General features: G+C 62.5%; 50 protein-coding genes and 3 pseudogenes (1 of these 53 running past the window's edge). 33 read left to right on the top strand and 20 right to left on the bottom strand.

From position 1 onward, the window contains the following. Positions 1–24: the final stretch of a PAS domain-containing protein gene (locus tag E6N53_RS20095; protein WP_142861191.1), read on the top strand. It extends 543 nt beyond the left edge of the window; only the last 24 of its 567 coding nucleotides appear in the window; its start codon lies off the left edge, out of view; its stop codon occupies positions 22–24. A gap of 52 nt (positions 25–76) precedes the next feature. On the opposite strand, the gene E6N53_RS20090 is transcribed toward E6N53_RS20095, so the two are convergent. Next, positions 77–850, bottom strand: coding sequence for an SDR family oxidoreductase (locus E6N53_RS20090; RefSeq protein WP_142861190.1), 774 nt, complete (start codon positions 848–850; stop codon positions 77–79). A gap of 312 nt (positions 851–1,162) precedes the next feature. Between E6N53_RS20090 and E6N53_RS20085 the strand changes: the two genes are divergently transcribed. The 4 genes from E6N53_RS20085 to E6N53_RS20070 all read left to right on the top strand — a co-directional run bounded on the left by E6N53_RS20085 (position 1,163) and on the right by E6N53_RS20070 (position 5,411). Then, complete coding sequence (locus E6N53_RS20085) at positions 1,163–1,936, top strand: hypothetical protein (RefSeq protein ID WP_142861189.1); 774 nt, start codon at positions 1,163–1,165, stop codon at positions 1,934–1,936. A gap of 63 nt (positions 1,937–1,999) precedes the next feature. Beyond that, positions 2,000–3,619 carry a LysM peptidoglycan-binding domain-containing protein gene (locus E6N53_RS20080; RefSeq protein ID WP_142861188.1) on the top strand — a complete coding sequence of 540 codons (1,620 nt, stop codon included), beginning with the start codon at positions 2,000–2,002 and terminating at the stop codon, positions 3,617–3,619. A gap of 407 nt (positions 3,620–4,026) precedes the next feature. Further along, complete coding sequence (locus E6N53_RS20075; protein ID WP_136591757.1) at positions 4,027–4,956, top strand: prohibitin family protein; 930 nt, start codon at positions 4,027–4,029, stop codon at positions 4,954–4,956. A gap of 26 nt (positions 4,957–4,982) precedes the next feature. Further along, on the top strand, positions 4,983–5,411 hold the full coding sequence (locus E6N53_RS20070) for a DUF8108 domain-containing protein (RefSeq protein WP_142861187.1): 429 nt from the start codon (positions 4,983–4,985) through the stop codon (positions 5,409–5,411). A 138-nt stretch (positions 5,412–5,549) separates the two neighbouring features. On the opposite strand, the gene E6N53_RS20065 is transcribed toward E6N53_RS20070, so the two are convergent. Next, positions 5,550–6,050, bottom strand: coding sequence for a hypothetical protein (locus tag E6N53_RS20065; RefSeq protein WP_142861186.1), 501 nt, complete (start codon positions 6,048–6,050; stop codon positions 5,550–5,552). A gap of 237 nt (positions 6,051–6,287) precedes the next feature. Between E6N53_RS20065 and E6N53_RS20060 the strand changes: the two genes are divergently transcribed. The 11 genes from E6N53_RS20060 (at position 6,288) to E6N53_RS21380 (ending at position 16,705) form a co-directional block, all read left to right on the top strand. Then, a complete protein-coding gene (locus tag E6N53_RS20060) occupies positions 6,288–6,845 on the top strand; it encodes a Na+/H+ antiporter subunit E (protein ID WP_201741214.1) in 558 nt (185 codons plus the stop codon). Further along, complete coding sequence (locus E6N53_RS20055) at positions 6,842–7,123, top strand: monovalent cation/H+ antiporter complex subunit F (RefSeq protein ID WP_136591760.1); 282 nt, start codon at positions 6,842–6,844, stop codon at positions 7,121–7,123. Before E6N53_RS20060 ends, E6N53_RS20055 begins: the two co-directional genes overlap by 4 nt. Continuing rightward, positions 7,120–7,485, top strand: a complete 366-nt coding sequence (mnhG, locus tag E6N53_RS20050; protein WP_142861185.1) for a monovalent cation/H(+) antiporter subunit G — start codon at positions 7,120–7,122, stop codon at positions 7,483–7,485. The genes E6N53_RS20055 and mnhG overlap by 4 nt, the downstream gene beginning before the upstream one ends. After that, positions 7,482–8,027, top strand: coding sequence for a DUF4040 domain-containing protein (locus E6N53_RS20045; protein WP_236642439.1), 546 nt, complete (start codon positions 7,482–7,484; stop codon positions 8,025–8,027). The genes mnhG and E6N53_RS20045 overlap by 4 nt, the downstream gene beginning before the upstream one ends. Beyond that, a complete protein-coding gene (locus E6N53_RS20040; protein ID WP_142861184.1) occupies positions 8,024–8,458 on the top strand; it encodes an MnhB domain-containing protein in 435 nt (144 codons plus the stop codon). Before E6N53_RS20045 ends, E6N53_RS20040 begins: the two co-directional genes overlap by 4 nt. A 26-nt stretch (positions 8,459–8,484) precedes the next feature. Continuing rightward, positions 8,485–8,826 (top strand): cation:proton antiporter subunit C, encoded by a 342-nt coding sequence (locus E6N53_RS20035; protein WP_136591790.1) that lies wholly within the window; start codon positions 8,485–8,487, stop codon positions 8,824–8,826. After that, positions 8,823–10,298, top strand: coding sequence for a complex I subunit 5 family protein (locus tag E6N53_RS20030; protein ID WP_201741213.1), 1,476 nt, complete (start codon positions 8,823–8,825; stop codon positions 10,296–10,298). Before E6N53_RS20035 ends, E6N53_RS20030 begins: the two co-directional genes overlap by 4 nt. Further along, positions 10,295–11,842, top strand: a complete 1,548-nt coding sequence (locus E6N53_RS20025) for a proton-conducting transporter transmembrane domain-containing protein (protein WP_201741212.1) — start codon at positions 10,295–10,297, stop codon at positions 11,840–11,842. The genes E6N53_RS20030 and E6N53_RS20025 overlap by 4 nt, the downstream gene beginning before the upstream one ends. Continuing rightward, complete coding sequence (locus E6N53_RS20020) at positions 11,839–13,524, top strand: proton-conducting transporter transmembrane domain-containing protein (RefSeq protein ID WP_142861182.1); 1,686 nt, start codon at positions 11,839–11,841, stop codon at positions 13,522–13,524. The genes E6N53_RS20025 and E6N53_RS20020 overlap by 4 nt, the downstream gene beginning before the upstream one ends. Before the next feature lie 117 nt (positions 13,525–13,641). Continuing rightward, complete coding sequence (locus E6N53_RS20015) at positions 13,642–14,520, top strand: universal stress protein (protein ID WP_142861181.1); 879 nt, start codon at positions 13,642–13,644, stop codon at positions 14,518–14,520. 1,045 nt (positions 14,521–15,565) lie between these two features. After that, positions 15,566–16,705 (top strand): hypothetical protein, encoded by a 1,140-nt coding sequence (locus E6N53_RS21380; protein WP_236642437.1) that lies wholly within the window; start codon positions 15,566–15,568, stop codon positions 16,703–16,705. Between the two features lie 116 nt (positions 16,706–16,821). Here E6N53_RS21380 and panB read toward each other — a convergent pair whose 3' ends face one another. The 7 genes from panB to E6N53_RS20860 form a co-directional block, all read right to left on the bottom strand. Further along, positions 16,822–17,655 (bottom strand): 3-methyl-2-oxobutanoate hydroxymethyltransferase, encoded by an 834-nt coding sequence (gene panB, locus E6N53_RS20005; protein WP_142861180.1) that lies wholly within the window; start codon positions 17,653–17,655, stop codon positions 16,822–16,824. Between the two features lie 155 nt (positions 17,656–17,810). Further along, positions 17,811–18,635 carry a CDP-alcohol phosphatidyltransferase family protein gene (locus tag E6N53_RS20000; protein WP_142861179.1) on the bottom strand — a complete coding sequence of 275 codons (825 nt, stop codon included), beginning with the start codon at positions 18,633–18,635 and terminating at the stop codon, positions 17,811–17,813. After that, a complete protein-coding gene (locus E6N53_RS19995) occupies positions 18,632–20,635 on the bottom strand; it encodes an aldo/keto reductase (protein WP_142861178.1) in 2,004 nt (667 codons plus the stop codon). The genes E6N53_RS20000 and E6N53_RS19995 overlap by 4 nt, the downstream gene beginning before the upstream one ends. An 83-nt stretch (positions 20,636–20,718) precedes the next feature. After that, positions 20,719–20,895 carry a hypothetical protein gene (locus tag E6N53_RS20865; RefSeq protein ID WP_161569952.1) on the bottom strand — a complete coding sequence of 59 codons (177 nt, stop codon included), beginning with the start codon at positions 20,893–20,895 and terminating at the stop codon, positions 20,719–20,721. 126 nt (positions 20,896–21,021) lie between these two features. Continuing rightward, complete coding sequence (locus E6N53_RS19990; RefSeq protein ID WP_142861177.1) at positions 21,022–22,638, bottom strand: methyl-accepting chemotaxis protein; 1,617 nt, start codon at positions 22,636–22,638, stop codon at positions 21,022–21,024. 274 nt (positions 22,639–22,912) lie between these two features. Further along, the gene (locus E6N53_RS19985) at positions 22,913–23,128 is read right to left on the bottom strand and encodes a cupin domain-containing protein (protein ID WP_142861176.1); all 216 of its coding nucleotides are present in this window, start codon (positions 23,126–23,128) and stop codon (positions 22,913–22,915) included. Continuing rightward, positions 23,125–23,496 carry a hypothetical protein gene (locus E6N53_RS20860; protein WP_161596611.1) on the bottom strand — a complete coding sequence of 124 codons (372 nt, stop codon included), beginning with the start codon at positions 23,494–23,496 and terminating at the stop codon, positions 23,125–23,127. Before E6N53_RS20860 ends, E6N53_RS19985 begins: the two co-directional genes overlap by 4 nt. Positions 23,497–23,829: 333 nt before the next feature. Here E6N53_RS20860 and E6N53_RS19980 point away from each other — a divergent pair, with 333 nt between their 5' ends. After that, positions 23,830–24,807, top strand: a complete 978-nt coding sequence (locus tag E6N53_RS19980) for an IS1595 family transposase (protein ID WP_142861175.1) — start codon at positions 23,830–23,832, stop codon at positions 24,805–24,807. A gap of 46 nt (positions 24,808–24,853) precedes the next feature. On the opposite strand, the gene E6N53_RS19975 is transcribed toward E6N53_RS19980, so the two are convergent. Further along, positions 24,854–26,233 (bottom strand): Cdc6/Cdc18 family protein, encoded by a 1,380-nt coding sequence (locus E6N53_RS19975; RefSeq protein ID WP_136602657.1) that lies wholly within the window; start codon positions 26,231–26,233, stop codon positions 24,854–24,856. 1,003 nt (positions 26,234–27,236) lie between these two features. Here E6N53_RS19975 and E6N53_RS19970 point away from each other — a divergent pair. Together E6N53_RS19970 and E6N53_RS19965 are read left to right on the top strand one after the other, a co-directional pair. Continuing rightward, on the top strand, positions 27,237–27,521 hold the full coding sequence (locus E6N53_RS19970; protein WP_142861174.1) for an AbrB/MazE/SpoVT family DNA-binding domain-containing protein: 285 nt from the start codon (positions 27,237–27,239) through the stop codon (positions 27,519–27,521). After that, positions 27,518–27,994: a type II toxin-antitoxin system VapC family toxin gene (locus tag E6N53_RS19965; protein ID WP_142861173.1), complete on the top strand. Its 477-nt coding sequence runs from the start codon at positions 27,518–27,520 to the stop codon at positions 27,992–27,994. The genes E6N53_RS19970 and E6N53_RS19965 overlap by 4 nt, the downstream gene beginning before the upstream one ends. Positions 27,995–28,343: 349 nt before the next feature. Here E6N53_RS19965 and E6N53_RS19960 read toward each other — a convergent pair. Continuing rightward, positions 28,344–28,531: pseudogene (locus tag E6N53_RS19960) on the bottom strand (IS1595 family transposase); the annotation flags it as partial. 214 nt (positions 28,532–28,745) lie between these two features. On the opposite strand from E6N53_RS19960, the gene E6N53_RS19955 reads away from it, so the two are divergent. Then, entirely contained in the window at positions 28,746–29,567 is an 822-nt protein-coding gene (locus E6N53_RS19955; RefSeq protein ID WP_142861172.1) for an alpha/beta hydrolase, read from the top strand. A 209-nt stretch (positions 29,568–29,776) separates the two neighbouring features. Here the strand turns inward: E6N53_RS19955 and E6N53_RS19950 are convergent, their stop codons facing one another. Further along, positions 29,777–29,986 carry a DUF8149 family protein gene (locus tag E6N53_RS19950; RefSeq protein WP_136591668.1) on the bottom strand — a complete coding sequence of 70 codons (210 nt, stop codon included), beginning with the start codon at positions 29,984–29,986 and terminating at the stop codon, positions 29,777–29,779. Between the two features lie 147 nt (positions 29,987–30,133). Here E6N53_RS19950 and ppk2 point away from each other — a divergent pair, with 147 nt between their 5' ends. Next, entirely contained in the window at positions 30,134–30,967 is an 834-nt protein-coding gene (gene ppk2, locus E6N53_RS19945; RefSeq protein WP_142861171.1) for a polyphosphate kinase 2, read from the top strand. A gap of 9 nt (positions 30,968–30,976) precedes the next feature. Here ppk2 and E6N53_RS19940 read toward each other — a convergent pair whose 3' ends face one another. Together E6N53_RS19940 and E6N53_RS19935 are read right to left on the bottom strand one after the other, a co-directional pair. Next, on the bottom strand, positions 30,977–31,999 hold the full coding sequence (locus tag E6N53_RS19940) for a sensor histidine kinase (RefSeq protein WP_142861170.1): 1,023 nt from the start codon (positions 31,997–31,999) through the stop codon (positions 30,977–30,979). Between the two features lie 148 nt (positions 32,000–32,147). Next, positions 32,148–33,119 carry a hypothetical protein gene (locus tag E6N53_RS19935; protein WP_142861169.1) on the bottom strand — a complete coding sequence of 324 codons (972 nt, stop codon included), beginning with the start codon at positions 33,117–33,119 and terminating at the stop codon, positions 32,148–32,150. 447 nt (positions 33,120–33,566) lie between these two features. Between E6N53_RS19935 and E6N53_RS19930 the strand changes: the two genes are divergently transcribed. The 3 genes from E6N53_RS19930 (at position 33,567) to E6N53_RS19920 (ending at position 37,485) form a co-directional block, all read left to right on the top strand. Further along, complete coding sequence (locus E6N53_RS19930; protein WP_142861168.1) at positions 33,567–34,457, top strand: diacylglycerol/lipid kinase family protein; 891 nt, start codon at positions 33,567–33,569, stop codon at positions 34,455–34,457. 251 nt (positions 34,458–34,708) lie between these two features. Continuing rightward, positions 34,709–35,962 carry an RNA-guided endonuclease InsQ/TnpB family protein gene (locus E6N53_RS19925; protein WP_142861167.1) on the top strand — a complete coding sequence of 418 codons (1,254 nt, stop codon included), beginning with the start codon at positions 34,709–34,711 and terminating at the stop codon, positions 35,960–35,962. Between the two features lie 323 nt (positions 35,963–36,285). Beyond that, entirely contained in the window at positions 36,286–37,485 is a 1,200-nt protein-coding gene (locus E6N53_RS19920) for a PAS domain-containing response regulator (protein WP_142861166.1), read from the top strand. 173 nt (positions 37,486–37,658) lie between these two features. On the opposite strand, the gene E6N53_RS19915 is transcribed toward E6N53_RS19920, so the two are convergent. From E6N53_RS19915 to E6N53_RS19905, 3 genes are all read right to left on the bottom strand, one after another. Beyond that, positions 37,659–39,491, bottom strand: coding sequence for a methyl-accepting chemotaxis protein (locus E6N53_RS19915; protein ID WP_236642436.1), 1,833 nt, complete (start codon positions 39,489–39,491; stop codon positions 37,659–37,661). A 175-nt stretch (positions 39,492–39,666) separates the two neighbouring features. Then, entirely contained in the window at positions 39,667–42,621 is a 2,955-nt protein-coding gene (locus E6N53_RS19910; protein WP_142861165.1) for a PAS domain S-box protein, read from the bottom strand. A gap of 344 nt (positions 42,622–42,965) precedes the next feature. Further along, positions 42,966–44,633 (bottom strand): sensor histidine kinase, encoded by a 1,668-nt coding sequence (locus E6N53_RS19905; protein ID WP_142861164.1) that lies wholly within the window; start codon positions 44,631–44,633, stop codon positions 42,966–42,968. A 431-nt stretch (positions 44,634–45,064) separates the two neighbouring features. On the opposite strand from E6N53_RS19905, the gene E6N53_RS19900 reads away from it, so the two are divergent. From E6N53_RS19900 to E6N53_RS19880, 5 genes and pseudogenes are all read left to right on the top strand, one after another. Continuing rightward, positions 45,065–46,573 (top strand): methyl-accepting chemotaxis protein, encoded by a 1,509-nt coding sequence (locus E6N53_RS19900; protein ID WP_142861163.1) that lies wholly within the window; start codon positions 45,065–45,067, stop codon positions 46,571–46,573. Continuing rightward, entirely contained in the window at positions 46,570–47,295 is a 726-nt protein-coding gene (locus E6N53_RS19895; protein WP_136591676.1) for a bacteriorhodopsin, read from the top strand. Before E6N53_RS19900 ends, E6N53_RS19895 begins: the two co-directional genes overlap by 4 nt. Before the next feature lie 155 nt (positions 47,296–47,450). Next, complete coding sequence (locus E6N53_RS19890) at positions 47,451–49,217, top strand: globin-coupled sensor protein (RefSeq protein ID WP_236642435.1); 1,767 nt, start codon at positions 47,451–47,453, stop codon at positions 49,215–49,217. Between the two features lie 135 nt (positions 49,218–49,352). Further along, complete coding sequence (gene tnpA / locus E6N53_RS19885; protein ID WP_142861162.1) at positions 49,353–49,787, top strand: IS200/IS605 family transposase; 435 nt, start codon at positions 49,353–49,355, stop codon at positions 49,785–49,787. Positions 49,788–49,839: 52 nt separating this feature from the next. Then, positions 49,840–50,235: pseudogene (locus tag E6N53_RS19880) on the top strand (RNA-guided endonuclease TnpB family protein); the annotation flags it as partial. 64 nt (positions 50,236–50,299) lie between these two features. Here the strand turns inward: E6N53_RS19880 and E6N53_RS19875 are convergent. Next, the gene (locus tag E6N53_RS19875) at positions 50,300–51,517 is read right to left on the bottom strand and encodes an RNA-guided endonuclease InsQ/TnpB family protein (RefSeq protein ID WP_142861161.1); all 1,218 of its coding nucleotides are present in this window, start codon (positions 51,515–51,517) and stop codon (positions 50,300–50,302) included. Positions 51,518–51,795: 278 nt separating this feature from the next. Here E6N53_RS19875 and E6N53_RS19870 point away from each other — a divergent pair, with 278 nt between their 5' ends. The 4 genes from E6N53_RS19870 (at position 51,796) to E6N53_RS19855 (ending at position 56,791) form a co-directional block, all read left to right on the top strand. Next, on the top strand, positions 51,796–52,962 hold the full coding sequence (locus E6N53_RS19870) for an ISH3 family transposase (RefSeq protein ID WP_142861160.1): 1,167 nt from the start codon (positions 51,796–51,798) through the stop codon (positions 52,960–52,962). Between the two features lie 372 nt (positions 52,963–53,334). Next, positions 53,335–54,885, top strand: a complete 1,551-nt coding sequence (locus E6N53_RS19865) for a COG1361 family protein (protein ID WP_161596609.1) — start codon at positions 53,335–53,337, stop codon at positions 54,883–54,885. Beyond that, positions 54,882–55,643: an ABC transporter ATP-binding protein gene (locus E6N53_RS19860; protein ID WP_136591678.1), complete on the top strand. Its 762-nt coding sequence runs from the start codon at positions 54,882–54,884 to the stop codon at positions 55,641–55,643. Before E6N53_RS19865 ends, E6N53_RS19860 begins: the two co-directional genes overlap by 4 nt. Continuing rightward, positions 55,640–56,791: an ABC transporter permease gene (locus E6N53_RS19855; protein WP_136591679.1), complete on the top strand. Its 1,152-nt coding sequence runs from the start codon at positions 55,640–55,642 to the stop codon at positions 56,789–56,791. Before E6N53_RS19860 ends, E6N53_RS19855 begins: the two co-directional genes overlap by 4 nt. 22 nt (positions 56,792–56,813) lie before the next feature. On the opposite strand, the gene E6N53_RS19850 is transcribed toward E6N53_RS19855, so the two are convergent. Together E6N53_RS19850 and E6N53_RS19845 are read right to left on the bottom strand one after the other, a co-directional pair. Beyond that, positions 56,814–57,452, bottom strand: coding sequence for an IS6 family transposase (locus E6N53_RS19850; RefSeq protein WP_142861158.1), 639 nt, complete (start codon positions 57,450–57,452; stop codon positions 56,814–56,816). A gap of 61 nt (positions 57,453–57,513) precedes the next feature. Beyond that, positions 57,514–57,671, bottom strand: a pseudogene (locus E6N53_RS19845) (IS6 family transposase); the annotation flags it as partial.

Here is a 57,671-nt window from a genome sequence, read left to right as displayed (position 1 = left end):
GGAGACACCCACGAACGGGACTGAGGCGGCCGTGTGGCGGGCGTTGCCGACGCCGCGCCGTCCGGACGCGCTCAGCTCACACGCTGTTCAGGTTGCCACCGTCGATGACGATCGACTCGGCCGTGACGTACGCCGAGAGGTCGCTCGCGAGGAAGACACAGACGCCGGCGACGTCCGATGGCTCCCCGAACCGCCGCAGGGGGATGGTCGCCTTAAGTTGCTCGCCTTCGTCGGTCCCGACTGTCGGCGAGTCCTCGATGGTCATCGCCGTCTCGATGACGCCAGGGTGGATCGCGTTGACCCTGATTCCATCGGGACCGAGTTCGCTCGCTAGCGCGTACGAGAACAGTCGGACGCCGCCTTTCGCCGCGGAGTACGGAGTGATACCGCCGTAGCCGACCATCCCGGCGACACTCGACATGTTGATGATGCTCCCGCCGTCGCCGCGTTCGACGAGTTCGAGCGCGGCCGCCTTCGCCCCGTGGAAGACGCCGTCGAGGTTGACCTCGATCAGTGAGCGGTACGCCTCGAGGTCGAGGTCGACGAGAGGCGTCTGTGGCCCGACGATTCCGGCGTTGTTGACCATCACGTCGATTCCACCGAACTCGTCGGCCGCCTCCACCGCGGCGACACAGTCGTCGTAATCGGTCACGTCGCACTCGACGAACACCGCCTCCCCGCCACGCTCTTCGATCAGTTCGTCCGTCGGCGTTCCGCCCTGGCGGGGGTCTCGCTGGAGGTCGGCGACGACGACCGCGGCGCCGTGGTCTGCGAACGCCTCGGCGATGGCTCGGCCGTTTCCACTCGCAGCACCGGTGATGACCGCCGTCTTACCTGACAACAGGGACATGTCCGATACTCTTAATCATCGATAATTAATGTTTCTTCGGTGGCAGTCACTGACTGCGACTCGCGCTCGTTCGGCGCTGTCTTGTTTCAACGTCGTGGGAGGTCTCGACTCACGAGTACCCGTCCCCGTTCACTCCCCCACTAGTGTCGTCCACCGTCGCACACCCCACCAGACTATCGCCCGGGAACCACCTGTTTCGCGTCGGTTCTACCGTCGCTGTCGGGGTAGTCGGCCTCTTCTGTCTCCAGCCGTAGTGAGATCAGAGAACACCGCCCACAGATTTATATCGAAGTCAATCATTTTACATGATTGATGAATGATATTAACGGAGACGAGTCCGTCGCGCTCCCTGGAGCATCGGCTGAGAGCTACGTGGAAGAGCTCATGCTGCGGTATCCAGTTCCCGCCGAGCGGTACCGCTGGGCCGCCGAAGAGGCCCGGTGGGGGGAACTCGTCTACGCCATTCTCGCACGAATCGGCGCGCCCGGGGTCCCGTCGGAGCGCGCGGCGACAGCGAGAGACCTCCTGTTCGAGATGGACAAACTCGCCGTGCGAGACCTCGCTGCGATGGATCCCTCCGAGACGACAAGTGCCACGTCACACGCGAACGCGGTGGCCACGGTCCTGTTGGGGGTCGGCTACAGCGAGTCGGAGGCGCGGCAGGCAGTCGCGGCGCTCGCGGAGACCGCAGAGCACATCGAGCGTCAGTACGACGGGAAACCACAGCGGTACCTGCGCGAGTACGGCCAGCGGATGCTCGACGAACTCCCCGACCGGTTCGCGTTCGACGAGTTCGCGGAAGACGACGTCAGGTACGCCTTCACGCTCTGGTTCCAGAACGTCCTGAACATGCCCGTGACGCTCCGCTCGCCGGAGATGACAACCTTCTGTGAGCGATACGACGTGACCGTCGAGGAACTGGTGGCGGCCGCCGACGTGCAGGACATCAACCTGGCCCTGCTCGATGACCTCGTCGCCGAGCACGTCGCGGAACTGGAAGCGGCCGAACTGGACCGGGAGTCGACGATGGCAGGTCTCGGGGTCGGGGCAGATGCCGAAGGCGGTGGACGGAGCGATGACGAGTAGGTGCCCAACCGATTGGAGCGGTCGACGGACCTCGTTACCGAACATCGGCTTGAGGAGGACGTGATGGCTGACAGACAGCTCAAGCGGCGAGTGGAGCATCTGAAGGAGGTTATCTACGAACTGTACGGAGACCGCCATCTCAAGTCACCGTACATCAGGGGTCGTCCGCTCCGTGACGTCAAAGTACGGTACTACGACTCGAAGGACAAGTGGGACACAGCGCACAAGCGATACGCCGAGACCTACGCGAGGAAACTCGTCAGGTACTGGAAGCAGAACAACGCGCCGTACTACCAGAAACGGTTACACGAGTGCGGCACCCACGAAGGCGTGGTTGCGGCCGCGAAGAACACGTATCTCCAGGCGTTCAGCTCCGACGATCCGGCGTACTACGATAGCATCTCGAAAACCATCGTGACGCGGTCGAAATCTCACCAGGTGCTCGGACACGAACTCGTCCACGCGTGTGCCGTCACGAGTGGGGTCAACCTCTATGGCCTGCCAGTCAGCCGGTTCTCTGAACTCGTCGATTCCAAACTGACTGAGAGCGTCGTCGAGTATCTCTCGTACGAGATATCGTTCCGGTACATCACGAGAGACTTTCCCGAGGGACCGAAAGGCGACGTTGCGAAGATCGAGAAAGAGTACATCGCGAAGAGACTCACCGAGAACTCGAAGGATGAGAACTCGTCCGATGGGTACTCACTCACTCCTGCGAAGCAGTTCATTAACACCCACGGTCGTGAGAAAGTTCTCCACTCGTACTTTTCAGGATCCTTCGAGAAGGCAAACAAGGGGACGAGACACCGGTGGCTCAAGACAGGCGACGACGGCCGACAGTGGGTCCCAGCGATTCCTTCTACCGGCAAAAGAACAAAACTCCGACGCCCGTTACAGCGGCGCTCGACAGGCTATCGAAGGAAGACGGCCACGCGCACGACCCCGGTCGAACGGTTACCGACTCCAACAGCGAGACAGGGACGCTTCTCTCGGGAATACACGACGATCGCACCGAAGTCCTACACCGTCAAGCCGGGCGACACGTTCCCGACGGTCGCCAAGAAGTTCGGTGCGGCGAACCAGTGGCAGACGCTCAAGACGCACAACCCACACGTCGGCGGCGCGAAACACACTCCGCTTCCGACGGGACGGAAACTGACCCTCCCGGCCCACTGGTCATCCGGGCGGGCACGGTGGTGGGACGGCGCATCGACCCGAAGAACCGGCGCGACGAGCGGTGGGTTCGCCCACCAGTACGACAGGAGCGTCGGAACGCGGTTCGACCGCCGGCGTGACAGGCGTGTCGGACGTGGAATCGGCACCGGACGGGGACTGACTGTCGAGCCGAACTGGATGAAGCCCCACCAGTACCGGACGGTCAGTCTCGAGCCGAAGTCCCGGCCGTTCACGACCAGCGGCGGGTTCGACGCGAGAACTGGCGGTTCGCTCGACGGATATCGTGCGAGTGACGGGCTGGGGCCGAGTGGGAGGGTACAGCCGAAAAAATACACCATCAAACCGAACGACACCCTCAGCGGCATCGCGAGCAAGTTCGGACACGCGAGCCAGTGGCGCACCCTCTACAATCTGAATCGAAAGACCATCGGGAACAACCCGCACTTGATACACCCTACCCAGACGCTGGATATTCCGGCCCACTGGCGGTACGGTGGCAGCTACTAGTATCCGCCAGTATAGTCCCGTCGAGACCGAGACGACCGAACTCGCCCTCGAGACGGCACACCCGACGACAGACACGTACGGCGGCCAACTCGAGGAGATGGGCCCGCTCTCGAAACGACGAGGTGACACCCACGACGGTCACCGTGGCCCCGATTCGAATCCAACTCGACAGAGCACGGTGGGGTCCCCGCGACCCTCCGCGTGCGAGACGAATTTACCTTCCCCACCCTCATTTCCGTCGTCTCCTCACCCCTCGTTCAGACTGAAAGCCGCTGCTGAAGCGGAGAGCGGACAGCGTGGACTTCTCAGTCGTGCTCGAGGGCTCCACCTCGCGACAGGTGGGGATTCAACTATCACGGGTATGTAGCCAGTATTATATATCGTTGATTATCATCACGAGGTGAAACATGCGCGACAGCCCTCCAATAGACACTGGTGGACTCGCCAGGTCCGCCACGGTGATCGGTCTCGTCTTGGTCCTCCTCGTCTCGATGGTCGGCGGGGTGATGGCGTTCGAAGGCGTCAACGAAGGTAACGTGAAGGTCGTCAAAAACCAGGGCGCAGTCACGGGCACGGTCCTCGAACCCGGGTGGCACTTCATCACGCCCATCGTCGAGGGGACCGTTTCCATCCCGACACGGCCCCAGACATACACGATGAGCCACCAGAGTGGCGAAGGCGATAACGCGAACCAGGACGACTCGGTGCGTGTCCTCACCCAGGATGGCCTGCACGTCGACGTCGACGTGACTGTCCGCTATCGCGTTACGCCACGCGACGCGCCACGGTTCCACGAGGAGTACCGCAACCTCCCGACTGCGGAGACGCGTCTCATTCGGCCGACGGTCCGCTCGGTGCTGCGGACCGAGGGCGGCAACATCGACGTGACGGACATCTACACCGGTGAGGGGCAGACCCGCCTCAAACTCGCCGTCGAACGAGCGCTCAAGAACGAGACCGGCGGGAGCGGGATCGTCATCGAGAGCGTCCAGATCCGAAACGTCCGACTCCCCACCGAGTACGCGAGGTCCATCGAGCAGAAGAAGGTCAAGCAACAGAAGATCGAGGAAGCGGAGTACGAGATTCAGGTCGCCGAGAAGAACAAACAACGACAGGTGATCGAGGCCGAAGCCGAGGCCGAACAGATCCGCATCAAGGGCCAGGCACTGCGCCGGAACCCCGAGGTGCTTGACCTCCGCTACATCGAGGCACTGCGTGAGAACGACAACACCATCTACGTCCCGGCTGACGGCGGCGTCACCCTCACGCGTGACGTGAGCGACGACGTCACGTCCACGGACGCGGGTGACACGCTCGAGAACGAGAGCACAGCCTGACTGCGGTCCGATACGAGCGTTTCGAGATGCGACAATCCCTCACCTTCGCCGCCGTTGCCGCCGCCGCCTGCGTGCTACTCGTCGCGATGGCCCGTGTCTCGGGGGTTCTCCTGCTTCCGCTACTGCTCGTGCTGCTTCTCGGCCTCGGCTACGTGACTGTCGAGATCGTAACTGGCCCGCCGTCGTCGTACCCCCGCTTCGCGTCGGGGACGTTCGAACGGACCGAGTCCACGGCGGTGTCGCTCTCTGAGACAACCCCCTGTGAATCCTGCACCGACTGGACGGGCCCGGGCGAGCGCCGCACGACGCATCGGGAGTTCGTGTTCCTCGGCGTCCCACTCGTTCGGCTGTCGACGACGCAGACCGTGCGCTGTGCGGTGTGTGCCGACCCGCTGGCGGCCATCGAAGAGCAAGAACGGGACGGTATCGACCGCGCACTCGACCGTGAGCGGTGACCCACAGTCCGAGACGAGTGAGAGAGTGCTGTCAGACGCTGTCTCCTGAGGGTCGCGGGGGTCCCCTCACCGCAGTGTTGTCACCACCGCGCTCGACACTCGTGCGGGGTGCTCACAGCAACCGCCCACGCGGGTCGCTCATCGACTCAGTTCGACGACTCGCGCGGGGTCGTTGCTCCTCAACACGTCGTCAAGCGCACGCTCTAGTTCAGGTTCCGTGAGCGTCCCCTCGACGTACTGGCGTTTCAGCTCGTCTATCGCCTCCTGTTCGCTCATCGAAGCACCGTCCCGGCGTGTGCTGTCAGAGCGTTCTCTCGCCGCGTCGATCTTCCGTCGCACGCTGGCTGGAATCTCGGGCCTGAGGTAGACGAAGCCAGCAACGGTGAGCATCGTCAGCAGGCCCCCGACGAGGACAAGCGATGCGACCACGGCAACGGGACCGACGGCGAACAACACGAACAGCAGTGTCATCAGCATCAACACGAGCGTGAGGACCGCGGCGACGGCAGCCCCGAGCGCGAACACGATCAGCAACGGGGCCTCGACGAAGTCTTCGAGTAGCGCTGCTGGCTCCGTGAGCTCCTCGACGATGTCTTCGATATCGACGACCGCTTCGACGAAGTCCTCGAGATCAACCATGGACGAGGTTGTCGGCCGAAGGCGATTCGAGTTTCGGTCGGACTGACCGACGACCCGCCGGGCACGACCCACCGGCACGAGCGTCGACTTCGACACTCAGCGACCCCCGCTGAATAAATTACCATCTATATTAATGAAGTTCTTTTATTTTACCGATACGGTCAAATATACGCGGATATAATACCAAAAAGTGATTAAACCGACGTCGGTACCGAACGCGCGAAGGGAGGAGACGTCGTGACACGACTGACGGCCCCAGCGGGCGCGTCTGTCACGCAGGCAGTGCTCCGGTTCGGGGCGACGGGAGCGGTCGCGTTCGGTTTCTATCTCGTTCTCGGTGACCCGACGGACCCGTTCGACGTCGTGACGGGGCTCGTGAGCGCGGCGGTCGTGGCGGCGGTTCTCGGCGGTGTCGTGTTCGAGCGGACACCGTCCGTCGGAACCGCCTCGTCGGTCCTCCGCGCCATCGTGTTCGTCCCCGCGTTGCTGGTCGCCGTCGCCCGCGCGAACCTCGCGCTCGTGGCGGTCGTCCTCGACCCCGACCTGCCAATCGACCCTGCCGTGGTCCGGATTCCAGCCCCGGAGGGGAGGTTCGCGCGCGCCCTGCTGGCGAACAGCATCACGCTGACGCCGGGGACGCTGACGCTCGACGTCGTCGACGACGAACTCGTCGTCCACACGCTGACGGAGACGAGTCGGACCGAACTACTGGAGGGGTCGCTCGCGCGGTCCGTCGCGTTCGTCACGGGTGAGAGCCGGTCCGACGTCGTGCACACCGACGGGGGGAAGCCGTGACCGCAACGCTCGTGACGACCGGACTGCTGGGCGGCGCGGCCGCCCTTGTCGTCCTCGCCGGGGCGCTGTTCTGGCGGGTCGCCGTCGGACCGACGTCCGCCGACCGGGTGGTCGCGGTCAACGTCATCGGCACCGCCGCCGTCGTCGTCATCGCGCTGTGCAGTGCTGCGCTCGACGAACCTGGGTTCCTCGACGTGGCGCTGGTGTACGCGCTGTTGAACTTCCTGCTCTCGCTGGGGCTCGCGCGGGTGTCGGTCGAGCGAGGGGAGTTGCCGTGACTCTCGTCGAGGTGCTCGTGTTGGGACTGGTCGGCGCGAGCGTCTTCTTCTCGTTCGTCGCCGTCGTCGGCTTCGTCCGGCTCCCGGACGTCTTCGCCCGTGCCCACGCGGCCTCGAAGAGTGAGACGCTCGGCGCGTTATTCGGCCTCGTCGCGGCCGCCGTGGTCTTCGGCGTGGGTGCCGAGACGGTGAAAATCGCCCTCCTCGCCGTCTTCGTGCTCGTCACCGGTCCGACGGCGGCACACGCCATCGTCCGGGCGGCCACGCTCGCCGGGGCGACCCCGTGGACGCGCGACGATGCCACCCACGACGGGACCGAGACCGGGGCCGAGGCCGGAGTCGAGGGAGGCGATGCGTCGTGACGGCTACCGACCCCCTCCTCGTCGGACTGCTCGTCCTCGTCGTCGTCACTGCCGTCATGACGGCAGTCGCCCGAACCCTCCCGACCACGCTGGTCGCGTTCGCCACGTACAGCCTCGGCCTCGCGATGGTGTGGATCGTCTTCCGCGCGCCGGACGTCGCGCTCACCGAGGCCGCGGTCGGTGCCGGCGTCACGACCGCGCTGTTCTTGGTGCTGTTGCGCCGGACGAGCGGCTCCGAACCGACGCAGCCGACGGCACCGACCCGACGCGTCCGCCCTGCTTCGGTCGTCGTCAGCGCGGCGGTGACCCTCGCACTCTTGCTCACGGTCCCGTCGCTCCCGGCGGTCGGGGCGGCCGACACACCCGTGTTCGGCCCGGTCGCGGAGTTCTACCTCACGGACTCGGCCGACCGGGGAATCGACAACGTGGTGACGGCCGTCCTCGTCGTCTACCGCGGGTTCGACACGTTCGGCGAGATCGCGGTCGTCTTCGCCGCGGCCGTCGCCGTGCTCGCCGTGCTCGGACGGGAGGTGGTCCTGTGAGCCGTCACCCCGACAGCCCGGTGGTCGTCGCGACCGTCCGCGTCCTCTCGCTGTTCATCCTGACGTTCGCCCTCTTCACGCTGTTCCACGGCACCAGCTCCGTCGGGGGCGGGTTCCAGGGCGGGGTGGTCGCGGCGGCGGTGGTCGTGACGCTCGCGTTCGCTTTCGGCATCGACGACACCGCGCGCTGGCTCTCGGCTGGCCGGTTGCTCGCCTTCGTGGTCGCGGCGCCGGTCGTCTTCGTGCTCGTCGCGCTCGCCGGTGTCGCCACCGGCGGGGCGTTCCTCCAGTTCGACCACCTCCCCGTCCCGAAGCCGTCGGTGTACGCGACAGAGGCCATCGAACTGGGCATCGGCGCGACGGTCGGTGCCGTCATCGTCGTCCTGTTCGTCAATCTCGCGGCCCCCACAGCGGGGGGTGAGCGACCGTGACGTTCGCCGACGCGCTGTTCGGTGCGATGGTCGGGTCGCGCGGAGCGTACGTCGTCTACGCGCTCCTCGTCGGCATCGGCCTGTTCGTCCTCGTCGACGACGACAACCTGGTGAAGAAGGTCGTCGGACTCAACGTGTTCCAGACCGGCGTGTTCCTCTTCTTCATCACGGCCGCGTTCCGCGCCGACGGCCGCGCGCCGCTGCTCTCTGCGACGGGACCGTTCGTCAACCCGCTGCCGCACGTCCTCATCCTGACGGCCATCGTCGTCGGCGTGAGCGTCACGGCCGTCGCGCTGGCGCTGGTCGTCCGGCTGTACGACGAACACGGCACGTTCAGCGAACGGGCGATTCGGGAGGCACGGCCGTGAGTCACCTGCTTCCCCTGCTCGTCACCGTCCCCATCGTCGGTGCGCTCGTCCCGGTCGTGCTCGGTGCCCGCCGCCCCGTCCTCTCGCGTCGGCTCACCGCGGGCGTCCTCGTCGGCCAGGTCGGGCTCGCGGTCGCCGTCCTCGTCGCCGTCGCCACAACGGGGCCGCGGACGTACGTCGTCGGGGGGCTGCCCGCAGCGGTCGGAATCGGCCTGCGCGCCGACGCCGTCTCGAGCGTGTTCGTCCTCCTCGTCGCCGTGGCCGCGGCCGCGCTCTCTCTCACCGTCCGCACCGACACGACGGGCCCGACCGACAGCCTCTGGCTCCTGTTCGTCGCCGGCCTCACCGGAATCGCCGTCACGGCCGACGTGTTCAACCTCTACGTCTTCCTCGAGATATCCGGGCTCGCCGCGTACGCGCTGGTCGCCGGCCGCCGCGGGACGCGAGCGGCACTGGCTGCGTTCCACTACCTCGTCGTCGGGACCATCGGCGCGACGCTGTACCTCCTCGGCGTCGGCTACCTGTACGTCGCCACCGGGACGCTCGCGATGGCCGACCTCCGGGTCGCACTCGCGGCCGTCGGCTACGACTCGCCGCTCGTCGTCACGGCGTTCGTCCTCGTGACGGTCGGACTGGGGGTAAAACTCGCGCTGTTCCCGCTGCAGGCGTGGAAGCCGGACGCGTACGCCGCAGCCACGCCCGACGTGAGCGCGCTCCTCGCGACGCTCGGGTCGACCGTCCCCGGTTACGCGCTCGTCCGCCTCGTCTTCGACGTGTTCACCGCCTCGTTCCTCGACGCCGTCCCGCTCGTCCGGGGCAGTCTGTTGGTCGTCGGCGTCGCGAGCGTCGCCGCCGGCGGCTTCCTCGCGCTCCGACAGTCCGACGTGCGCCGACTGCTCGCGTACTCGTCGGTGCTGCAGATGGGGCTCGTCGTCTTCGGTATCGCCATCGCCACGCCCGCCGCGGTGACCGCCGCGCTCGTCCTGCTGGTGGCGAACGCCGTCGCCAAAGGCGGCCTCTACGCCGCAACGGGAGTGTTTGCTGAGCGGTTTGACGCGACCACCGTCGACAGCTACGCGGGTCTCGGTCGCGACGCCCCGCTGACGGCTGCGGCGGTCGGCGTCGCGCTCGTCTCGCTCGTCGGCCTCCCCCCGACCGTCGGCTTCGCCGGCAAGTGGTATCTGGCCGTCGCGGCCGTCGATGCCCGCGCGTGGGTGGTCGTCGTTGTCGTGTTGCTCAGCACGCTCCTCTCGCTCGCGTACGCTGGTCGCGTCGTCGAGCGGTTGTACCTCGCGCCCGCCGGCCACGGGGTCGAACCAGTAGCCGCCGACGGCGGCGGTCACGCGGCCGTCCCGTCCGGTGACCGTGCGGTCGCCTTCGTCGTCGTGGCCGCCCTCGCGACGGTGCTCGTCGGTCTCGGCTCGACGGCACTGGCCGCGTGGTTCGCTCCCGTCGTGGAGGGGTGGCTGTGACCGACACCGTCTCCGCGCTGCCGCTTGCGGCGGTGGCGCTCCCCACGCTGGCAGTGCCGCTCATCTACGCCGCCCGTTCCCGCCCGTTCTTCCGGGAGGCCGTGACGCTCGCGACGGCGACGGCGACGCTCGTGACCGTCTGGCTCGCCGTCCAATCCCCGACGACGCTCGTCACGCCGCTCGGGTCGTTCGCCGGCATCCCGTTCGCGCTCCGCGCCGACGCCGCCGCGCTCCTGTTCGCGCTGCTCGCCGCGCTGTTGTGGCTCGTGACGAGCGTCTACAGCATCGGCTACCTGTACGCGCTCGACGAGCACGCACAGACGCGGTACTTCGCCGCCTTCGCGGCGAGCATCGCCGCCACGATGGGCGTCGCGTTCGCCGCGAACCTGCTCACGCTGTTCGTGTTCTACGAACTGCTGACGCTCGCGACGTACCCGCTCGTCGTCCACGCAGGGACGACGAAGGCGCGCGCCGCCGGCCGGCAGTACATCGCGTACACGCTCGGCGGCGGCGTTGCCGCGCTCGGCGGCATCGTGCTCGTCGGCGTGCTCACCGGAACGGTGACGTTCACCGCGGGTGGCATCGATGCGCTGGGTGCCGTGGACACGATGCTCGCCCGCGTCGCCTTCGTCCTGCTCGTGGTCGGCTTCGGGGTGAAGACGGCGCTCGTCCCGCTGCACGGCTGGCTGCCCACCGCGATGGTCGCGCCGACGCCCGTCTCCGGCCTGCTGCACGCCGTCGCCGTCGTCAAGAGCGGCGTCTTCGCGCTCGGCCGGACCGTCCTGTACGTCTTTGGACCCGAGACGACGTGGGACCTCGGTCTCGCCCTCCCGCTGGCCGCCGCCGCCGCTGCGACGATGGTCGTCGCGGGCGTCGTCGGACTCCGTCAGGACAACCTCAAGCGCGGGCTGGCGTACTCGACGGTGAGCCACCTCGCGTACATCGCGCTCGGCCTCGCGCTGGCGACGCCCGTCGCCGTCTTCGGCGCGTTCATTCACGTCGTCGCCCACGCGTTCATGAAGATCTCGCTGTTCTTCGCCGCGGGACTCATCTACGTCGAGACCGGCGAGAAGTACGTCTCCGACCTCGCGGGTGTGGGTCGACGGCTCCCGATGACCATGACGGCGTTCGCTATCGCCGCGGCCGGCCTCATCGGTTTCCCGCTCGTCGCCGGCTTCGTCAGCAAGTTCCACCTCGTCGTCGGCGCGGCGGCGAGCCCACACCCGGCGCTCGTCGTCGCGTATCTCGTCGCCGGCGTGCTGAAGCTGCTATACTTCTGGCCGGTGGTCTACACGGCCTTCTTCGGCCGGCGGGGGAGCGACACCTCCGAGAGTCGGCACCCCTTCGCGCCGCCGCACGCGACCGACGGCGGGTACGTCGAGCAGACGACGTGGGAGCGCCGGTCGCTCACGCGTGAGGCCTCCCCACTGCTCCTCGCCCCGGTAGTGGCCACCGCGGGGCTGGCAGTGCTCATGGGCCTCGCCCCGACCGCCTTCCCGTTCTGGTCGCTCGCCGAGGCGGTCGTGGTGGAGGTGTTCGGATGACCGACGCGACCGTGCTGTCGGCCGTCCCTCCCTGGGTCGTCTACCTGGTGGCAGTGGTGGCCGTGTCGGTGCTGCCGCGACGGCTCGGAACCGGGCTGGCGGTCGGTCTCGTCGGAGCGACCGTCCCCTGGGTGCTGACCGTCCCCGCCGGGACGACGGTGGCGGTGACGCCGTTCGGCTTCGAGCAGGTCCTGTTCCGGGTCGACGGCCTCACCCGACCGGTCGCCGCACTGTTCGGCTTCGTCGCCGCGGTCAACGTCCTCTACGGTTACGCGACCGACGCGGACGCCCGGCAGACGGTGTACGCGCTCACCTACATGGGCGCGGGCGTCGCGGCCGTCCTCGCCGGCGACTGGCTGACGCTGCTCGTCGCGTGGGAGCTTCTGGCGGTGACCGCGACGGTCCTCGTCTGGCACCACGGGGGAAGCGCGGTCCGCCCGGCGTTCCGCTACGCCGTCTACCACCTCGTCGGCGGGACGCTCCTGGTCGCGGCCGTCGCGCTCCACTACGCCGCCGCGGGGACGTTCCGCTACGACGGCGGCTTCACCGCCGGCCTCCCGACGGCGCTCGCACTCGCCGGTGTCGGCGTCAACCTCGGATTCGTCGGCCTCCACGCGTGGCTGCCCGACACGTACGCTCGGCCACACGTCGCGGCGAGCGTCGTCCTGGCCGCCTTCACGACGAAGGTCGCGGTGTACACCCTCGCTCGCCTCGCCCCGGACGGGAACGCCCTCGTCGCGTGGATGGGCGGCGCGATGGTGCTGTACGGCGTGACACAGGCCGTCCTCCAGACGGACATGCGCCGCCTGCTGTCCTATCACATCATGTCACAGGTCGGGTACATGACCGTCGCCATCGGAATCGGCACGGCCGCCGGCGTCACCGGCGCGTTCGCCCACCTGACCGCGAACGTCCTCTACAAGGGCCTGCTGTTCATGGTCGCCGGCGCGATCATCGTCCGGACCGGTGAGGCGTCGCTCAAGCGCCTCGGCGGACTGGCCTCGACGATGCCGCTCACGTTCGTCACGTTCCTGGTCGCGGCGCTCGCCATCACGGGCGTCCCCGGCTTCTCGGGATTCGTCAGCAAGGGACTCGTCACGAAGGCCGTTGAGGGCGCTGGCGGCGACCTCCTGTGGTGGGCGCTCGTCGTCGGCGGCGTCGGGACGGTCCTGTCGTTCGTCAAGTTCGGCTACTACGCGTTCGTCCGCCGGACGTCGGAGCCACGGCGGGTCGCTCCCGCGTCGCCGGCGCTGTCGCTGTCGCTCGTCGTCGTCGCCATCCCGTCCGTGGCGTTCGGCGTCTTCCCGGCGACGTTCCTCGGTGCGTTCGCCGGCGACCCCGGCGGGTTCGCGCCGTACGCGACGAGCGAACTCACGAAGGCGCTCGCGGTCGTCGCCGTCGGCGTCGTGGCCTTTGCGGCCCTCAGACGGCCGCTCGGTCGCGTGCCCGTCGTCGACGTCGACCGCGTGCTCCACCCGCTCGCCGCGCGGGTCGCCATCGGGACGTCGGCGTTCGCCGTCCGCGTCGGTGTGACGGTCGCGCTCGCCCGGTCGCGGGTCGTCGACCGCCTCGAGTCGGCCGTCGGCCGCGACCCCGAGACTGCGGATACGGCGCTCCACGCGGCCATCGGGGCGCTCGTCGCGACCGCCGCACTCGCGCTCGTCGTCGCGGCCCTCGCGTGACCCCACCTATCCACCCATGACTCCACTGATCCAACACACGGTTGTACCGGCTCCCGACCGCTCCAGCGCGTTCGCTCGCCGTCGTCCCGCCTCCCCGCGCGCGGAGGTGACGGGCGCATGACGACCCGGGTGGCCGTTCCGTTCGACGGCTCCGACCAGTCGCGGCTCGCCATCGCGTACGCGTTCGAGCAGTTCCCCGACGGCGACGTCACGGTGTTCCACGTCGTCCAGCCGTTCCCCGACCACACCAAGGCGGGCGGTCACGATGGCCGGCGGCACGCGCGCGTCTTCGAGGACCGACGGCGGTTGCTGGCAGAGGCGGTGGCCGCCGGAACCGACCGTACAGGTGACGTCCAGACGGTGCTGCTGTATGGCCGCCCGCGCGACGAGGTGCCCAGATACATCGCCGCACAGGGCTTCGACGAGGTCGTGATGGGGTCGCGAGGGCTCTCCGGGACGGCGACGCGGCTCCTCGGGAGCGTCTCGTGCGCGGTGATTCGGCGGACGCCGGTCCCTGTGACGGTGCTTCGGACGGCCCCGACCGAGGACGACCCCGTACGGCCCCCACGCCCACGTCGGGTGTTGGTCCCGTTCGACGGGTCACCCCGTGCACGCGACGCGCTGCGGTACGCGTTCACCCGGTTCCCGGGCGCTGACGTCACCGCCGTGTTCGTGGCCACGACAGAGGCGGCGGCGAACCGGGTCGTCACATTGGGCGACGGCGGCGACGCGACGGACCGGACCGGCCCCGACGCGGACGGCGAACGAGTGCTCGTGGCGGCACAGCGGATCGCTGCGCGACACGACCGGTCACTCTCGGTCGCGACCGAGTGTGGCGACCCGGTCGCCTGCCTCGCGACGTGGGTCCGAGACAACGACGTCGACCACGTCGTCGTCGGACGGTCGCCCGTCAGCCGATTCCGGGGCGTGCTGAAGGGGTCGCTCGCTGAGGCCGTCCTCAGTCGCGTGTCCGTCCCTGTGACCGTGGTGCCCTGACCGGTGTCGGCTGTTCGGTGTGTGGCGGTGGCGCACCCCCTCTGTAGCACTAACCAGTTTGCCACTCCACTTATGCCTGAACGAGGGCGACTCTCGTTCGAGACACCTCCAAAACCCCTCACCACGGGGGTGTCTCGCGCCGTCCCTTCGTGCCGTGTCAGCAGTCGTCCGTCGGTCGTGACTCCCTGCAGTGAGTGAGTCATCTGAAACTCAGCTGTGATAATAATGTCGATAATGTTATATCTTGACGGCCGCTTCCCTTACGAGGGGAGTTCCTACGGAGCCAATCGGATGGGTACAGCTCTCTGCGCCCCCCTGGAAGACTGTCGTGGTTTGCGCCCACTCTCTCTTATGGGCAACTCTTCGCGGACGAGTCCGTCACCGTCAGGACACCCGCCCGTCGGGTGAGCGCAGGCGTTGCCGGGATTACTCGAGAGCACGCGAGCGAGGGATATGCCACAGTCGTCACGTTCGTCGAGCGTCTCACCGACTCCGTTCCACACGACTCGGCTAGTCGTCGGAAGGAGTTTTGAGGGGGACCGTCACCGCTCGACTCAGACGACGAGGGGCGGGTCCGAGACCGCTGAAGCCACCCTCTGTCTGTCACACGCGGGGTCTGGTAGTCTCCAGGACGGTTTCTGTGGTCGTGTTGCGTACCGCACACGTATATATAAAATTCTTACATTTTTTGTTTCGTGAATAATAAACACTTATTATAATACGCTGCTTCGACAGGCCGATTATGACTGCACGAAGACGGACCGGTCACACACGTCGTGCGTCACGTGCTACCATTAGCCGACGAAAGCTACTCGCGGTGAGCGGTATGGTTGTCGGGAGTGGACTCAGTGGGTGTCTGGGGCGAGTGGCGTCGGCAGTGACGAATACGGGAGCATCACCTGCGGCGGCGTTCGCGGGGGAGCGAACCGAGCAGTTCGCGTTGGGTAAACCACACACGCGTCGACTGACGCCGACGCTCTCTGCTGGGTCGCGCGGTGTCTCCGGCGAAGTCGGACTGGAGGGTTGGGTTACGTCATCCGCAGTGGTGGCGGCGAACTACAACAACACCCGGAGCAATCGAAGCACTATCGCATCCCCCGATAGCGCCGTTACCGACGACGAACTGAAACCAATCCTTGCGTATCTGGACGACGACCCCATCGTAGCCGAGCGGTTCACGGTGTGTCTGCCCGATGCGGAGGTACCGGGTGGGAACGGGAGTATCGCGGACGCGGTGACGCCGAAGCGACTCATCGACTACATGACGGGACGCCCCGATACCAGTGGACGGGTCTACTCGTGGGGGGACGCCGACTCAGACGGCGATGGGTTGAGCGACTGTGATGACCGAGAGGAGTCTGGCAGTCCCAGAGAGGTGTGTGAGACGACCGAACATTTCGTGGCCGCCGTTTCGGGTCCGACTGCGACGGGCGGCAGCCTCGAGGCGATTCGGACGAGCGACGGGACGCTGGTAATCGTCAATTCGCCGCCGGAAGCCGATGGGGGACCGGCGACGATACGGGGGTCCATCGAGGGTGGTTCGGACGGTCCCGAGTCATCGACCGAAGCGATCTACCAGGCCGGAATCGCAGACATGGGGTGGAGTGCCGCGTCGGGCGGTGGCGGGAAGTCGAGTCCGTTCATCTTCGATACGCTCGTGTCACAGGTGATGGCCCAGCCGCCGGGGTGTCCGCACGCGTTCCCGGCGTTGTTGTACGTGGGGCGGGCCGAGAGTGACGGGCAGCTCGTCTATTCGGGTGGGTGGGTCATCGACGACGCGGCGTTGTACGAGGACGCCGTGACCGTGTTGACGATGGCGGATGCGGCGCACGTGGTCGGTGTCGACCTCGGCGCGTTTGATGGAGATGCGGATGGAGACGAGCTTGGAGACACTGTGGAACGGTCGCTCTCGGGTGAGCGTGCGCGACGAGGGGCCCGTCTCGACTCGGGGTCTGTTGCGGCGTTGGTAAAGGCAGGAGTGCTCTCTGCGGAGGGTGGGAGAGCGACCCATGACCATTGGGTGCGGAAGAAACCGGGGCGGAGTGCGGGTTCGGGTGGAGACGAGGCTGTCGTGCTGACGCATCTCGCGTTGGATGCACCAGTGTTGCACTTAGTGAACGCGGGTCGTGCGTCGAACGACGTGAAGTTCAAGGCAGGTGCTGAGCTGTCGAAAAGCGTGAACTAATCCGCCACTGCGCCTCGCCCGACGCGTAACCACTACGGTTCGGAGCGGGAGGCGGCTCACGCTGAGTATCTGTGTGAAGATCGGTTGTCTGCTGCATCCACTGCTCTGGGCGTTGTTCACTCCTGTTCTTCGACCGGGTCGAAGACGTGTTCGGCAGCCGGAAACGCCCCGCTTCGAACCTCGTCGACGTACGACTGCACCGACGCGTGCACGACCGAGTTCAGGTCGGCGTACTGCTTCGAGAGGCGGTACGACTCCTCGCTCAGCCCCAAGACGTCAGTGACGACGAGCACCTGTCCGTCGACGTACCGTCCTGCCCCGATTCCGATCGTCGGCACGTCTACTGCGTCGGTGACCCGCCGTCCAGTCTCTTCTGTGACCGCCTCGAGGATGATGGAGAAGGCACCAGCGGCTTCCAGCGATTCCGCGGTCTCTACCAGCGCCTCCACCGTGGCTGAGCTGCCGTCACCCCGTCCCTGGACGTACCCACCCCCGATCTGTTTCATCCGTTGTGGAGTCAGCCCGATGTGCCCCACGACAGGCACCCCCAGTTCGGTGAGCCGAGAGACGATCTCGATGGTCGTCTCGCCGTACGGTGCGGTCTCCAGTTTCACGGCGTCCGCGCCGGCTTCCTTCATGAACCGACCGGCGTTCTCGACTGACTGCTCGAGCGAGGTTCCGTACGACAGAAACGGCATGTCGCCGATCACCATCGCCTCCTCCACTGCCCGGTCGACCGCCGCCGTATTCGACAACGCCTCCGCGAGCGTCACCGGGAGCGTGCCGTCGTAGCCCAGGTGGTTGTCGCCGGCACTGTCGCCGACGAGGATCATATCGACGCCGCCGCTGTCGACCTGGCGGGCGATCGGCGCATCGTACGCGGTCAGCATCGTGAGCGGCGTCCCGCGTTCGTACTTCTCGTTGAGCTCTGGAATCGACGTGCGGCCCATACAGTAGCCGTCCCACAGCGACACTGTATACTGTTCGTTAGCGGTTGCCGCCGCACCACGAGGGCGCACCGCGGCCGACCCTTGCCGAACCCGTCGCCGAGACGCTCGAGTTCGAGGACACCCGCTCGGGGTGACACACCGGGACGTCGACAGCCTCAGCCGCTGGCGCGCGCTTCGAGATGGCCGGCCACGACGAGGTAGTCGCGGGCGAAGACGAGCAGCGAGGGCGTGACGACGACGGCCGCGACGGGCCACACCACACTGACGGGAACGAGCGGGCAGAGCGCGACCGTGATGAACGCCATCTGTACCCCGGCGAGCGGCCGTCGAACCCGACTCTCGGGGAGGTCGTACACCGGCTTATCCCGTCGACGCCGCCACCCCCGCCCGAGTTTGAACAGGTAGCGTGCGAGCGAGAGAGAGAGGTACCACACCGGGAGGCGGCCCCAGACGACACCGACGAGCGGCGCGACGAGGAAGCCAAGCGTGTCGAACGCCATGTCCAGTTTCGCGCCGAGTTCGGTCTCTTGGCCCACCGTCCGCGCGAGGTAGCCGTCGACGGCGTCGAGCGCAGCGCCGGCCCCATAGAGGACGAGCGGCCCCCACCGCCAGAGGCTCTGCGGCGGCGGAACGACGAGGAGGAAGCCGGCCGCAGCGGCGTACAGCCACCCCCGCGAGACCGTGACGGCGTTGGCTAGCCCGAGCGTCGGTGAGACGTCCCGAGACGCACGCGCTGGGTCTGTGGGTGGTGCGGAGACTCCCGGACGGTTCGCCCCGAGGAACCGACGGAGGAACCACAGCTGGTAGCCCGCGACCGGTACGGCGGCGAGGAGCCACCGACCCGCCGCCGTGGCGTCGAACGCACGCACGAGGGCCGCTGCGGTCGCGAGTGTCCCGGTGGTGGCGAACGCGACGGCCAGCCACCAGCGCCGTCGGAGCGCCGGGGGAACGCTGTCGCCCGAGCGTGTCACCGTGCTCATCGCTCGAACGACGGGTCGGCGAGGCCGTCTAGCCGCGCCAGCTGTGTCTCGGAGAGGCGGAGCCGTGCGGCCGCGAGGTTCGCGACGACGTGGTCCGGATCGACGCTCGAGGGGATGGGCACCACCCCACGCTGGACGTTCCACGCGAGGACGACCGCCGCGGGCGACGTCCCGACGTCGTCGGCGACCGACTCGACGACCGGGTCGGCGAGCAGTCCCGGAGCCGACAGCGGCGAGTGCGCGAGCACGCGAATCCCCCGCGCGTGACACCACGCGACGAGCTCTTCCCGTGGGCGGTACGGGTGGCGCTCCACCTGGACGAGCGCGGGCGGCTCCGTCGCCTCGTCGACCACCCGTGCCACCTGTGGGACGGTCACGTTACAGAGGCCGAGCGTCCGGGTCAGCCCCGCTTCCTGCAGGCGTTCGAGCCGCCGCCAGGTGTCGAGCAGGCCGTGGTCGGCGCGGGCGGGCTCGCCGTTCTCGTCGGTCGGGAACGTCAGTCGCTCCTGTTCGTCGACTGGGAGCGACGTGAGTTCGCGGAGCGGGCCCTGATACGTCCAGGCGTCGGGCCAGTGCAGCGCGTAACAGTCGAACGCGTCGATGCCGAGTTCGGCGAGCGAGCCTTCGCACGCCTCGCGGAGGTGGCCGGGGCCGTGGTTGGTGTTCCAGGGTTTCCCGAGGACGAACAGCGACTCCCGGTCGGGCGAACCGGGCGCGGCGAGCAGGTCGCCGATACGTGACTCGTTGCCGTACAGTTCGGCCGAGTCGAACAGCCGGTAGCCGGCGTCGAGTGCCGTCGCGACCGAGTCGATGCGGTCGACGTAGTCGCCGTCGCGGTAGCGCGAGCAGCCGAAGCCGACCGGTGGGAGCCGGATGGCTTTCCGGCCCTGACGCTGAGCTTGACCCTCACTCCGCCCCTGCCGGGGAGACGGGGACGAGGGGCGAACCGGTGGTGGGGTGAGCGTCGGCGTCGGGCATGTAGGGCCGTCGACTGGGACCGACCCGCCGGACGCGGCGGCGGCTTCGATGGCCGCACACACCCGGACGACGTGGGCAGAGCGTCGGGCGCTCGCCTCGGGGCGGTGGCCGTGCTCGACGGCTCGTGCCAGCCGTTCGGGGCCGGCGAGGTACGGCCGTTCCCGCCGCGGGAACGGGTGTGGTGCCGCCGTCGGCTCGCGCTCGCCGCCGCGGACCGTCACCGACTCGGTTTCGGCCGCCTGCGCGCCCGCATCTCGGAGGTAGAGCGTGCCGTCGTCGCCGTGGAGTTCGAGCCCGTAGAACTCCCGGCTGCGGTGGTCGACGTAGAAGCTCGCCCGGAGAGAGACCTGGACGCCGGCGGCGAACGCGAGCGTCGCCTCGACGTGGGGTGGGCGGGCGTCGTCTCCCCCCGTTCGGTCACCCGGCCACGCGTCGAGCGCGTCGGCGCGACGCACCCGCTCGACCGGACCGAACCAGGAGACGAGCAGCGAGAGGGGGTAGACGGCACCGTCGTACAGCGGACCGACGGCGAGGAACGATTCGGGCCGGCTGTGCCACGACGTCACCCGGCCGACGTGCGCCGTCGCGTACGCGAGTCTGACCTCGCCGAGGCGGCCGTCGGCGAGAAACGAACGGGCGTGCCGCTGGGCGTCACCCCGATGGTTGATGGGTGCACAGCCGAGCGCGAGCCCCCGTTCTCGCGCCGACTCGACCAGGCGGTCGGCTCTGTTGGGGTCGAGCGCCAGCGGCTTCTCGGAGAACACGTGCCGTCCGGCAGCGAGACACTCGTCGGTGACCGGCGCGTGCGCCGCGTGACTCGTGAGGTTCACCACCAGCGAGGCGGGTTCGCTCGCGAGCAGCGCCGTGAGGTCGGTGTACGGCGTCGCGCCGGTGTCGGCCGCAATGGAGTGAGCCCGGTCCGCGTCGCGGTCGCAGACAGCCGTCAGCCGGAGCGACGTGTCCGTGAGCCCGGCCGCGTACTTCTCGGCGACGGCACCCGCTCCGACGAATACACAGTCCACGGTCAGGAGTTGGGAGTGGCGAACAAATACCCCGTGGTCGATGCGGGACGCTCGACCGCCATCGCGCGCCGTCGCCGTGACGGCTACCGCCCGGTGAGGAGCCCCGGTGTCGGCAGGAGCGACGCCTGACACTCCCGGCAGGTGAGCATCTGACAGCGCTCGGTACACAGCTGGACCTCTTGACACAGTTCGCACTCGACACGCTGGACGTACCAGTCGCGCGATGCCAGCGTCTTGGTTCGATCGGCGGACCCGAGCATTCTATCTGTATGTCCGCCGCACAGCGTACTTAACGCCTCTTCACACCACCCGTTCCGAAGACGACTGTGCGATTACGCCGCAAATATCGCCAGGAGACGGACGATTCGGCGGAAAAGCCTCTCGGCTCACCGCGTGGGGCGGGTCGTCTCGTCGTCGTGGAGGCGGAACGAGTCGAGCATCGTCGACAGTTCCTGTGAGACCTCGTCGACTTCGGCCGACCGTGTCGCGATCTCCGCGACACTGTCGGTCTGCTGGCTGATCCCCGCGGATATCTCTTCGACCTGGGCGCTGACTTCCTGGCTCGCGCGAGCTGTCTCCTCGACGGCTCGATGGACGTTCTCGACGTGAGTCACCTGGTTCTCGGTCGCCCGCGAGATCTCCGAGAGACCGCTGTTCGTCTCCGCGACCGCGTCGTCGATCTCGTCGATCCGGTCGACGACTGCCTGAACCGCCCGCGCCCCGCGCTCGACCTCCTCGTTGCTGGTCTCGATGGTCTCGGCGGTCTGTGTGACACCCGTCTCGAGTTCCGTGACGCTCTCGTCGATCTCGCCGACCGCCTCTTTCGACTCCTCGGCGAGCGCGCGGACCTCGTCGGCGACGACCTTGAACCCGCTTCCGTCGCGGCCAGCGTGGGCGGCTTCGATGTTGGCGTTCAGCGCGAGGAGGCTGGTCTGTTCGGCCAGCCGGTCGATCATCGTGGTCATCTCGTCGATGGCCGTCATCTGCGCTTCGATCTCGTCGATCATCTCCAGGTTCCGCCGGGATGCGGCGAGCGTCGCCTCCATCCGCTCGATGGCCCGCTCGGCGTCCTCGCCGCCTTCGGCGGCGGTCGCCGCGGTCTCCTCGGAGACGGAGGTGAGTTCCTGGGTACTGGCCGTGATCTCCTCGATGGTCGCCGAGAGCTCTGCGGCGTCCTCCTCGGCAGTGTCGGCCCGGTGGGCCTGTGCCTCGACCGTCTGTGCGACCTGCTCGCTGGAGTCGTCGATCTCACGGATGGAACTCCGGGTCTGCTCACCCGCCGCGGCGATGTCGTTCCCGATCTCGGTGAGCGAGTGGGCGTGGCGCTGGACGGTCGTGAGCATCTCTCTGAGTCGGGTGACCGCGAAGTCGAGGTCCGACGCCATCTCGGAGAACTCCTCGTGGACGGCCTCGACGGCGGGGAACTCCGACTCCGGCTCCGGCACCGTGGGCTGGATGGTCAGGTCGCCCTCGCTGAGACTCGCGAGGTTCTCCTTCAGCGCGGCGACGACCTCCTGCTGGTAGGCTTCGAGTGCTCGCTCCTGCGCCTCCAGGGTGGCTCGCTGGGAGATGTTCCGATTGATCTCGAGGGCGCCGGTGACGGTCCCCCGTTCGTCGACGAACGGGAGGACGGAGCGACTGACGGGTATCTCCTCACCGTCGACGACGACGGTGTCGTCCATGTTCTGGACGGGTTCGCCGGTGTCGAGAACCCGGCGCATGACGCTGTTGTCGGCCTCGCCGTACTCGAAGAGGTTCGTTCCCTGCAGTTCGCCGACCTCGCGATTGAACATCTCCCGACACTCCGCGTTCGCGTGGGTGAACGTCCCCTCGCTGTCGACGATGAACATCGAGTAGCTCAGGCCGTCCATCATGCTCTCGACGATGGACGCCGGTGTCGCGTCGAGGACGGTCTTCGTCCCGTGACCGCCTGTTCGACGCGCGCTGTCGCTTCCGCCGGAGGACCGAACCGATTTCGTCACAGCGAGGAGGTGACTCAACATACGCGCTCGATTTCGAGTACCCGATATCAGGGTTTCCCCTGAAGGACTCGAATTTGATACTTGGGGAGGCGGTCGTCACCTCCTCGATGGGGATGAGCCTCGGTATCGCCCGGTGGCACAAGAACTCGGAAACGGATAGTTACCACACAGGAGATAGCCAGCGGTGGTGGCAGAACCTTCCGACGACGGGACTCGAGCGTACGGCCGCTTGTCTGTCCCACTGAACAATCGAACGGACAGCAATCTTCATGTGGTCTGAAACCCATCGGGATAGTTATAAATCACTACCCGGGGCGTAGCCGGACGTGCCTGAGCCGAGCGTCTGCTCCCGCCCGTCGACGTGGAGTCGCGTCTCGTTCTCGATGACGTGGAACACCTCGCTTTGTCCGTGCGTGTGAAGGTCGTTCTCGAACAGCGGCGGGACTATCATGTCGAGCGCCAGGTACTCACCCTCGGTCGTCTCAGCATCCGCGATGATGGACAGGGTCACACCGAGGACGTAGTCGTGTGCAGGTGCGGTTCAGGTATTGGATTCGGGAGTATAGTTCGACATGATGTTCTCCGATGGGGCGGACAAAGGTCCGCAGTCGGGCTATCAAACTTGCCCACCCCGTCGACCGTACCGAGACACCGAAGAGGATTGTAGGAACCCAGTGAGAACTTCTTACCCACTGAGACACACTCGTCCAGCCGATTTCTAACGTCGAAGTTGAAGAGTTCACCGAGGCGATCGGTGACCTCGGCGAGCGCGTCACCGACTTCCTCGCCAAGGGCACCGACCGCACACCTGAGGAAGTTGAGGTCGCTGTTGACGAGCTCTCGAAATCCAACCCGATCGACGACGAGTAACTGACACATCAACGCACGGATAGTTCCCTGCCTGGATGTGATAAAACCGCCCGCCAGTGCGCCGCTGGGCTAGTCCGGTACTCTCCCCCTCTAGTATAGTCTTTTGTCGAACCCATCCACGACGGGTGCAGACGCGTCAAGAGACGCTCTCGGGCGCACCGTGCGCGCCGCAACTAGCCCAGATATCTATAGTCGGGAAACAGAGAGGTTGAAGGTTGGGGCGAGACAATCTTAACCAACAGTAGGTCGTCTCAATCGAGAGTGTTGGTTAAGTCTCGCCGCTCTTGTGTAGAGCTACGGAAAGACCCTGTAGTTACACTGAGCCAGCCATAATCTAGGAGTATGTCTTCTGCTCAGCCGGCGTTCGGCGGGATGTTTCGAGAGCTGATCGAGCTGGGCGTCGTCGAGATCGACACCGAGCCGCTCGATGCGGGCATCGAGCGGCGACTCAAGGAAGTCTGGGAGAATACGTCCTGTCCACGGTGTGGGCACAACGCCGTTCAAACGTGGCCGCATCTCGACCGCGTGTGGTGCCGTGACTGCAACTTCAAGCCGGTCTACACCTACGGAACGCCATTCCACGAGAAGCACCTCTCCTGCGGTGAGGTGCTTCTCGCGTTCACGCTCTACGCCGATACACTGCTCAGTATCAACCAGATCGCGCCGTTGCTCGGGCGAGCCTACAAAACCGTTCACACGGCGATTCGGGAGGTGGAAGCCGCGGTTCAGCGCGGCTTCCCCGTCGTCTGGAAGCTTCTCGACCAAACCACCGATGGACCGACGCAAGTCGACGAATCCGGCACGGTCTGTTCGGGCTACAAAGGCCAAGAGCCGCCGCGGAACAGCCGTTCTCGCGGCGGCTCATCCCAGACAGGCCGCTCACGCTGGCGGGGGCGTCACGGTGATCAGTTGACGCTCGTCGCGGCGTGCCGCGACTCGCTTCGTGTGATCCGGGGCCAACTCGGCATCGATTATCAAGATGATCTCAAACCAGTGATTCAGGAGGCTGAAGACCTCTCCCAGTCGCTGGGAGAGGTCTGGACCGACGGCCTCCAAGCGTACCGAGAGATGGACCTCGGCCACCGAACGGTTGTGCACAAAGAGCGGTACGTATCGTCCGACGGCGTCCACATTAACCAGGCTGAATGCCTGTTTTCACTGGTTCAACCGTGGCTGCGGAAGTTCCGCGGCCTGTCCAAGCAGGGCTTGGAACAGGCCGCTCACACGTTCGGTCTCATTCGCTCACTCAACCTCGCTGGTGAATCCGTCGAATCAGCCATCGATTGTGTCGTTATCGGGGCTTTCCGCAATTCTACATAAGAGCGAGAATTCTCAGCACGTTCTGGCAGGGAAGTCAAAGGTCAGGTCAGCGCCCGACAATGCTCACAATCTGTTGACGGACCTGTGTATCAATCGGAATCTGTGAGCAGCGGTCATCAAGCCCGATTGACTGGAGCAGGAGGCTCGCCTCGTCTAGAAGTGAGAGTTGGAGATACGTGCCCTCACGATAGCCATCACTCGTCCGAGTCATATCGATGATCCTCAGCGTTTCGTACTCCCGGAGCTGATCTGTGATACGTTTCTGGCCAAGCACAGTCACGTCAATCGATTCTGCGAAGAGTCGATAGACCTGGTACATCTCGGTCGCTTTGAAATGCGACTGCGACGTGAACTCGTCCATCGCGGCAAAGGCGGCAATGGCAATCTTCGCCTGCCCGGGACAGCCACGAATCAGATCCTGAATCCGAGTCACCTCGGCGTCATCGTTAGCTGCTCGGACGTGTTCTTCACGAACGAGGTCTGCATCTTGATCACGTGCTACCTCGCCAGCGAGCCGAAAGAGATCAAGCGCCCGTCGAGCATCGCCGTGTTCCTGTGCCGAGAACGCCGAGCAGAGAGGGATCACATCATCTGAAAGAACACCCTCTCTGTAGGCGCCACGACGCCGAGTAAGGATGTCGCCGAGTTGGTTTGCATCATATGCAGGAAAGACGATCTCGTCAGGTGCGAACGAACTCTCGACACGGGTGTCGAGTCGGTCTCCGTATTTCAGATCGTTACTGATGCCGAGGACGGTGATGCCCGCATCGACGTCGTTCTCCTCACCAGCACGGGAGAGCTGCATGAGGAATTTACTGTCATCGGCTTCCTCGGGCGGGACGTTCATCGCATCATTTGGTGGGGCAAGGCGGTCGATTTCGTCGAGAACGATGATAACAGCGTCGTAGAGCTCGTCGATGATGGTCCACAACCGATCGTAGTACGCCCCTGCTGCGATGCCCGAGTGTGGGACAGTGATACCAGTGCGTGCAGGGTCGTTTAGACTCTTCGCGAGGTGGATAACCGTCTGAACCTCTGACCGCCGCTGCGCACAGTCGATGATTGCACGGCCGATCTGAACATCATTGGTCCGACCTCGCTCGACAACTTCACGACTTACGTAGCGTGTGACGAGCGTCTTCCCGGACCCAGACTTCCCGAGAAGGAGTGTTCCCTTTCCAGTCCCGCCTGAGATGGCCGGTTTGAGGCGACGAGCGACAGTCTCGATCTGCTTGTCCCGTCCGACGATCTTGTCCTGGTCGGGAATGTAATCGATACGGAGCAAGTCCTCGTTGGCGAAAATCGGATCAGGCTCGTCGAGAACAGAAAGCGGATCATCACGAGAGCTAGAACGCGAATACGTGACCGCCCCCTTCTCGGCAGCGTAGTCGCCGAGGGTCTTCACCTGCTCCGTGTGTGAAGGCATACACCGGATTTCAAATGAAATGGGCTTAGTTCTTTCCCCAAGGACATCGATATTAGTCGAATCTGAGTGAGATACACCGGTTGGCGGCAGGAGTTAAATGACGGATGGCGGCATGATGTAGCGGCAAGTCGAACACCACATTTCAGATGAAATGATTTCAGTGAGCAAGTCGAACACGGAGATGATACCCCAACACCGGATTTCAAATGAATTCGTATGAGGTGCGACCAACGACGAATAGCAGGACACCCCCTCCCCGGATTTCAAATGAATTCACGCGCGAAAGGGTGGTCCTTCGTTGGTACCACACGTGGGATGTAATCCCAGAATCACCTGTTAGGACGCTTGTGACGTAGGTAAAGACGCTGTAGGAGAGTAATTCATTTGAAATCCGGTGCGTCAAAGAGTAATATTCTATCTATCATTTATAAGCCAATTGTGATGGGATACAAACAACTTAACCGGAGGTGAGTATATAAACTATCTAGTACTTGGGACGACTACTGATAGAAACGCGTTGAAGATGATGTTAGTAGCTTCTTTTCTCTCTACTACTACTACTACTTTACCTAGACAAGTAATTATATATAAAGAAGAAACAGCTCCCAAGTTCGAGATGAAGAGATATCGGTCGTAATCAGTAGTTTCAGGCCTTCAATAACGGGAATCTACGTCTCAGACACTGTCCGTTCCCATCCCGAGAACCACCCCTCCCCTTCCCGTGGAACCGATTTCATTTGAAATCCGGGGAGGGGGTGTGTACGGTACCGAGATGGTGACCACCGCGAGCGTCGACTGGGTCCCGGTCGCGACGTCCACCCCCGTCGGACCCCCGAGGTGGACGACCACGCCCCGCTCGCGTGGGCCCGACACCTGCTCGTGTCGGTGGGGCGAGCTTCTCGATGTGATCGGATGGGCTGCAACACCCCGACTTCCGTCCATGGAAGTTAATGGACGAATCGAGCCGTAATACTAATTTAGTATTACAGTCTAATTCGGTAATATGCCCCGTGTCACGACAAAGGGACAGGTGACCATCCCGAAGCCAATCCGCGAGGAACTTGGGATCGAACCGGGCGACGAAGTCGCGTTTGAGGAGACTGACGCCGGCTACACCATCAGGAAGCAAGAACCGACGACTGCAGAGGGTGGCGATCCGTTCGAAAAGTATCGAGGGAGTGCTGGGGGCGACCACACGATGCCTGAGCGGATGCGACGGCTTCGCGGAACGTACCCTCGTGATGTCGATCGCGAGGCCGAGGATGCCGACTCGGAGGCTGACGTGTGATTACGGCGGTCGATACGAACGCACTGCTCGCGATTCTGTATGAGGACACGCACACCGACGCGAGTGAGGCCGCTCTCCGAACGGCGTATCGAGAGGGCAAGGTCGTGGTCACGCCAATCGTCTATGCCGAACTCGCCGCTGACGGTCACTTCGAGACCGTGGCTGAATTGGACCAGTTTCTCGAGGACTTCAGTATCCAGCTCGCCGAGCCGTCTCGCGCCGCCCTGTTCCGAGCCGGTCGCCAGTTCCAGCGCTACACGTCACGTCGACCGGACGGATTCCAGTGCCCGGCGTGCGGACAGACACAGCGTGTCGCGTGTGAGGAGTGTGGAGGAGACCTGACGCCACGCCAGCACATTGCTGCTGACTTTCTCATTGGAGGGCACGCTGTCGCCGATGCCACTGCACTGATTAGCTTCGATACGGGCTTTTATCAGACGTACTTTCCCTCGCTCACTGTCCGTCCCGACTGATCGAGCAGGTCGCATTCGGTGTCTCAGTATTCGCGCTCGATCTCGAGTTTCCGTATCGCCCGCTCGAACACCTGTTCATGACGGTGGCGCGAGCGTGGCTTCGAGCGTTTTCGTAGCAGTGGTGGTTATCCGACAGTGTGAGCTATGCAACCAAAGCACACGAACTGCACGTATACTGTGAATCACCTCGGGGTCGAGCTCCGAGGCTTCACCGTTTAGAGTCCGCAACGCACCGGGCAGGCGAAGTTAATTCCCCCTTGACCTCCCCTCTCGGGCTCGCTGGAATTCACACCCGAACGCGCGGTGCATGCGTGAGAGTCGGTCGCTCCACCACCTGATAGTGTCCGCCTCACCACGTCGAAGACGTGGGGTTTGAGAGACACCACATTTCCATAGGTGTCTCAGTCAGCGACGCGCCAATCCTATTTAATGACCGAACGCAGCGAAGGTGTGAGCGGCCTGTTCCAAGCCTTGCTTGGACAGGCCGCGGAACTTCCGCAGCCACGGATGCAAGAGTGACCACAAACACTCAATCTTGAGACGCCGCTCAACGCCCTCCTCGAGCGGATCGATTCGAAGTTCGAAGATACCGTCGTCGATTAGTTTCGAAGCATTCCGCCGAAGACTGGCTAGGTTTTGGACATATCCGCCATACGTCGGCGGAATGGACTGACTTTTCCGTAGCTTTGCGTAAGAGCAACTCCGGACGAACGAGTGGCGTTCATATACTCCTCGCCGTAAGCATCAGTCAGTGCTCTCTCGCGCCGTCTCGAACGCTCACTCGCCCGACTTGGAACTCCGCACCGTCTCGCCTCCTGCCGCCGAGGGGCCCCCGCTCCTGTTCGTCCACGGCGCGTACGTCGGCGCGTGGTGCTGGGCCGAACACTTCCTCCCGGCGCTCGCCGACCGGGGATACACCGCTCACGCCGTGAGCCTCCGCGGACACGGCGAGAGCGGCGGTCGGCTCACCACTGCCGGGGTCGACGACTTCGTCGCAGACCTGAGACGGACGGTCAACCACCTGGACGCGTCACCCGTCCTCGTCGGTCACTCGATGGGTGGGGTGGTCGTCCAGCGCTACCTCCAGCAGTACGACGCCCCCGGTGCCGCACTCATGGCGTCGCTCCCGCCGCAGGGGATGGCCGGACTGACCGCCCAGTTCGCCGGCCGCGACCCGGCGCTCTGGTTCCAGTTCGGCGTGCTCCAGGCGTTCGGGCCCGGTGTCGCCTCGCCGCGTGCGCTGCGGCGTGCGCTCTTCTCCGACGACCTCCCCACCGACCGCGTCGCCGACTACGCATCGCAGGTCCGAGGGGAGTCTCCGCGTGCGCTCGCCGAACTCACGACCCCCATCGTCACCGGGCGACTCCCCGACGACGTGCCGGCGCTGGTGGTGGGGGCGGGTGAGGACAGCATCGTCCCCCGGTGGGCCGTCGAAGCGACGGCACGGGCGTTCGACACCGACGCGACGTTCGTGCCCGGCGTCGCCCACGCGATGATGCTCGACACGGGGTGGGAGCAGTCGCTCCACGCGCTCGTCGACTGGCTCGCGAGCCGGGACTTAACTCCCAATTAAATAAATCAATACGGCCGAAAGTCAAAAATGGGAGAGTCACGCCGGTTCCGCTCGGGTCTCGTCTCGGGACGACGTGGCGCACGCTGCACGGTGGCTGTCGATCGGTCTTCGATGCCGAGCGACACGCCGTGGCTGTTCCCATCCGTGTCGGAGTCTGTCACAACTCCGTCCGGCAGCGTCTCCTGGTATCCCCCTTTGTGTTCTCCGCGCTACTCGTCGGTCAGCCCGAGGTCCGCCGCGGCAAGGTCGGCGATGCTGTCGACGACGTCGGGGTCGACGTGTGCGACGTCCTCGCCGTCGTGGAGGCTCTCGTTGTGTTTCGCGACGGCCGCCGCCACCTCGCTCACGGCGACGCGGGTCGTCGTCTCGCAGTCGGGGCACACGACCGGGACGGTCGGGCGCTCGCTCTCGTCGCTCATCGTCCCTCCGATGAGAAGCGACCCTCAAAACCCGATTGGTTCCGTCCCGTGTGGGTCGAGGACGGTCGCTCGTCGACGCCACGGCACTCGGTGGCACGAGAGGTAGCTCTATCACGACACGAAACATCATCTGAAGAACATAGTCATATGGACCCAGCTGACGTGCGATACAAGTCGAACGGGAAGATCAAGAAGAAGGATTACAAGCGCGAGCTCGACCGCCTGCAAGAAGAGCTGGTGAAACTGCAACACTGGATCGAAGCGGAGGGGCTGAAGGTGTGTGTGGTGTTCGAGGGGCGCGACGCCGCCGGCAAGGGTGGCGTCATCAAGCGTATCATGCGCCGACTCAACCCGCGTGTGGTCCGCATCGAGGCGCTGGGCAAGCCGACAGAGCGCGAGCGTGGGCAGTGGTACTTCCAGCGGTACGCCGAGCGCCTCCCCACCGAAGGCGAGATGGTGCTGTTCGACCGCAGCTGGTACAATCGCGCCGGCGTCGAACGGGTGATGGGCTTTTGCACCGACGAGGAGTACGAACGCTTCCTGACACAGTGTCCGACGTTCGAGCAGATGCTCGTCAACTCGGGGATGATCCTCATCAAATACTGGTTCTCCATCAGCGACGAGGAGCAAGAGCGGCGCTTCCGCAAGCGGAACCAGGACCCGAAGAAGCGCTGGAAGCTCAGCCCGATGGACCTTGAGGCGCGCGCACGGTGGGAGGAGTACTCGAAGGCGAAAGACGAGATGTTCGTCCACACCGACATCGAGGCGGCCCCATGGCACGTCGTCCACGCCGACGTGAAGAAACACGCGCGACTCAACTGTATCACCCACCTGCTCGAGCAGATCCCCTACGAGGACCTCACACCCGACCCGATCGAACTCCCGCCGCGAGAAGACCGCGGGACCTACGACCGTCCGCCGATCGACAGTCAGACGTGGATCCCCGCGGTGTACGGGTCGAACCCAGTCGACGAGGAGTGAGGCGGCCGGTCACCAGGCGCGGGTGAACTGCAGTTTGAACACCGCACCGTGGGGGTCGTTCGTCTCGACCCAGACGTCGCCGCCGTAGGTCTTCATCACCTGGTCGACGAAGAAGAGACTGAAGCCGTTGCCGTGGTGGACCTGGTCGAGTTCCTCGCGGCCGAAGATCATCTGCCGGCGGCTCTCGAACACGCCGGGGCCGTTGTCGGCGACGGCGACGACGACATGGTCGTCGCCGACGTCGAGTGTCACCTCGACCCGGGGGGAGTCGGCGGTGTTGTGCTCGACGGCGTTCTCGAGGACCTCCCAGAAGACGCGGTCGACGGTGGCGTTCGCGACCACGTGGGCCGGTTCGAGGTCGTCGTCGAGGCTGATGTCGGCGTCGGCGAACTCCCGCGCCGCCCGGCCGACGACGGAGCGGAGCGGTTCGTCGAGCCGCATCGTGTTGACGACGGCCCGTTCTTGCGTGTTGAGGAGGTGTTCGAGGTCGCGGGCCGTGTCGGCGCTGTCGATGATGTCGTTCAGCCGCTCGCGCGCCTTCGTCATCGACGCCTCGGCGGCCTCGTCTTCGACCAGCGCCGCCACCTGCTCGACGTGGCCGAGCACGACGTTGATGTCGTTGCGGATGTTGTGTCTGAGAACGCGGTTGAGAATCCGCAGCGCCCGGGTGTGGCGCCGGCGTTCGGTCAGGTCCGTGAACACGCCGGCGAGCACCTCCGTCTGCCCGTCGCGTTCGATGGGGACGGCCGACCCCATGCCGTAGAAGACGCGGTTGTCGGCCGTCATGAGTTCGCACTCGCCGACCCACTGCTCGTCCGAGAGGACCTGCTCGGCGACGTCTTCCAGAATGCTCTCGTCGACCAGGATCTCCGGGACGTACGTCCCGATGAGCGCCTCGCGGTCCTCGTACCGGAGGAAGGCCGCCGCGGCGGGGTTCGCGTCGCGGATGACGAAGTCGAGGTCGATCACCAGTGCCGGATTCTCGATGGAGTAGAAGACGGCCTCGTAAATCTCGGGATCGAGGTCGGACATGGTGCGTGAGATACGCTACTGTTCGGCCATCGAGCGCTTAAGAGTGCGGGTCAATTATCAACAGAGATATCACTGTACGGCGACAGGCTGGTTCGGGGGTCGCTCGACGAGGCAGATACGAGACCTCAGTCGGGCGTGAGGCGACGCCTCACTTCAGACCGCGCGCTTTCACGTCGACCTCCAGGAGATGTCGCATCCCGTCGACGAACGAGTGGAGGTCGACGCTGTCGACGTCGTACTCTCGAGAGACCAGGCTGCGGTAGGTCTCGTTCCACGAGAGCAGGTGCTCGTGTTCGATACCGGCGTCTTTGATGCGGTGGGCGATGGTCTCGTTCGGTACGTCGTCGTCGCGGATCTCGGCCTCGGTCACGACACCGCGTTCGAGTGCCTCGACGACGACGCGGGAGGTGTAGTCGCACTCGTCGAGTTCGCGCTCCCAGGTGGTGACCCAGTTGCCGATCCGGGCGAGCCGCTGGGCGTCCCACGTCACGTCACGGAGTGTCGCCAGGTCCGCGAGGTCGAAGTCGGGTGAGAAGGCGAGGTCGATGTCGACGTAGATGAACAACAGCATGTTGTGCGTGTCGTACATCTCCGCGCCCCGGGGGCTCGCGAGCTGAGGGCCCTCGTTCACGAGGCGGTTGTAGTCCATCGTGTTGAGCGACTGCCGGAGGTCGAACTCGAACAGTTCCTCGAAGTCACCGCGTCTCGGAGCGCGGCTCAGATACGCCTTCGTGAGGTCCCACGACTCTTGGAGGAGTGCAAGCGCCTCGGTGTCGGCGCCAGGAGCCTCCACGTCGCATCGGGTCGACGAGAACGGGATCTTTCGCCCCTGCTCGAACGTCTCTTTGTCCAGGTGGCGTTCGGAGAGGTCGTCGAGGACGGTCATGTACACCGAGAAGCAGAACTTCGCCTTCCGGGCGAGCTCGCCGTACTCGTCGGGGACCGACGAGAGCCGGAAGCTGGGGAACACGTAGTAGAGCCACTGCCAGAGGAGCTGGTCCCGGTCGGTGGTCAGTGTGCCGTAGTGGTCCAAGAGCGGATCGAACTCCGGTGGGAGTTCGGTCTGGGTCATGTCGCGGACGATTCGCGGGAGCTGTCTGGTCGTGACACTGGTTGCCATCTTCAAACTTTTGTGAATGAAGCAGACAATATAAAATTATTTATTCGAGATAGTTAAAATTAAATCAATAATTAGATGTATAAAAGTTACAGCTCCGCGATTAAAACATACTGTATTCAGTGAAAAAGTGAGTGGAAGGAACGTCTCGTGTCGGCGCACATCGTCAAAACGGCCTGTTTCAGCAGCTGATAGCGCTTCGCGCGCACTCAGGTTCGAGACGATTCACTGGGTCTCTCGTTCTCAGTTGCCGACAGCAGGACTCGTACCAGTTGTTTTCCGTTTCGTCTACGAGTGGCGTCGCAGTGTCGCGGCCGTGGCAGAACGAGAAAGTATCACTCCTGAGGCTTCCGGACGGAGACGTGGGCATCCGACTTGTGGTGTAAGCTACCAGCCCCCGACTCACGAGACAACCGACGAGATAAAACCGTGTGGCTGCAGAGCCGAACCATGCAGGTCGGTTCCCGTCGGTGTCTGCTCAACCCCAAAAGCGGTACCGCAGACCACGCGACCTACGTGCGACGGCGGCTCGAAGCCCGGGGCTTCGCCGTCGAGGAGACCGAGAGCAAGGCCCACGCGGTCGCCTGCGCTCGCGAGGCCGGGCGAGACGGCGTCTCGACGCTCGCGGTGTGCGGTGGCGACGGCACGGTGAACGACGTCGTCCGCGGGCTGTACGACGTCGATGCGCTCGGTGACGTCACGCTCGCGGTCGTGCCGGGCGGAACGGCGAACCTCCTCGCGGGCACGCTCGGGATTCGCGACCTCGACCACGGTATCGAGGTGGCCGACACGGGGGCGGTCGAGACGGTCGACGTCGGCGTCGCCGCGGACCAGCCGTTCGTCGTGAGCGCCGTCGGCGGACTGCCGGCGAACGCCAGTACCGCCGCCTCCGACGAGTTGAAGACCCGGTTCGGGACGCTCGCCTTCCTCGTCTCGGGTGCCCGCGAGACGCTCTCGTTCGACTCGCTCGACATCCGCGTCACCACCGGCGACCAGGTCGTCTTCGACGGGTCGGCGCTGTCGGTTCTCGTGGGCAACGCCCGGAAGTTCGTCGAGGAGGGCGGACAGGCCGCAATGGCCGACGGGCAGTTCGACGTGGTCGTCGTCGAGGAGATGCCGCCGGCGAACGCGGTGGCCGAAGCGGCGATTCACCGCCTGCTCGCCCGCGGGACCGACGGCGTGACCCACCTCCGCGCCGAGACCGTGACGATCGAGGGGACAGAGCCAGTGACGTTCAGCCTCGACGGTGAGTTGACACGCCGGAACCGGCTCTCGCTGTCGGTGCTCCCCCGGGCCCTCTCGCTTCGGGTGGGTGCGGGGTACGACCCGAATCCGAGCTAGCGCGAGACCGGGCGTTCCCGGTCGTCGAGAAATTTCGACATGAGCGAGAGCAGCTCGTTCACGACGTTGCCAATCAAGTTCTTGCACTCGCTCTCGTGTACGATGTGGATGCGATTGTTCAGATAGTTGCAAGGAGGAACCCCACGAGTTCAGTCATCGGAGGAATCCGACAAACCACGAACGATAGCAGTCCGACTCCCCCACACCAGACGTAGAAAGTATAAAACACTACTTCGTATGTGAAGTTACAGATGGAGGTCAAACGAACCATTCCGGTCAAAATATCGGTTCCAGACGACCGAGAGGACGACCTCCATCAGACTATCGAGCAGTTCAACCACGCCTGCAACTACACCGTTCAGAACGGCAGGAACGACGACGGCTACCTCATCCTTAACAAGTCCACCATACACGACAACGTGTACTACGACCTGCGAGACGAGACAGACCTGCCCGCGAACCTCTGTGTCCGTGCGTACTCGAAAGCCGTCGAAGCAATGAAGTCCACAGTTGCAGACTGGAAGAAGGGCAACAGCCGACCCCTTCCGGGCTTCAACGAACCGTCCGCAGTGTACGACAACCGGACGTTGACGATTAAGGACAGGTCGGCCACCCTCTCGACCATCAACGGTCGGGTCGCCGTGGACTATGTTCTCGGAGACTACCAGAAGTCCTACCTCGATGATGACGACTACGAGAAGCGAATGGGAACGCTCCACTACCGCGAAGACGAGGAGGTGTTCTCCCTCCACATCGTCATCAAGAAAGAGGTCGAAGAACGAGACGGTGACAAGATACTGGGTGTAGACTTGAACTTGAAGAACGTCGCCGTCACGAGTACGGGGTCGTTCTACGATGGTGGGGAACTGTTGTGGGGGCAGAACCACTACTTCCGCGTGCGTCGAAGCCTTCAGCACAAAGGCACTCGCTCCGCCAAGCAGGTACTCCGGCGACTGTCGGGGCGAGAAACCCGCTTCGTGCTGAACCGCCTGCACACCATTTCTCGACGCATCGTGGAGGAGGCAGACTCCCACGACTGTTCGTACATCGCCGTCGGACGATTGACCCACATCCGCGAGCGAATGGAGAATCGGGATAATCAAGTGAAGCGTCAGATGCACAACTGGGCGTTCCGCGAACTCCAAGAAATGCTCGCGTACAAGGCCAGCGAGTGCGGTATTCGTGTCGAACAGATACCGCCTGCGTTTACGAGTCAAACGTGCTCAAAGTGCGGGCATCAGTCCAGCACGAACCGTAACTCAGACGGCTGGTTCGAGTGCAACGAGTGTGGGTACTCGGTTGATGGCGATTACAACGCCGCGAAGAACATCGGTCTGAAACTGCTAACTTCACCAGAGGGCAAACGTCCCGATGGGTTGGGCGAGGATCATCTCGCCTTCAAGTCTGGGATACTGAACGGGAATGGCGATTACACCGCCTACGACGTTTCGTCGTCAGACCGGGAGTCTACGGACAAGCCCACGACTTCAGTCGTGGGTCGATGACTCCCACCGAGCAAGACCGTCGGTGACCAGAGTATGAATATCTGTACCGATAATTAAAACCATAAATTCAAGACCAACTGACAGTCAATATATGAATAACATGGGGGCGGTAAGCAGGGGGGAGACTCCGTGACTGCACGAGTAAGGCCCGGCGCGACGATGGTTGACGGCCTTATGTCGACATTCCCCCGGGTTCGAGCGAGAGCGCGCGGCCGCCAAGCAGTGTTCTCGACCGAGACGACGCGGGGAGCAGGCGTTCGGTCGGGGTTCGACACCCGAGGACCGATCGGCACACGGACGGACTGCACACTTTCGGAGCCAACATGAGTATCACCATACAGCGCCGACAATCCGGCTGCCAGATTCGAATCCTCCACGTCGACGACGACCCTGCGTTCGCCGATCTGACAGCGACGTATCTCGGACGGGAGTCTGATCAATTCACCATTGAGACAGCGACGTGTCCTGCAAACGCATTCGAGACATTCGACCTCACGGCGTTCGACTGCATTGTCTCGGACTTCGATATGCCCGGGCAGAACGGGATCGAATTCCTTCGAACGGTTCGAGCGCAGTACCCTGATCTGCCGTTCATCCTGTACACAGGAAAGGGGAGTGAGGACGTCGCGAGCGATGCAATCTCCGCTGGTGTCACCGAGTACCTCCAGAAGGGACGCAGCACAGAACAGTACGCGTTGCTCGCCAACCGTATCCGAAACGTGGTCTCGAAGTTCCATGCTGAGGCGCAGGTCGACCAAGTCGAATCACAGCTGCGAGACCTGACCGAGGCAACCTCAGACCTGCTCTGGATGTTCAGCAGTGACTGGGAGGAACTACTCTATGTTAATTCCGCGTACGAGGATATCTGGGGATACGCGGTCGATGACTTGTTCGACGACCCACGGAGCTTTCTCGAACGAATCCATCCAGCGGATCGGAACGACGTCGAAGAGGCGATGATTTCCGCCTCGGAGGGGAAGCCAATCGACATCGAGTACCGGGTCACACCCGCCGAGAGAACACAGCGGTGGGTGTGGGTACAGGCCACCCCAATCGTCGACAGCAGCGGGACCGTCAGACGAATTGCAGGGTTTGGGCGCGACATCACGGAGCGGAAACACCGCGAGCAAGACGCCGCCCGGACGGCTATCGTACTGGAGACAGTCGTCGACGAACTCTCGACCGGTGTTCTCGTCGAGGACGCCGGTCGAGAAATTATTGCAGCGAACGATGCGCTCTGTAACCTGTTCGACGTCCCGGTCTCGTGTGGTGAACTCGTCGGCCGTGACTGCGCGCGGGCGGCTGCCGAACTGCGAGGACTCTTCGCTGACTCCGATGGCTTCATCGACCGGATCGAGGAGCTCCTCGACCGGCGAGAGCCCGTGCATGGCGAGCGGATCCAGTTGGCAGACGGTCGGACCCTCGAACGAGATTATATCCCATACACGCTCCCCGGGGGTGCGGCGAACCTGTGGCTTTACCGCGACATGATGGATTCGTCGACTGGGGACGAACAGCACTGAGTGGCTGGCCGAGAAGAGAGGGTTGAGGCAGCACGGCAGACCTGTTGTGCCTCGGTTGTGTCGACCATACCGAGAGCTACGAATCGAGTCGTCAGTCAGGTACGGCGTCTACTGTGAAGAGCGGGGCTTTCTCCTCGCACTCTCGTAGCTGTTGATTTTTGAACATTTGCAGCCTAACGATTGAGGCCACCATCTGTTGATGCCATCACCCCCACTTTGGATGTATGCACTGATGACTCAGCCGCTGTTTCTCCAATCGTGAACCCCGAAAGTAGCCCTTGGAGTTCCTCTGCTTGGTCGGCAAGCGTCTGCGTGTTCTGTGCAATTTGCGTCAGCGAGGATGCTTGCTCCTGGGCGGCTGCGGAAACGTTCCCGGATTCACCACTTACTTGTTCCGCGGCATTTGCAACCTGCTCAATCATGCTGGCGACTTCTTCGGTGGAGACAGCCTGGTCATCTGTGGCAGCGCTAATTTCTTGGATCCCCTGACTCGATTCCTCGACGTTAGCTGCAATGGCTTCCAGCGCATCGAGGGCGTCCTCAATCGTTGCAGTCCCCGACGAGACGCGATTGCCCATCTGCTGAATGTCTTCGACAGTAGTGTCGGCTGAGGATTGAATCTCCGCAATGAGAGAATCCACCTCTGTCGTCGCCTCAGAGACATCGCTGGCCAGTTCCTTGATTTCGTCAGCGACGACAGCGAAGCCCTCGCCAGCTTCGCCGGCACTGGCAGCCTCGATAGAGGCATTTAGTGCGAGCATGTTCGTCTGTTCGGCAATATCCGTGATCAACTCGACAACCTCGCCAATCTCACCGATTTCGGTTGCGAGTGACTCGACTTCCTCAATTGTCCCTCCAGCTTTTTTATTGATAGCTTCCATTTCATCCATGGCATCTCTGGCTGCCTCCTGACCGTTTTCACCAAGTTCAGCTGTTTCTTTTGCTTTTGTAGCCATTTCATCGGCAGATGCCGCCACTTCCTCGACCGTTCCTGAGAGACTTTGCATCTCTCTAGAGGCTTGTTGAAGATTCTCGGACTGTGACTCCGCGTCCGCTGCAATCGCTTGGACTGACTTGCTCACCTGTTCACTGGCGTTTTGACTTTCTTCCGTTCCAGCAGTCACCTCCTCACTTGCTGTAGCAACTTCGTCGGCGAACGCGCGGGCGGTACCGACTGTCTCCTCGAGTTCGGCCATCATCTCGTTGAACGTAGTGGCGATTTCCGCCATCGCATTATTACTGACGGAGGTGTCCAGCCGACGCGTGAAGTTCCCATTCGCGCATTCGAGCATCACCGACTGATACTCCTCGGCTGTGGCCTCTAGTTCCTTGTTCAGCATGGCCATTCGCTCTTTTTGTTCAGCGGTCTTTTGTTGTTTCTCTCGGGCCTTCTGTTGAGCCTGTTCACGCTGGATCGCGAGGGATTGCCAGAGGAATGTGATAGTCGCAGCGAGCATCAGCACTCCGACCGCGTGGATGCCACCCCAAACGATGGGGTTTTCCATCGCAGCTGGGTGATTGTATACAGCAAACCACTCCATGAGCCCGAAGACACTGTGCTGGAGCGCGACGTACCCGATCGTGATGACGAACGGGATCCAATCTTCGTAGAGTGCAACGAGGCCAATGCCAACGAAATACAAGAAGTGTGCCTCGATGAAGCCGCCAGTGAAATACGCGAGGATAGAAGCATTGACCATGAATCCGACCGCAGACAGTGATGATCTGATTCGGCGGGGAATCTGAGCGAATGCAGCAGTCACAATCAGTCCGAGAACAAGACCGGTCCCGGCAATGGAGTGCAGTAGTGGGATTGCTGGTAGCGTGGCACCGGTAATCGACTCCAGTCCCTGCATCCGGCTGATAGCGAACACAATTGGGAGAAGTGCTGCAGTAAACAGGACAACCCCGCGGTGGCGCTTGGTGAACGTCTCATCGGGAATTTCGGTTCCGTTTGGCGTCCGCTCAACATACTGCTTGAAAGCCGATAATCCTTGGTCCGACATGACTGTGTTTGCAGACAGCGCATGGCAGCTATTTTGTTCTTTACTCCGTATTATCGGTAGAGATAACGTTCATCGTCAAGTAGCGTCGAGAAATTATCTACTATATTCTGTCATTATGAATAAAATTATGTAATTTTAAATTGTCATTTACTCAAGACATGCTGAACACAGAAATTTATAAACTCACCAATTCGACACCCGTAATCTCGAACCGTGCCCCGCCGTCGGCCCCGTCTGTGACACGAATCTGCCACTCGTGAGCATTGACGACTTGTTCGACAATGCTCAGCCCGAATCCAGTTCCGTCCGCCGACCGCGAATAGCCGGCTTCGAAGATGTCATCATGCTTGTCGGATGGAACCCCTGGACCATTGTCCTCAATGTAGAACCCGTCGTCTAGTTCCCCAACTGTCACAGTCACATCTGCCCCACCGTGTTCGACGGCGTTCCGAAACAGGTTCTCAAACACCTGCTTGAGGCGACTTCTGTCTGCCCAAACACCTTGTTCGGTATTAGTGATTAATTTCGCCTGATACGTCTCGACGTTCTCCCAGGACCTGTTGCTCATCGTGGCGAGATCAACCAACCGAGTGTCGGTCACCTCTTTGCCTTCCCGCGCTAGCGTCAGGAGATCATCGATCAGCCTCCCCATCCGGTCAAGCGCCTGTTCAAGGCTGTCGAGATGGTCGCTGTCACATTCTTCGGCTACTAGTTCGAGCCGTCCGGTGGCGACGTTCAACGGGTTCCGGAGGTCATGTGAGACGACTCTCGTGAACTCTTCGAGTCGCTCGTTCGCACGCTTGACCGACTCACGTTCGGTGATATCGATATACATCGCAACCGTGCCGATAATCTCGCCGTCGGCTGTACGGCGTGGAACCGCACGTAGGAGCGCCTCCACGACCTCACCATCGACAGTCAGTAGCTCGCGTTTCTCCCTGGTGAACCGTCCGGTAAGCGAGTGTCTGTACCCTCCTGAGTGCAACTCTTCTGCCGATTCGGGCGTGTAAAACTCCGCGAGTTCACTGCCGAGCATCGTGACTACGTCGTATCCAAGAGTCTCGACGAACTGGCTGTTGCAGTCCTCGATAATCGGTCGACCGTCGTCAGATCGAGTGAGAACCGTCATCACTGGGGCTTCCTCGAACAGCGTTCGGTACTGGCTTTCGTACTTTGTCGCCAACTGCTTCAGCTCCTCAGTTTTTTCTTCCAGTTGCTGTTCGTGTGCTATCCGTTCGGTGATATCCTGAAACGTGCCGCGCACACCAACGATTTCACCGTTCTCGTACCGGGGCTCGCCGCGGGTGTGGACCCACCGCACCTCGTCGTCGGCTGTAACGATGCGCAACTCTAGGTCGTACAGTTCGCCCTCTGCCGCCACTCGCTCGACGGCATCCTGAATCGTCGTCTGATCCTCGGGATGGTAGAGCTCGAGTGCATCTTCGACCGTCGGCTCGAAGTCCATGTCGATGCCGTGGATCCGGTAGACTTCGTCGGTCCATCGAAGCGACTCAGTTCGGAGGTCGATTTCCCAGCCGCCGACGTTTGCGACGTTCTGGGTCTGTTCGAGGAATCCTTGATTACGTTCCAGCTCGCGTTCGCGTTCTTTGAGGTCGGTGATGTCGGTCGTGACGCCGGTGAACCGCGACGGGTCGCCGTTCTTATCGGTAATCACGTCGAGACGGGTCTGCACCCACCGCATCCCATGGTTGGGATGGTCGATACGAAACTCCTGTTCGACTGGCCACTCGGACGTCCCGTCCTGCTGGGCTTCCATAGCCGCCAGTAACTCGTCTTTGTCGTCAGGATGGACGTGTCGGAGCCATGCCATCGGATCGTCGTAAACCTCCTCGGGCGTGATTCCGTAGATCGTTTCCACTGCTGGATTCACGTACTCAGCTTCGGAGTAGTCGGTCGGCAACATGAAAAAGGCGTCCCGGACGTTGCTCGCGAATCGCTCGAACCGCTCGCGGACCATCCGAAGCTCCTGTTCGCGTTCCTTGCGCTCGGAGATATCGAAAAATGACGAGATCACTCCGATTGGGTTACCGTCGCTGTCTGTGAGGTAGCTGTTCACACCTTTGGCGTAGAACGTTGATCCGTCCGCCCGGACAGCTTCGAGTTCGCCTTCCCAGCGTCCCCGCTCTTTGATCGTCTTCAGCACAGACCTCGCTTGCCCGGGATTGTTCCACATATCAATCGCTAAACGTCCAATCACATCGTCTTCGTCATCGTACCCCCACATATCGAGGAACGTAGGGTTCACATCAATCAATTCGCCGTCAAAATCTACTATCGCAATCCCACTGAGGGCTGACTCATACGCATGTTGGTACTGCTGGAGCATGTTCTCCCGCTCTTTACGCTCGGTGATATCTAGTGAGATACCGAGCACGGCGTCGCCGTCCGTCTCCACCGGGTCATAGGGAATCTTCGTCGTCTCTAAGAGCCGTGTTTCACCGTCTGCGGTCGTCAGCGACTCCTCGGGAATGTGTTCGGGTTCGCCGGATTCGATGACGGCCTGATCGTCGGCACGGAACTGTTCGACTTCCTCTTCGGAGTCGGCGAAATCGGCATCTGTAGCTCCTTCGAGGTCGCTGACGGTAGTCCGGTACGTGTCGGCAGTAGCCTCGTTTGCCAGCAGGAACTCGCCGGTCTCGTCCTTGGCGAAAACAAGCTGTGGAAGCATATCGATGATCTGTCGCAGCCGGTCGCGAGTTGCCTGGGCACGCTCTTGTTGGTGGTGGCTCTCGACGGCGTTGCGAATTTTATTGGCAAGGACAGCATACTGGCTCGTCCCGGAGTTTTTGTGAATGTAGTCCGTCACGCCGGCAGCGATGGCGTCGCTCGCAACCGCTTCGCTCCCTTTATCAGTATACAAAATAAATGGCAGGTCGGGATACTCTTCGCGTACCGTTTTGAGGAACTCGATGCCGTTCTGACCGGGCAGCTCATACTCACTCACGATACAATCGAAGCCGTTTTCGGCAAGCCGAGCCAGTCCCTCGCTGGGGCTCGTGGCAGTCTCAACGGTGAACTGGGCCTCTCGTTTCGTGAGCATATCGGCCGTCAGATCCGCGAAAGCAGAATCATCAACATGAAGAACTGAGTACCCTGTCGCCTCAATCATACGTTAGCTACTGATATTGTATTATATAGTATTTGATGGTTGATTTTCACGAAAAATATTCGGTCGATTCGCGTCCACCAATCATGTGCCAGACTCGGAGGATTTGTCCTGAGGCGGGGCAGCTTTTGATACGCTCACGTGTCCGAGAGTTCATTAATCGTCAGCAACGCGAACTACGCACGCACACCGGGAAGCCACTTCGTCCGAGGACAGCCCAGAGTCTACTTTCATGACTTGTCCCACGGATTCTCACCGAGGGAACAAGTGGTAGACTGCAAACCCTAATATCTCAACCCAGCGGTACGGTACCGTGGGATTCCCGCGCCTTCAGGCGCAAGTGGATGTCAATCATCATCCGAATGGTCCTGTTCAGTTGTAAGTCCTTCAATCATAAGTCTAACTCCCCCAGTAAACGTGTCGTCAATTGTGACGTTCCATCCGTGGACGCGAGCAAGTGTTAGCACGTTCGGCAGGACCATCCCTGACTCGGCGCTGGGCACTGCTACTCCGTACTTTAATGCGTCTGAAGTCCGGTCCGCAGGGATTGGTTCGCCATCTGTGATTATCACCAATTGACCACTTGATAGGCGAACTGTCACAGTCTTTGCATTCGTCATCACTGCAAATTTGAATACCGCCGATAACAGCTCAACGAGTCGGTTAGGATCAGCTTTGATGATACCATCTCCCTCAGTCGTAAGCGCGAGTTCTCCGACGGCTGTGTTCACCCACGCGCGGTCAACCGTCTCCGGAAAACGGCAATCACTCAGATGAGTTATACTCTGGCCGTATTGCGCGAGTAACGATAGATTACCGATGACCTCTGTCATCCGGTCCGCAGTCTTGTCGGCTGTTGCTAACGCTTCTCCAGCCGTTGAATCAGCGTTTTTTGGGAGAGCAGCTGCTGCCAATTCAACGTGTCCTTGAATGATGGCGAGCGTGTTCCGCAGTTCGTGATTGATTGCCTTCGCGAAATCATCAAGTTGCTCATTTTGACGAGTTAATTCTCGCCACTGTCGTTCAACTTTGGTCACGTCTGTATAGATGAGGGCCCGCCCAAGTGTCGTTGACCCGACGGTGATTTCATTCTCGTCGCGCAGGTAGTACTGGTCGCTGCCGTCACGTGGTAGCTTAATTATCCCTCGTTTGTCGCTATCCGCGAGAAGTTCTGATGCGGCGTTTTCAACTGGTTGACCTTGCGCGCCGTCAAGTCGAGAGAAGGTTTGGGTGGCAGCGGTGTTGTAATACTGAATTATCCCGTCTCGATTGAGTAATATGACTGGATCAGTGAGGTTGTCAATGAGTTGCTGACGGCCGAACGTAGGAACGGCCACAAATTTCTCGTCAACGAAATACACGACCCCAGCAGCGAATGCTGCCACGCCTAACGGTTCGTAATTAAGTTTCAGTAGAATGTCCGGCCAAACATAAGACGCGATCGTCAGGACAACCGGCAGTGGAGCCAGCGAGACGACGATGCCGAGTGAGGCGGTCTCATATCTAGATGTATGCAAAGTGCTGTACAACATATAGAACCCAATTGCAGAGAGGATATATGCAAGACCGGTGACTACCCAGTGGAGCGGGAGTAGCTGAACAGCGAGATACGGATATGGAGTGTCAATAATTTGTACAGTGAAATACTGACCATGGAGTGGATTGGTGAGTTTGATTACAACGATGGCGAGGTAGAGACCGAGGGCTGCTCTTTTGAATAGCGTGCTGTGATGATAATCATGACCAGCGTATGCTGAACAAAAGTACAACCATGCACCGACAGTAGAAAGGCCAATAATAAGACCGATTAGGTACAGCATGATTTTCAATCGAGGAGTGGTGACGAGCACTCGAGCAGCCTCGATAGTTGCCCAGAGCCCGCTTGTGATGAGAAGACCGGTGAGGCCACGGCGAACATCGGGCTCTTCCAATCGGCGCACACGCCAGAGCGTTCCGAAGCACACGACAGCGGTCATTCCGAAGACGGCCACAAAGCCATATTTGGCCAGTACCATGCAAGATGTAACGTACAAATGGATTATGTAGTATAAAAACCCCAATTATTAAAAATGTGACAACCGCATATTGGTTCGCTTCGATATCAATGTCGAGAGGCATGTTTGCCTTCCGAGCTCCAGTTGTAAGCCGTGATTTGACTCTACTTGATACCCAATTTATGATGATATTGTTTGGTATTTGAGAACCATAATTCGACAAGATGGTGCTGAATACCCACTTGAATGGCGACCCCGGATGTCCGTTGTCACTCCACAAGTCTCAACTCGATTCATGCAGCGTGCTGGCTGAGGCGGTTGAATTCGGAGATAGAGCACTCGAACATCAACCACCCTATCTCAAATTTTGCACGACCACCGAATGAGGCCTTGTTATCTAACACGATACTCTGGCAAATAAAATTATATCACGAATCGGCAGATGTGTCCGTATGTTCCAGATAGTACGACAACGATACAAGCTCAAGACGGGTCTCAGCTACATCGTGACGTGGGGTGTCGTCGCTGTTGTCGGCAGCGTCACGGGCGACGCAGCGGCGACCGTGTTGGCCGCCGGCGTCGCGCTTCTTGCACTCGGCTCGATCACGGGGACGTCGACAGCGGCAGCGGTATCACAGCTCCAGGAGGCCAGCAGTGCAGTCGCAGCGGGGGAACTAGACGAACCAGTCCAGTCACCGCGGACTGACGAGATTGGCCAACTGTCCGAAGCGGTCGACACGATGCGCCGGTCGTTAGCGTCCCGGATTGAAGAGGCATCAACGCTCTCGTCGGACTACCAGCGGGTCGCCGAGTCATACGCTACGGCGATGGAGCGGGCCGCCACCGGTGATCTGACCGCAAGGGTTGACGTCGACACCGATCATGAATCGATGGAGACGATCGGTCAAGAGTTCAACGCGACCGTCGCTCGCCTGGAGGAGGCAGTCGACGAGGTGTCGGGATTCGCGTCGGAGGTCGGCACGGAGAGCGAGGCTGTGACAGAGTCGGTTGAGGCGATCACCCGTGAGACTGACCGGGCAGATGGCCTCTCAGATGAGACCGCAGCGGCAGCACTCACTCAGCGTGAACGAGTTGAAAGCGCCATCGGCGAGATGAACGACCTATCGGCGACCGCCGAGGAAGTCGCTGCGACCACCGAAGAGGTCGCACAGCGGACTGAAGAGACGGCCCGGTTGGGCTTGCACGCCCGCGAGGAGGCCGATACAGTCCGCGACGACATGGTCACCGCTCGCGAGCAGATGGACGAAGCGGTCGAACAGGTCAAGTCACTCACCAAACGGACAAACGAGGTCACGGAGGTCGTTGAGATGATCCGCGGAATCGCCGAACAGACGAACATGCTCGCCCTGAACGCCTCTATTGAGGCCGCAAACGCTAACGGATCTGGATCCTCAGGCGATGGCTTCGCCGTCGTCGCCGACGAGGTCAAGACGTTAGCAAAAGAAACGCGCGAACAGGCGGACGTGATCGAGGGCATGGTGAACGAGTTGAACGCCGAAACGGACGACGCTGTTGAGTCGATCACAGAGACCAGTAAGCAACTCGGCGAGAGTCTCACACGGGTACAGGAGACCGTCGGACGGCTCGACGACATCGCTGAGGCCGTTGACGCAGTCGACGATGGGGTGACCGAAATCAGTGAGGCGACCGACGACCAGGCTCACTCTACCGAGCGACTATCGGCGACGCTCAACGAGATTGGCGAAACGAGTGACAGTACTGTCGACGCCGTTGAACAGGTACAAGCGGCGGTAGGGACGCAGCAGGACGCCGTCGAGACGGTCGACGACAGAGTGCGGCGGTTCGGCGCGCACGCCGACGAACTTGTCGGCTCGCTCGAGCACTTCGAGACTGGTGAGGAAAGTGAACAGAGTCCGATAACACAGAGTGCGGGCGGTCCTGCCTTTGCCGACGGCGGAACCGGAGGGGAAGGTCGATGACTCCGGTGGCCGTCGCATACATGGTTGGGGCACTCGGAATGCTCGTCGGCGTTGGTATTGGTGTTCGACTGCTTTCTGTCACCGACGTCGATTCCAGGGCGGGCGCATTCAAATACTTGCTCGTCATCCCCGGGGCTGCTGCTGTTATGTATGGTCTCATGGCTGTTGGCGTCGGGACTGTCACCGTCCACGGCGCGACGGTCCCAGCACCACGGTACGTCGACTGGTTACTGACGACACCGGTACTCGTCGGATACGTGGCTTACACAGCGGGTGCGCCGAAGCGGGCAACGGCCAGCATCGTGAGCGCCGACGCGGCCATGATCGGCATCGGGTGGGTCGCCGTCGTGACCAGCGGCCCGATTCGGTTCGCCGCATTCACAGTCTCATCAGCTTGTTACGTCGGCCTCCTCTGGGCGCTGTACAGCTATCTTCCGACGTTCGTAAACCGACAGAACACCGGCCGTCAGCACCTCTTCGAACTGCTCCGGAATCACGTCGGTCTACTGTGGCTGGCGTATCCCATTATCTGGCTCGCTGGGCCACTCGGTGTCGGCTTGGTGTCGATGCTGAGCGTCTCACTTGTCATCACATATATTGATGTCGTCGCCAAAGTGCCGTACGTTTATTTCGTCTACCAGCACCGCCACGCGTTTGCCGACGATCGTTTTGCCGACGCCACCGACGGCCGGCGTACGCAGGTCTCTCAGCTGGCTGACTGAATTCCTCACCACAGTCTCTTAGCGTGGGGTCTGTCACGGCATGTGACCGTCTGGATGTCACCTGGCACACGACGGCTGAGCCTGTTCAATGAGCTAAATACGCTACATGATAATCTGTCGTATGATTTATTTATTAAACAAATATATCTCTTTGCATGGCACAGTCTTCGTATGGAAAAGCGGATTTCGGCCAGGGCGGCCTGAACACGCAACTCAACGTCGATTCACTTCTTCAAGAGATCGACCTCAACCGGGCCGAAATCGACTGGCGTAAAGACTTCATCGGCTTCGACCAAGACGACGTCCGTCGTCTGAGACAGTACGAAGATGTGTTTCAGGCAAACGCCGACCAGGTCGCGGAAGATTTTTATGAAAACCTCACCGATTACGACCAAACTGTTGAGATTATAGGGCGATCTGAAAAAACTGTCAAGCAACTCAAGCGCACGCAGTCCGCTTATCTCGTAACGCTCGCTACCGGCGACTATGGGCAAGACTACTTCCGTGATCGGGCCCGCATCGGCAAAATCCACGACCTTCTAGACATGCCGATGAAACACTATCTCGGTCAGTACGGTGTCTATTTCAATCTCATCCTTCCGATCGTCGGTGATCGGCTCACCGATGTACTTACCGACCGGTTGACCAAGAGCGAGACTGACGGCAGAGCGGTTCTCAACCGAGCAGGACACGCTGACACTTCAGCCACCGCGAGCAGTAAGAACCCCGCAACTGGCCCGCCGACAGGCACGATCGAAGCGATCATTGACGAGGCGGTCACCGACACGATTCGGGATCTGCTCGCAATCCTTCGTATCATCAATCTCGATATACAGGTGGTCACGGACACGTATATTCACTCTTACAGCCAGCAACTGGAAGAGCACATCGACCGAAACGAGCAGCTGATGACAGAAGTCCAAGAGGACATCCAGAATCCGGTCGAGGATCTGAAAACGACCGCTGAGGATGTCGCTGGTAGTGCGTCTGAAATCTCTGACACAGCCGAGGTACAGGCTGAGCAGACGAACGAAATCGCCTCTGAGGTATCGAATCTCTCAGCGACCGTCGAAGAAGTCGCAGCGACCGCCGATCAGGTCGAAGCCACAAGCCATCAGGCCGAAGAACTCGCCCAAGACGGCAAGGCGGCTGCGGACGACGCCGCTGCGGTGATGACCGATATCGGCGATGCTGCCGAGAAGGCTCGCAACGACATGCGTCAGTTACAGGGTGGCATCCAAGAGATCGACGAGTTTGCCGACGCAATCAACGACATCGCCGAACAGACGAACATCCTCGCGTTGAACGCACAGATTGAGGCTGCCCGTGCCGGCGAGGCCGGCGAGGGCTTCGCCGTCGTCGCAGAGGAAGTCAAGAGCCTGGCCGAAGAGTCTCAAGACTCCGCCAACAAGGTCGAACGGCACATTGAAACCGTCAAAAACGACACTGACGAGACGGTCGAGAGCCTCACCGAGATGACCGACCAAGTCAGACAAGGCATCGATCGGGTCCAGGAGGCGGTGGCCAACCTGACTGACATCGCTGAGGCCGTCTCAGAAACCGCCGACGGCATTAGCGAAGTCTCGGACGCTGCCGATGACCAGGCGGCGAGCAGCGAAGAGATAGCCGCGATGATTGATGAGATTGTCGAGCAGGCCGAGCGTGTGGCCGGAGAAGTTGACGGGCTGGCTGCGGCAAATCAAGAGCAGGCGGCGATGGTCAACGATGTCGAAGAAACAGTCGGAAGACTAACAGAGAGTCGAACAGCAACTGACGGCGGCCGGGCACTGCACACAAACGAGGCGTCACCGGACAGCGTGTCACTCCCAGAAGACCTTCCCGACGGGATGCCCGACTTCGTCGTCGAACAACTCTCTGACGATCAACTCAGGAAAATCGCCCGTGGCGAACTTGATACATAGTGCGAGCGCATACCCGCGTCTTCAGGCGCGGGTCAAGCGGACAATAGCGTACATCTCCACCGACGATGGCATGGCTGGATTTCCCACCGTGTACGCTAATTTTAAGACACCACAGAGGCATAGTGTGTAGTACGGATGAAGACCACACGGCACGCAACGTACAACCTCAACTACCACATAGTGTGGATACCGAAGTCTCGCAGAACCGACGGTTCTGCGGACATCGCAGAGCGAAGCTCTGCTCAGTACCGCCAATCGGTACTCGTCGGTGACGTTGCAACCCGTGTGCGAGACATCCTCCACGAAATAGCCGACGAGAAGGGGTTGGAGATTATCGACCTCACCGTCCAACCCGACCACATCCACCTGTTCGTCAGTAGCCCGCCGAAACACGCCCCGTCACTTCTCGCCAACTGGTTCAAAGGCATCAGTTCGCGGAAATACAACCACCGACACGCCGACCACGACGGCGAGAAAATCAAGTGGGCACGCGGCTACTACGCAGGAACAGCGGGACACGTTTCGAGCGAGACTGTCGAGAAGTACATCCAGCGTTGCCAGAACTCATGAGTTCTGGCTGCCTGCCAGATTACATCTGGCAACGCCACGAGGAGGACGAACAGTGACCGAACTCACCGAGACGCTGGAACTCCAGCTTGTGGAGCCGAACGCCCACAAGCACCGCAAACTCTGTGAGACGAAACGGGCGTACCAAGACGCGCTCGAAGCCGCGTTCAACGCCAACTGCACCACGCAGTCAGCGGCCAACGACGTGGTGGTCAACTACGACCTGAGTGGGTATGCGAAGAACGCGCTCAAGAAGTACGTCCCACAACTCTGTGGCGGGAGCTACGACGCCAAAGGGCTTCACGACGACCACCCTGTCCGCTTCACGAACGAAGGCCCGAAGCTCGACCACAAACCACAGAACGCAATTGAGTGGTACGTCAAAATCCCGCATCACGACGACTACCACCTCTGGTTGCCCGCACAACCGAATCCTGAACAGCGGGAGTGGCGTCAACTGCCCCGCGCACGGTGGCGCGGGGCTTGTCAGTGAACTCGGCCTCTCCCGACTGTGGTTAGTCGGACGGGACGAATCCCCGGTTCGGCGTCACTGTTCCTGACTTCAGGGCGAGTTGACTGTCGCCCGTCCGCCGCGACGACTGTAGGCCGCGACGGACGTACCGCCATCCAACATTTTTCGCTCCAACATAGTCCGCATTCGCTGTCGCACCACACTTCTCGCACTCGAACTCCGCCTGCCCGACGCGATTGCCTTCGCTAGTGTGTCCACACTCGGGACACCGCCGACTCGTGTTCTCCGGATCAACGTACTCAACACTGATGCCTTCGGCGTCAGCCTTGTACTCCACGAGGTCAACGAGCTGGCGGTGCGCCCACTGGTGGAACTCTTTCACCGGCGGCGCACGTTCCCTGATGTGTCTCAGGTTCTCAAAGGTGATGTACTCGCAGTTATGCTCCAGTGCTTCCTCGATGATGTCGTTGGCCACGCGGTGGAGGACGTCTCGAACGTATCGGGATTCCCTACCGCTCATCTGCTGAATCGTCCGATGTGCGGATTGTGTACCAGTCTGTTGGAGGTTGCCACGTATCCCCTCGAATTCCCGATGGCGGTGTCGAAGTTCCCTGCCGGACGCGAAGTACGCCGTACTGGTGGTGGCGATGTTGACGATACCGAGGTCAACGCCGAGAACTGTCCTGTCCTCGTCGTCGCCCTGTTGTTCGACCTGTTTCTCGGGCTTCGGTTTGCGAAAGCCGAGATGCAGGTAGTAGTCGCCATCACGCCGAGAAAGCGTGGATTCGGTGAGTTCCCAGTCCTCGTGGTTGAGGTACTGGTGTTGGTAGCCATCTTCGTCGTCGGGCAACGCGAGATCGCACCGAATACGGTTGTCAACCGTTGAGAGTGAGACTGTTCCGTCGTCGAATATCGTCATCGTCCGGGTGTCGTATTTCACTGTCTCGGCGGTGAACTCCGGACGTGATGTCTTGTACTCCTCGTCCAGTTCTTTGATTTCTTCGACGCCGGAGAGTGCGGCTGCGGCTTGGTGGGTGGCGAGGATTGCGTGCTGACTCCCGAGACGCGTTTCCTCTCGCACATCGCCGTAGGCGAGGTCTTGGAGGTACGTCTTCCGCGTTTCACCGTGTTCCCATCCGATCTGGCTGCTGGTGTTGCAGGCAGTTTTCCACTCGTTGATGGTAGCATCGAGCAGTTGCTTCTGCTCGTGGGTGAGGATGGGGCGGGTGATTGCGGTGCGTCTCAGGTAGTCGTCCGCCACGAGTTTCAATAGATGGTAAAGGTACTTACTGGTTGGTGGGTTTGTGGCAGCGGGCGTCGGCTTCCTCCCCGCCCACGGTGGGGCGGGGAATCCGCCTTGCTACCTAGTTTGAAACCTTAGGGCCGCGCTCGGCCTGAAATCCCATGGTGGGATTCCCGCGACTTTACGCGCGGGAGGAGGTCAAGTGATGTTATCGCCCGCGATTGGGTTCTTCACGCCGGATCCTATACTCAGTACATCACAAAGCCGGTTAGTTGAGACGTCTGCTTGCAGAAGGTGTGTTCAAAACCCAGCAAGCAGACGGTGAAATCCACGAGGACCAGCTTCTTAACTTCCTCGTCAACTCCCTTGACGAGGAAGTTGCTCTCACACTCGCTGAAAACGCTGAACTCGACGCTGAAGATATCTACGAGGTCCTCGTCGGCGCGTGCGCCGACGGGACCTCAGTCTCGACGCACTGCAAGAGAAGCGAAGATGCGCCCCACGAAAACTCGGTTCTCTACCATCTCCGCACCAAGTTCGACCTCGAGACGCTCGAACAAATCGGCAACACGCTCCTCCAGAAAGACGTTCTCGACGTCCTCCCCGAGCAGGTGGAGGTCGTTGCGGACCTCCACCTGCGACCCTACTACGGTGACGAAGACGACACAGAGGGCCTCTACCACTCGGAAGCGAAGCGTGGAACCACCGCGTTCCACGCGTACGCGACACTGTACCCACGCGTGAAGAACAAACGCTACACGCTGGCGGTGCGCCGTCTCGAAGACGGCGACACCGCCAGCAGCGTCCTCGCAGAGTTTCTCGGTATTCTCGACGGCCTTGACCTCAACGTCAAGGCCGTCTACCTTGACCGCGAATTCGACGACAGCAAGTGTTTAACGCTGCTTCAGGCACACAATCACGCGTACGTCATGCCGATCGTCCGCTGGGGACGGACGATCAAGCGAGAACTCTCGGAAGGCTGGAGTCGTGTAATTCAGCACGACATGACGGCGAAGCTCGACGGTCACAGCTGGACCGTCGAGTTTCCCGTCTACATCGACTGTACCTACCAGAACGGGCGGTACGACGAGCATGGGGTGGCGCGTCACGGCTACGCCGCTGACGCGCCGTTCATCAACTCACCACGCGAGGCTCGATACCACTACGCGAAACGCTTCGGTATCGAGGCGAGCTACCGGCTCTCCGAGCAAACGATTGCGACGACTACGACACAGAATCCGGTCGTACGGCTGTTGTACGTCGTGGTGAGTTTGCTGTTACAGAACGTGTGGCGGTATCTGCACTGGGAATACGTGGCGACGCCCCGCCGTGGGGGGCGTCGCCTCTGGGAGTGGTCGTACAAGGAGTTCACCAACATGATGCGACGAGCAGCGTGGACGGCCCTCGCGACGCGTCGGGCCGTCCCCGCAAACCGACCACCGGACGACCGGTTTAGCCGGTAATCTCCCATCGGGCTAGCCAGCGGTGTGAGTGGCGACGCTGTCGCGTCGGCGGCAGCCGCCGCCGACAGCGACAGCTCTCCATCGGTTCGCCCAAAATTCTCACGTCGAGACCGCCAGTGCAACCGCTCCGCCACAGAACTCAGGCTTCAGAAACAGCTAGCCGAGGATCCTTTGTGAGGTACTGATACTACCCACATCTCTCGTCGGCAGCATCAAATCGTTTCCGCAACGAGTCCGAAAAGAACGTGTACCTCGATTGTTCGGCCACCCTTCCAGAAGACTTCGTTACCACGACCGACACGGTGAGAGGCCGCGTGCGAACGCCCGACAGTCTTTTGCTCGGGCCACCGCTAGCCAGGTCGATAGATGTCGATGTCCTCTAGGGCGGTCGTCGGTGTGTTCCTCCTCGTCGTCTCTGTGTTCGCTCCTGCCGTGGGCGTGGTCGGGGCGGTCCCCGACGCTCGACTCACGGTCTCCGACGTGACCGTCACGCCCGGAACGCCCGTGACCGGTGCGCCGGTGACCGTGACGGTGACGGTCTCGAACGGTGGGGGGAGCCCCAGCGCCGTCGAGGTCAGCGAGGTCCGCCTCGTCGACGACGGCGACGTCATCGCCCGCAGCAACGACCCGGGAGCGCTCTCGGCCGGCGGTACGCTCTCGGTCCCGCTCACGACCCGGTTCGCCGACGCCGGCCAGCGCGACCTCGCGATCCAGGTTATCGGGAGCGACGAGGGGAACGAGCGCGTCGAGGCGACCCGTCCGCTCTCGCTGGTCGTGGAGTCCGCAGCGCCGCTCGTCGAACTCAACGTCACGGAACTCGTCGCGGGGACCGAGACCGACGTCGGCGTGACGGTCTCGAACCCCACGACGGACACCCTGCGGAACGTCGTCGTCTCGCTGTCGACCCCGAACGGCGAGGCGGTCGTCGCGCGGCGGACGGTCGCGTCGCTCGACGCCGGCGCGGGGGAGGGGCTCAACTTCTCCGTCCGCGCGGCGCGAGCCGGTGACTCGTCGCTTCGCGTCGACGTCGACTACACGACCGCAAGCGGCACGCGCGCGACGGAGACGTACGAACACCCCGTCGCGGTCGACCCGCTCGAAGACGACGTGGGGGTCCGCGTCACGACCGTGCCCCCGGAGGAAGACGGGGGTCAACAGCCCGCAGCGGGCCAGTTGGGCGTGCTGCTCGGCGGCGGAGCCGGGGCCGGCGGCGACACCACCCGCGACCAGGACGGCGAGGAGGCCGCCGCGCGCGTCTCGGTGACCGTCACCAACTTCGGGAACGCCCCCATCTCGCGCATCGTCGCGACGCCGCGAGTCGGCAGCGGAGACGGGGAGACGGCGCTCGCCCGCGTGGGCGTCCCCGGGCCGCTCGCCCCCGGCGAGGAGGCGACGGTGACCGTGCCGCTCGAACGCGCGCCCGGCGGCGACCTCCGGGTCGACGTGAGCTACGACGTCGGTGCCGACTCGTCGACCGCGACGGGCCGGTTCGACTTCCGCCCGCGAACGGGTGAGGTGCGGCTCACCGGCGTCGACCTCGTCCTCGAGGACGGCGTCCTCAGCGTGTCGGGCAACGCTGGCAACGTGGGTCGCGGAAGTGTCACGGGGCTCGTCGTCGCTGTCGGCGAGGCACCGGGCGTCACGCCGGCGTACCCCCAGCGGGACTACTTCGTCGGGACCATCGAGGGGAGCGAGTTCGCCCCCTTCGAGTTGACCGCCCGCGTCGACGCGAACGCCACGTCGGTCCCGGTCGTCGTGACGTACACCGTCGACGGCGACACCCGCGAGGAGCGGGTCGAACTCCCGTTGTCGGGCGTCGAGCGCGACGGCCAGCCCGACCGAAGCGCCCCGCTCTCGCTGTGGCTGGGCGTCGTCGGCGTGGCAGTCACCGCTGCAGCCGTCGTCGTGGTCCGAACGCGATGAGCGAGCCAGCCCCGCCGCTCGAACTCGTCGGCGTCACCAAACGCTACGAGAACGGCGGTGAAATCGTCGAGGCGCTCGTCGACGTCGACCTCTCGATCGAAGCGGGGGAGTTCCTCGCCGTCGTCGGCCCCTCCGGCTCCGGGAAGTCGACGATGCTGAACGTGCTCGGGTTGCTGGACGCCCCCTCCGAGGGGGTCGTCCGCCTCCACGGACGGGACGTCACGACGCTCTCCGACGTGGAACTCACCGACGCCAGGCGGACGGCCATCGGCTTCGTCTTCCAGGACTTTCACCTCGTGCCGACGCTGACCGCCGCCGAGAACGTCGAACTCCCGACGCTGTTCGCACGAGACCCCGAGGGCATGACCCGCGCGCGGGACCTCCTCGAACGGGTCGACCTCGGCGGCCGCCTCGACCACCGCCCCAAGCAGTTGAGTGGCGGCCAACAGCAGCGGGTCGCCATCGCCCGCGCGCTCGTCAACGAGCCGGCGGTGGTCCTCGCGGACGAGCCCACCGGCAACCTCGACCGCGAGACCGGCCGGGCCGTGCTGGAGGAACTCCGAGGCATCTGTGACGAGGGGGTCGCCGTCGTCGCCGTGACGCACGACCCGCTCGTCACCGAGTACACCGACCGGGTGGTCGAACTCGTCGACGGACACCTCCGGGAGGTCGCCTCGGGTGAGCGGACCGTCGCCGGCACCAGTCAGGCGGACGTCGGCGGAACCGTCGCCGACGGCGAGACGGGAGGCGAGTCGTGAGCCGCCTCGCCGCGCTCGAACGCCGGTTCCCCGCGCTCCTCTTGGCGCGGCGGAACCTCGCGCGGACCCGTCTCCGCTCCGGCCTGGCGGCGCTCGGCATCCTCATCGGCGTCTTCGCCGTCGCCACCCTGGGGGTGTTCGGGACGGTCCTCGAACTCTCGGCGACGAACGAACTCGGCGGCATCGGCAACCAGGTCATCGTGAGCCCGAACGCCGACTCCGGGCTGGAGACGCTCACGGCGCGCGACGTCCAGTCCGTCGAACGCATCGCCGAGGGGCGAGGGGCGGTCGTCCCGCTCAAGACGGACGGGGCGGTGGTCACGAGCGGGAGCGACAGGAGCTTCGCCCAGCTGTACGGGATGAGTCGCCCCCGCGCGCTGTTCGAAGCCGAGGCGGGGACGCTCCCCGAGACCCACCGGCAAGGGGCCATCGTCGGGCGGGAGGTGGCCGCGCGACTGAACCTCCAGGTCGGGTCCGTGCTCGAGATCGAGTCCAACCGCTACCGCGTGGTAGCCGTCCTCGCGGAGTCAGACAGCATCTCGCCCATCCGCCCGGACAACGCGGTCGTCCTCCCGCCGGACGTGTTCGTCCAGTCGACGTTCGACCAGGTGGTCGTCCAGGCCGACTCGGGGGCCGACGCGCAGTTCGTCGCGAGCGAGGTCGAAGCGCGGTTGAACGCCCGCGAACGGCGGGTGTCGGTCTTCGAACTCGGGAGCGTCCTCGACCGCATCAACGAGTTCTTCGCGTTGCTCAACGGCTTTCTCATCGGCCTCGCGGCCGTCTCGCTCATCGTCGCGGGCGTGAGCATCTTCAACGTGATGCTGATGAGCGTCAACGAGCGCCGCGCGGAGATCGGTGTCCTCCGGGCGGTGGGCGTCCACAAGCGCGAGGTGTTGTCGATGCTCGTCGTCGAGGCCGGGTTGCTGGGCGTCGCCGGCGGCTTCCTGGGCGTGGCGGCGAGCGCGCTCGTCACGCTCGCCCTCTGGGCGTTCGTCGAACAGATCGCGCTGAACGTGATCCTCGTCCCGCGCAACGCGCTCACGCTCGTGGGCGCGTTCGCCTTCGGCGTCCTGGTGAGCCTCGCATCGGGCGCGTACCCCGCCTGGAAGGCGGCGTCGGAGCGGCCGGTCGACGCGCTGCGCTCCTGACGAGCTGTGTGTAGCGGTCGTGTTAACTTTGGCATCGATTCGACCAGACGGCGAAGGCTTTGAGCCACGAATCCACGGTCGGCAACCGTGCGTTCGAGAACGTATTTGAAAACGAAGAGGTTCGTCGTTTTACCTCACGAAAGACACGTTCGACACTGTTCCGATTTCCATGGCGGCTCACGCGAAATCGGAGGCCGAGTCGGTCAAGTGCAGCTTTGAGATGAGCCGCATCATCGATCAAAAACGTGGTGTCTGAGAGCTGCTGTTTCTCACGGAGTTCACGAAGAAACAGAACGGTGAGTTGCGTTGTACGCGTCTGAAAGAGACGTACGTGAAGGAATTGGTTCGTTTCGGCGTCGACCGCAGCGTACAGCCAGTGGCGCTGGCCGTTGACGCGAATCACCGTTTCGTCAACCGCAATCTGATTCGGACTCACATCGCAGTCGGGCTGTAGATCAGCTTTCCGCACCCAGTCGTGAATCGCGGTTCGACTTCGCTTGACACCCAACCTCTCAAGATATTGTTTTGTATTCGAGAGCGATAGACCAGCAAGATAGAGTTGAATACCCACTTGAATCGCGAACTCGGGTGTCCGCTGTCGCTCCACAAATTCCAAGTCAATCCACTCAGTAGGTTCACTGAGGCGGTTGGTTTCGGGCATAGAACATTCGAACATCAACCGCCTCATCCCTAACTTAACACGGCCGTGTGTAGCGGTCGTGTTAACTTTGGCGTCGATTCCACCAGACGGCAAAGGCGTTGAGCCACGACTCCGCGGTCGGCAGTCGTGTGTTTGAGAACGTATTTGAGAACGAAGAAGTTCGTCGTTTTATCTCACGAAAGATACGTTCGACGCTGTTGCGATTTCCATGGCGGTTCA

This window comes from Salinigranum halophilum, from assembly GCF_007004735.1.
GTDB classification, from domain to species: Archaea; Halobacteriota; Halobacteria; order Halobacteriales; family Haloferacaceae; genus Salinigranum; species Salinigranum halophilum.
The sequence above is the reverse complement of the archived record's forward strand: the minus strand, read 5'-3'. Positions and strand labels throughout refer to the sequence as shown.

Bases quoted from the DNA above. Each gene is read 5' to 3' on its own strand.
- E6N53_RS20090 (WP_142861190.1), bottom strand. From the start codon at position 850: ATGTCCCTGTTGTCAGGTAAGACGGCGGTCATCACCGGTGCTGCGAGT.
- E6N53_RS20085 (WP_142861189.1), top strand. From the start codon at position 1,163: ATGAATGATATTAACGGAGACGAGTCCGTCGCGCTCCCTGGAGCATCG.
- E6N53_RS20080 (WP_142861188.1), top strand. From the start codon at position 2,000: ATGGCTGACAGACAGCTCAAGCGGCGAGTGGAGCATCTGAAGGAGGTT.
- E6N53_RS20075 (WP_136591757.1), top strand. From the start codon at position 4,027: ATGCGCGACAGCCCTCCAATAGACACTGGTGGACTCGCCAGGTCCGCC.
- E6N53_RS20070 (WP_142861187.1), top strand. From the start codon at position 4,983: ATGCGACAATCCCTCACCTTCGCCGCCGTTGCCGCCGCCGCCTGCGTG.
- E6N53_RS20065 (WP_142861186.1), bottom strand. From the start codon at position 6,050: ATGGTTGATCTCGAGGACTTCGTCGAAGCGGTCGTCGATATCGAAGAC.
- E6N53_RS20035 (WP_136591790.1), top strand. From the start codon at position 8,485: ATGGTCGGGTCGCGCGGAGCGTACGTCGTCTACGCGCTCCTCGTCGGC.
- E6N53_RS20020 (WP_142861182.1), top strand. From the start codon at position 11,839: ATGACCGACGCGACCGTGCTGTCGGCCGTCCCTCCCTGGGTCGTCTAC.
- E6N53_RS20015 (WP_142861181.1), top strand. From the start codon at position 13,642: ATGACGACCCGGGTGGCCGTTCCGTTCGACGGCTCCGACCAGTCGCGG.
- panB (WP_142861180.1), bottom strand. From the start codon at position 17,655: ATGGGCCGCACGTCGATTCCAGAGCTCAACGAGAAGTACGAACGCGGG.
- E6N53_RS20000 (WP_142861179.1), bottom strand. From the start codon at position 18,635: ATGAGCACGGTGACACGCTCGGGCGACAGCGTTCCCCCGGCGCTCCGA.
- E6N53_RS20865 (WP_161569952.1), bottom strand. From the start codon at position 20,895: ATGCTCGGGTCCGCCGATCGAACCAAGACGCTGGCATCGCGCGACTGG.
- E6N53_RS19990 (WP_142861177.1), bottom strand. From the start codon at position 22,638: ATGTTGAGTCACCTCCTCGCTGTGACGAAATCGGTTCGGTCCTCCGGC.
- E6N53_RS20860 (WP_161596611.1), bottom strand. From the start codon at position 23,496: ATGTGTCAGTTACTCGTCGTCGATCGGGTTGGATTTCGAGAGCTCGTC.
- E6N53_RS19980 (WP_142861175.1), top strand. From the start codon at position 23,830: ATGTCTTCTGCTCAGCCGGCGTTCGGCGGGATGTTTCGAGAGCTGATC.
- E6N53_RS19975 (WP_136602657.1), bottom strand. From the start codon at position 26,233: ATGCCTTCACACACGGAGCAGGTGAAGACCCTCGGCGACTACGCTGCC.
- E6N53_RS19970 (WP_142861174.1), top strand. From the start codon at position 27,237: ATGCCCCGTGTCACGACAAAGGGACAGGTGACCATCCCGAAGCCAATC.
- E6N53_RS19950 (WP_136591668.1), bottom strand. From the start codon at position 29,986: ATGAGCGACGAGAGCGAGCGCCCGACCGTCCCGGTCGTGTGCCCCGAC.
- ppk2 (WP_142861171.1), top strand. From the start codon at position 30,134: ATGGACCCAGCTGACGTGCGATACAAGTCGAACGGGAAGATCAAGAAG.
- E6N53_RS19940 (WP_142861170.1), bottom strand. From the start codon at position 31,999: ATGTCCGACCTCGATCCCGAGATTTACGAGGCCGTCTTCTACTCCATC.
- E6N53_RS19935 (WP_142861169.1), bottom strand. From the start codon at position 33,119: ATGGCAACCAGTGTCACGACCAGACAGCTCCCGCGAATCGTCCGCGAC.
- E6N53_RS19930 (WP_142861168.1), top strand. From the start codon at position 33,567: ATGCAGGTCGGTTCCCGTCGGTGTCTGCTCAACCCCAAAAGCGGTACC.
- E6N53_RS19925 (WP_142861167.1), top strand. From the start codon at position 34,709: ATGGAGGTCAAACGAACCATTCCGGTCAAAATATCGGTTCCAGACGAC.
- E6N53_RS19920 (WP_142861166.1), top strand. From the start codon at position 36,286: ATGAGTATCACCATACAGCGCCGACAATCCGGCTGCCAGATTCGAATC.
- E6N53_RS19915 (WP_236642436.1), bottom strand. From the start codon at position 39,491: ATGTCGGACCAAGGATTATCGGCTTTCAAGCAGTATGTTGAGCGGACG.
- E6N53_RS19910 (WP_142861165.1), bottom strand. From the start codon at position 42,621: ATGATTGAGGCGACAGGGTACTCAGTTCTTCATGTTGATGATTCTGCT.
- E6N53_RS19905 (WP_142861164.1), bottom strand. From the start codon at position 44,633: ATGGTACTGGCCAAATATGGCTTTGTGGCCGTCTTCGGAATGACCGCT.
- E6N53_RS19900 (WP_142861163.1), top strand. From the start codon at position 45,065: ATGTTCCAGATAGTACGACAACGATACAAGCTCAAGACGGGTCTCAGC.
- E6N53_RS19895 (WP_136591676.1), top strand. From the start codon at position 46,570: ATGACTCCGGTGGCCGTCGCATACATGGTTGGGGCACTCGGAATGCTC.
- E6N53_RS19890 (WP_236642435.1), top strand. From the start codon at position 47,451: ATGGCACAGTCTTCGTATGGAAAAGCGGATTTCGGCCAGGGCGGCCTG.
- tnpA (WP_142861162.1), top strand. From the start codon at position 49,353: ATGAAGACCACACGGCACGCAACGTACAACCTCAACTACCACATAGTG.
- E6N53_RS19865 (WP_161596609.1), top strand. From the start codon at position 53,335: ATGTCCTCTAGGGCGGTCGTCGGTGTGTTCCTCCTCGTCGTCTCTGTG.
- E6N53_RS19860 (WP_136591678.1), top strand. From the start codon at position 54,882: ATGAGCGAGCCAGCCCCGCCGCTCGAACTCGTCGGCGTCACCAAACGC.
- E6N53_RS19850 (WP_142861158.1), bottom strand. From the start codon at position 57,452: ATGCCCGAAACCAACCGCCTCAGTGAACCTACTGAGTGGATTGACTTG.